Below are 45,300 nucleotides of genomic sequence, written 5' to 3'. Positions count from 1 at the left end.
AAACATATATACTGTGGATTTAAAAAGAAGAGCATTGATTATTACTTAAAAAACAAATTAGATAAGTGTCACGTGTTATCTATAAGTTTTTCGGATGGTCATACGCTTTACCCCCCATTTTTCAAGTAAAAAAAGCTCACTTCTTCTGGGGTGAGCTTTTTATTTTCTAGCATTGTTTTAAATTAAGCATTTTTCCTATACCATTTTCCTGTTGAGCCGTCTTTAATTAAAAATACTCCTACACCAATAAAGATCAGACCTCCTATGAACATAGTTTTAATGGAAAATAAACCTATAACTATGCTAATAACTCCCCCCAACATTTCCGACAAGTCAACTCTATAGTTAGCTCCACAGGCTGAACATACTGTAAATCCATTATTAACCTGCGTCCCACAAAAACCACAATTCATAATAACTCCCTAGTATTTAATTTTTATTTTAGAGGTATGAAGCCCAATTAAACGAAAACATACGCTAAGCCTCTTACCCCGTACACCACCTGTTCACAGGCTTCCCCGTCACTTAAATACTTATAACAATAAGCGTTAACCTCCAAACGGTAGATTCTGTATCAATGCTCTAGCTTTGTGAGCTATTGCCCTAGCTTCCTCACCGTCTTGGCAATTATGCAAGACAACTGCACCTGCGTGCTCACCATTAATGCTTTCTTCCCACGCACAAACACGCCAATTTGTGCGTTTATCTTCTTCATCAAAAGGGTTCCCGTCACAAGAAGCAAACACCTCGGTGTGAATGGAAAGGTCTAGGGCTATACTGTTCCATACAAAGCATTCTTCAGGAAACACAAATTTTTTCCTCACTGTTTTGATTTGTCGGTTTTTGATGTATTGCGGCACATGTTCAGGATTGCTTTATCAGCAACAAAACAAGCATAAGAAGTAGACGAATCTGGGTAATCCTCTGCAAATGGATCTACTGTGTCAGCAACACAATGAACACCATCAATAGTAAAAAACTCTTCGCCGTCCTTTGACAAAAGAACCTTACCAATCTTTGCAGGTGTTCTATTGGAATCTTTCTTTTGATTAGTCACGGTTTCACTCCATCTACGAGTCAGAACGTTTATTACGAAAGTCCCATTCTTCAATAAGTCCCTCGACAAACTCACTTCCATAAATTTCATGAGACTCAATAAGTCCACAGATTTCAATTAGTGCATACATTCCATCACGCAAGGTATTGCAGGTTTCACCACGCAAATAAGCTGATAGCTTATTCATATCTGCACCTACAATATTATTGTTATAGAGATTAACGATCAGGCTTGCAGCGAATTTTTTCTCTTGAGCCATTCGACCAAAATATGCTAATGGTTTTCTAAATTTTTCATCAAGTGGGTGTATCTCATTTGGTCGAGGATTTAAGTTCACTTGGATATGGTCAAACTGTACATCTTGCATTTCATTATTTCCTATATGTTGTGTACCGGTATCAGCGACCGCATACTAGATATTGTGGTTTTGTAAGAGGGCGAAATTCCCCCCTTTTTTACAAAAGAATCCAACCATTGTTAGTTCGCTGCCATTTGCGTCCTAACTTACGTCCTACACGAAGATAGTGAGCAGCACCTTCTCGCGTAACGTTTTCTGTGTGGCCGTCTGCCTCTATAACACGCCAATTTGTTCTTGAGCTAATATCTGTAAATGTACGCATACAGATTCCCTATTTATCTGAATAAATTTTGTTGTGGTGTAGCTTTCGCTCAAAGAGTTTGAAGCTACTTCTAAGCTGCGCCTTTATTACTCGGCAAGGCACTATACCTAACTTAGCCATTCGCCAATTTGCCAGTCCCAAGAACACATCAATAAGATCGTTGTTATTTACTCTTCTCGAAGTAGACTTTTGCTTTCCATTCACAGTAACTTGCATTTTTACTAACTGGCCTCGTACTGGATGACAAGTAAAGCTAGTACCCTTTAGATTTTCATCTTTATCAAAGATCATGTTGTAGGGAATCTCAGAGCGAAGCCTCTTGGCCTTTAAGCGTTTAGATAACTCTTCTTCACGCTTGATAAGTGCGAGTAGAGCAGCTTCTTTAGTGCCGTATTTTGAAAAGCTAAAATATTCTTGCACTCCTAACGACTTATGCTGCAATCTCCAACATGTCGGGCTTTCTTTATTCGGGTGCAAACAATGCATAATTTCCCCGTTAAGCCAATAAAACTTCTTCTTGATTCAGCTCTGGCAAATGAGCCATAGATAAAATGGATTGCGCGGCGTCTTGCGCCATTTCTGCATCACTACCGTTAAGAGCATCTTCTATCATTTCCAGACGCTGAATTTCATTGCTTGAAGATGCAGCACAGATACCAACCGCCGGACGATTGTTTACATCGAACTCAGACATTTGCTTTTGAATGTCTTGCATAATTGGCTTGAACGCTTCTTCATTCTCAATGGCATACACCACTGTCACATACTTGGTCATATTTACCCCTATAAAATCTTTTAACGACTGCAACTTAAGTCGATTTCCATCATCAAATCAGTGACGCCATGCTGACCAAGCCCGAAACGTTTACCGTACACCTGACAATGAGTGCAGCGCATCCAGTCAAAGACTTGCTCTTTGTACTTGTCAAACTCACCAACGTTTGACCACTTTTCAAATTCATGATCACAAGTTTTAACGTGTTCAGGGAGTATGTCTCGTTCGTGTGTGTGAGCATTCTTATACTCCTGCGAGTATTTGTAATATTCCACGTTAGCACCGACATTATGTACCATATCCGCGCAATAAGAACAGACTAGCCACCATCCATGATTTTCACTTTCATCAGGATGGACATAGTATTTACCTACTGCCTTTTCACCCTCACAAAGTTCACAGAGGCGCTTTGGCTGCTTAGTCTTTGTTTGTCCAGTGAGAACATCAATTGCCGCTTCAAATGCTTCTCTGCTCAATGTAATTTCCCCTCCTTAACTGATTACTGGCAGAACGCTAGTCTTCTTGAATGTTTCCAGCTCTGACGCGAGCACGTGAAAACTAACTTCTGGCGGGTTGTTTTTCGAACCATTCATTTTGAACATTACTACGTGGTAATCGGAAACGTCATCAGCAGGAAAAATATGAAACTCTCCTGTCGATGGTAATTCAATGCTAAGACACGCCGTTCCATCAATCTTCAAGATCATTGGTGACTCTGCGCAGTTAGGAATAAGCTCAAACTTAAAACCTGTAAAATTATGTATATTCACGTTTTTTCCTAGTTAAGCTAAATCAATACTTCCATTGGTTTCACCCTCTTTGAGAGGAGCAGCCAATAGTGACTCATTAATCTCATTGTCATGCCGCCCGACAAAAACATGAGTATTCAACGCAGAAATTAGCAGACCAGACAAATGAATAGCTTCTGTCATATCAACTACAATCGGTTCGTCCCAAACTTCAAAATCTGCTTCATCTGCGATAGATATGGTAATTGGCATTGTTAACTTGAGATTGTCTGGTACAAAGAAGTCACAAGATAAGTATTCATCCTCACTACGTCTGTAAGCCCATAAATGAGCACTCACTGGCGTAGAACCAAAAAATTCTCTAGCTTTACCGATGATGACTTTAGCCGCCTTGTGCAGTTCAGAATTTGTAAATGTAAAGCCGCTAGGCGGTAGCTCTGACAAGCTTGATTCGTTTTCACTTTCGTAAAAGTCGCCCATACTTTCCCTCTACGCTTCACTGTCTTGCTTTAGCATGACGTTAAACGATGTGTTTGCGGCAATTGATTCACCAATAGGGACGTCTTTCAATTGTGAAATATCAGACTTAACAAACACGGCTTTAAGGTCAGATAGTAGCTGTGATTCGTTAACGATCATTGTTTCGTTACCCCCCTCTAGTTGAACCTCATAAACCACACCATAGTCACGCTCGATACGCTCTAAAACTTCCGCGTTCTTAGTTGGTTCGCCATCAATGCAAACCTGTACTTTTTGACCATTTTTAATAGACATATACAATTCCCCCTCTAAAACATTTCATCAGCGCAAGGCATATCAAAATCAGATGTTAAAACGCAATGCTCGCCTTTAATTGCGATCAAAGGGCTTTCATCCCCACGCACTGGACACTCATAAAAACGGATATCGGCTACAGTTCCAACGTAAGTCGGATTGGAAGCCAAAAAGTCTTTTTTGTTTAGAATTTTCTGCGCGAAAATTTTGTGAATTGGTTGTGATTCCGTCATTTTTTTGCCCCTTAAATGTACTGATTAAGCTCTGTTTCTAGTTGTTTAACCGAAACGTTATTTTCACTAGCCACTAGAGCCACAAACTCTGCATAACGTTCTTGACCATCTTCGCATGAGTCCATGAGTTGAAGAACGCGAGTAACACTGTCTGATTTCATCACTACTATCTCGTTGTTTGCTTAACTTGAGACAACTATAACACTTGGGTTATATAACACAAGTGTTATTTAAGGCTTTTTAAATATTTTCGTTTTGCTTGTAAGCATCACCCAATCACCATTATCAAGCCTAGCCACCTCGTAACCTTTAGATACTAAGTTGTTTAGCTGCTGAACGGTTTTAATTCCTGCCGCTTTCGCTGCTACCTCTCGATTACCGCCATAGTAATCATTGACCATTTGGACAATAGAAATTCGCATATTAAACCCTTAGTTAATAACACTTGGATTATATAACAGTTGCATTATATATCAAACTAAAATGCCATATCTGCGATTGCTAACATACTCACTGTATCTGACTGGTGTTATTAGGTTTGGGGAAAACGCGACTGCTAGAAATAAGGCTAAAATTTGCACACTTAATTGAACCCATATAAACTACAATCAAACTAGGTTCAAAAAAGTATGGTGATATATGTCTGTATATTTAAGCCTTGGCAAAGATACACAAGGCAACTTTCATCACATTAACTCGCAGAAGTCAGGCAAGGGTGATTTAGCTTGCCCTTTCTGCCAGTGTTCATTAATCGCGGTGAAAGGTAAAACGAAAGCGGCTCACTTTAGACATGACGGCGAGACTTGTAACGAGTCTATGAATGAGATCCCGCAGATCCCCGCATGGCATCACTTTCACCTCAACTATCCATTAGAGATCATCGACGCTTTAAAGGACGGCTATCAAGCGGATAGCAAGTCGCCAAACGTGTTTCAACATTGGAAGTCTGGATTACATAGCTTTACACGTACAGCCCAACAAGAACTGTTTAGCCGTGACGACTGGACAGATAACCTTATCTTTACCGATACCGCTAGAACCATCCTTGGCAGCTTACCCCTACTAGGGTTTAGCCAGTGGATGCGTAATACCTTACAAATGCGTGTCCACACGTTGCGCGAAGCAATAGAACAAGGGACACAACATCGAGCTTGGCTCGAAATTGAGGCGCACCGCCAGCAAGCAATTCTTAAAGCATCACTGTATCTGTTTGAGTACCAACTAGAGGATAACAGCGTTATTCACAAGGTTGGGAGAACATCGAGAGAGCCAGAGGAACGCTTGAAAGAAACGGTACTCGATTTAGAAAAAGCCACTGGTAAGGCCGTAATAAAAAGCACTGTTTTGCGCAAAGTTGCGAATTGTGGTCACGTTGAAAAGTATGTTTTTCATCGTTACAACAATCAGTTAGTTAACATTGGGTCACACACAGAATACCTGGTACTTGATGACAAATCATTGAAGCGATTGAAAGCGGAATTTACCAAGCTGACCAACAATCTAGAACCCTTCAACAAAGCGGAGCGATTCGTTGTTACAGGCCGTTGGAAGTATGAAGAAAAACGCCTCGCAGCCTCTAAACGTGGCATCGAGCTAACCCAACGCGAAAGCGGTAAGTTTGGTCGGCCTAAAGGAACGACGGTCGGCACTGACGACTTTCTGTTAAAGCACTCAGATATCGTAACCAGTTTAGAGCGTGGCCGCTCTATCAACCAAACAGCAGAATTTACAGGTAAAGGACGTTCAACCGTCAAGCGCGTAAAAGCAGCCATGAACAAATGAGGGAAAGCGTCCAACCCGACTTTTACACAACTACACAATCGCTCTCTAGATAATCCCTAGGGGTCTAGAGAACTCATGTGCATTTGTGCAAAAGTCTAAGAGTCAATTATTCTGCCCGTCTTTCATTTCAGATCACAAAACAGGTCTTGGCCACTCGAACCGGTGATTATTTTCTACTGTATTATTCGCACTAGGTACACTTTAATCAGAACAATCTAAAATCTGTTTTAAATTTAACCCAAGGCGCTCGATGCCTGAAAACTATGTTTTTAGGGATTGAGGGTCTAGCGGGTAAGCAAAGCTGTAGGGCGGCATTGAGCCCTATTTGTGCAGAACTGCACAAATGAGTGCACTAAATTGTTTCTTTGAACAAGACAGTATATGATTGAAAAACAACGCATCGAGCGTTGTAGTCTTGGGTCGTCAACTCTCATAATCGAGTGGTTGCCACCCAAGATTATGATTGATGAGACCTGTCAATCCACAAAGCCTTAAAGGTGGTCAAAATGGTTACTTTGCTAACTAGATTCTGTGACTTAGAACTCCAATTAATGATTGAAGCTGCGAAAGTAAAATTCAATCTGCCAACACAAGATCTTGAATTAGATATTGAGGCATTGGATCTAGGCTTTTCATTAGCTATATCAGGCTTTTCTTCTAAAAATGGTTGGCTTGGAGAAGTAATAGACAATATCAAAGCCCTTGATATGTCTGTATATCGATCCTTTCAACAAGGTTTTAGATTCGGGTCAGATTATTTAGAAAATGAATGTTAATTAGTTAGTTATATGACGCAATAGCTTAGGCTGTTAAGTCTTGGGTTGTTACCTCTCATTGTCGAGGGGTTGCCCCAAGATGATGATTGATAACAAACAAATCAATCCTTCATATAAGGTGATCATAATGATTACTTCATCAATCGTACCTACCGAAGAACGTACAAACTTCTTTCTTTCAATAACAGAGCAATACTTCTGGTTTCAGGATGCAATCTTTCATTTCTGTAAGGTGCATTGTGTTGATTTTTACGGTGCTTTTTGGCAATACATCGAGTTAGATAACGGGGGGAAGTATCTTTACCCTGTTGATTGTCCAGAGATCTTAACTGTTACTAGTAAAAATCACCAAGTGAGCTTGAAGCTATCTAGTGAAGCAACGGGAATTTACATCACCCTCGTTACTCTTAGTTACTATGCTTTTGCTGCTTGGAGACAAAACGATGCTCAAGAAATGGATCGAATTGCATTACTTGAGAAAAAGTTGATGGATTTTGCAGAGCAACATCCAGAATTTCACAAAATCAGTGAGTTATTGAATGACGAGGTGAGTGAATGAGTACACTCAACATGGAACAAGCCATTTTTCAATGTGCTTATACGTTCTCTAAATAAACATTAGTACCAATAAATTAAGCCCTCCAATCGAGGGCTTTTTCATTGACAGGTTATTCAGTAAGAGATAGATTCATTGACGGCAACCACTCGATTACGAGTATAAAGCTAACCATTAGTGGTTAGCTTTTTTTTCGCCCAACGATAACTGAAAGTTAATCGTTGTACCCCCACAATTTTCGTGACGCTCGATGTTGGCCAAAGCGGATCGGTAGCGAGGGCAGCTCTCCCCTTTCGATAAATCCAACAAATCACTGATATACTCTGTAACGCTACTGTAAACCACACTATAAAATGGACTCTCAGAACGAGAGTCGTACACGGTACTTGAACGAACACGTTTAATATCAACCATTCTTGCCACTACCATATTTATCAATGATATATTGTAGAGCTTCTTCAGCAAGATCAGGGGCTGATTTAACGCCTTTCATTTTGTAGACCGTTAGATCATATTTTTTCCAGATCTTGTCTTGGACATAAATCCCTCTGGTTTTCCGCTGTGGTTTTTTTACTCGCTTACTCTTAACCAAAACCATTCTAGGGGCTTCAGAATTTTCAGTTTGTCCCGTTTCAACATTCGCTTGAGCTCGCTGATTCTCTTCTTCTAACCAATCTGCCATACATCCCCCTTACTTAGCCTTAGCATTCTCTAATAGAATATGTGTCATTATCTGTAAAAATTCTCTTCTGCGATCCGCAACCTTATACGCTCGATTGAGCTTAGAATCAAAGATAGAAACATAATCGTCTGATGCGCGACTAAACACGCCAGAGGACGGAATTACGAACGCTCCACACTTTTTCAAAGCCTCTGTTATATCGACTTCCGATTGTCTGTGCTGATTACCGTCAGTAACAATGGTAATGATTCGTTTACCCTGCTTCTCTGCTCGTAAACTTGCGTCTTTATAGGTCGCGTATTGGTCACGCGCAGGTTTGAGTGGCATAACTAATAGCTCACCTTTGGGTACTTCCCAATCGGAGGCCTGATGATCAAAGAAAATCACATCAACGTTTGGTCGTTCCGTTGGAATCGTTGAAACGACTTCGAATGGAAGCGAGCCGTATTTGGCATAGAGAGAAGTTGTGCCTTGGGGGTCTTGGCAAATCACTAAAACTTTCTTACCAAGCTCGATTGTTGCTGCTGCCAAGTTAATAGTACACATTGACTTACCTTGACCACCTTTCGGATTCCATACGTGTATAATTTTCATGCTCTCAACCCTATAACAAAATAGTTATATAACTATAAAACTATATATTTATATAGTCAATATTGATAAGCAAAAAAAACCCTGTGAAATTCACAGGGCAATTTGATGTATAGAAAGGTTATTGTTACGCAACATTTTTAGATTTAGCATCTTCTGATACTAACTCCATCAAGAACTGATGCGACTTACTGGCCAGTGATGCAGCTTTGAAAATGTAACGTTTATCATCTTTCAAAGCCTTCAACCAACTAGCGATATAAGATTCGTGTTGAACTTCACCGACAATCCCCAATCCCGCCATTAAGAATGAACAACCCAACTCAGCAACAAGCTCTTCGAAAGCGTAGTCTTTACTGCCAAACTTACCTTTTAAATCACGATTTAATCGTGATTTATGCCCCGTCCAGTGAGTGATTTCATGCAGCACAGTTGCGTAGAGATCACTTGTTTCGTTGAAGCGGTTCAGTTCCGGTATAACAATTTCATCGGTAGATGGGCTGAAATACGCCCGCTGACCTTTGTATGTAATTGCAGCACCAGTACGGCTTATAAAGTTTTCTACGTGCTCTAAGCGCTCAACATCTGTTTTAGTTACTTCTTCAGAAGCAACCTCAAACTGAACGTTTTCAATCTGTTCTGTATTGAAAACATAAAATGTTTTAAGCATTGGGTACATTTCATTTTCATCTTCGCTACCAGTTTTTTGCACCATCTTATAAAAGAAAATGCGAGTACCTTTCTCGCCTTTACGAACCCAACCGCCTAGATCACTTGCTTGTTTTGCTGTAACCCAAGATGAAGACGTAAAGCCTTGCTTTGTAGCACTCATCCACAGCAGCATGATATTCAAGCCGTTGTAGAAATTACCTGTTGTAGCGTTAGATGGAAGACCATTAACAACGGTGCGATCCCAAGGGCATACCCAAGGTTTTACACCCGCTTCGAGTGCTTCAATGATTTGATTGGTAATTTCTTGGTAGAAATCAAATGAAGGTTTTTTGTTAGCAACCATGATAAAACTCCAAATAACATAAACTGAAATTTTAACTGGCGGTTGCCAGTTAAAAACTGGCAACACCTAAAGGGTGCTATAAAAAATTATTGGTTAGATTTGAACATTTAACGTTTTAACGACTTTTAAAAGTCCAACAGATGAATCTAAAACTATTCCATCATCATATAAAGATGGAAGCGAAGTATTAACCGCCCGTTGGATTTTCATTGGAACATTACCAACAAAGCCCGTTTTACGTCTAATGTCTGAATCAGAACTAACAAGAACAATTCTATTCAAAGAATAAGATTGCCCTTCAAATTCAACCAAAATTTCTTGTAGATAAAGATTGTTGTTAGCAGCCATGACGCTACTCCTTTCGTTAAGTTAGCAAAATATTTCAAATTACTAATTTAACTGGCATTTGCCAGTTAAACTGGCAAAGCCTGAGTATGTGAATACTCGCGGATTTTATATCACGTTGTCACTCTTGAGTCAAAGAGTCCTCCGGCGTATCAAAGTACACATCAAAGAACGCATTGCAGTAGATACAGTGAATCTCGAAACGCCCGATCAGCTCTGCTTTGCTACTGATTTTCAATCCGCGGTTTTTTAATATCCTTTGGCAAAAAGGGCATTCAACGTTAACCGTTAGATTTTCATTGATTGATTCAACCATCGTAACTTACTCAAATGAAATTAACATATAGCTATAAAACACTATAAATATATAGCTATATAGTAATATCATTTACCAACTTTTTATTGAGTTGCCTCTATTGGCTTTCTGATCTTCATCGAGTGCCACCAATAAACCGTCAGGAATTGGAATACCGAATCGGTGCAGAACTGCAACAAATGGATCAAATGATGTTGGGTGCGAAACCTTTTCATAGAGATTGGAGTATGCAACATCTTCATCGTTCCGATCATCTTCTATGACTAGAAAAAAACCCTGCATTGGTCTATCAAATCCACATAGCACTGAATAGTGGCCATGTTCGAATGTGTGCTGTGACATTATAAGTCCTTCTGTTTTGTACTGGTGTTTTTAAGATGTGTCAGCGCAAGCAGTCCGAACGCCAACGCAAAAGTAAACATCACGTAAGGCAGTGTCAGTTGCGAAACGTTGAGAAAGATATACGCACCAGACACCACTGAGATAATTATGATTTTACGCATTTTAAACTTGTGTAGCTTCAACTTGTAGCAAACGACAAAGAGAGCAGCACAAAGCATCACAGTTGAAGCTGCGAGCATGTAATGGTGATCAAAGTATCGACCTAATGCATGTGTCACAAGGCCAACAACCCCCGTTAAAATGTAGAGGTTTTGGAGCACTTTCGAAGCTAACATAAATCACCTATATCCCTATACCTATATAGGTATAGAACAATTTAATTATAAAAGCCTATAGAGCTATAAGTTTAGATAAATATAACCCTATAGATATACATAAACCATTTAAATGAATAACAGTTAAGTTACTATTATTTATAAGCTTTTAATAAAACAGCGATTCCAAAAAAACAAATTACTCCCATGAACTTCAAACAGATAATCTTTGAATCCATTTTGAGTCATTGAAGCAGAAGTTAGCTTGTTGTACAAATCAAAATCACCACCCACATAGCTACACTTTAAGCTGTAAATAGGCATGATGGATATAAATTCATCTCTGATTATTCCGATCTGCTCAACACGGCCAACTATGCCGCGCCACTCAATATAGTGGCCAATTTCAAATGAAGAGGTGGGAACATAGTCCACATAATCGTAAACAGGAATATCCCTTGGTGATTTAGGCCGAAGAAGTTCCGCTTCATCACGATAGAGCAGCTTCAGCTCCTCTTCATTTTCATAGGAAAAACCGTCAATTTGCTTTATACGATTACGGATCTTTGTCAGCTTATCTTGATTACTTAGAAGCATAAATCCACCTTCACACGCTGAATTTCAAGCTTAACATCCGTCAAATCATCTTCACTTAGTGCGCAGCAACAATCCAATCCAACAGCCAACATTGCCTCTTTAACCGTTGAATAATTTACATCAGAAGGAAGCATTCCCCGTTCATTAAACCAAGCCACAACCATTGTTAAATCTGACTCTTTCATAAGAAACCCCAAAAAAGCATATAACTATAAAACTATATAGCTATAGACTACACTCAAACCAAGAGCAAGACAATACCCTATAACTATAAAACTATATAGTTTTATAGTTATAGCAATTTATATCTATATTTATCTATGATTCAATAATCCTATAGTTATAGAAATCTAGAATTTAATGTTTATTGAAAGGTCTGTATCGAGCAACAAGAGATCTGTATAGATACTCGTGTTCTTCAAATGGCAATGGCCAAGTTGCTTCTGGATGCGCTGCAATGGGAACCCATGCAGCAAGAGGTGAATAGCACACGAATGTCTCAACACTTTTGGTGTTAGAGGGATAAGTAAGTTGATACCGGCTTTTTTAGCCTCTTGGTCGATGATAGCTAGCCAGTTCCTCGCCGTTTGATCTGTAATAGACCGACTTCTAGTGTGACGATTTTGCTTGATCTCAGAGCGAAAGATAGGGTGCTTTTTATTTCGGCAGAATGTGACAATGTAACTATTCAACTCATCAGCAAATGCCTTGTCGTAGAGTACGACAACACGAAAAGCATCTTTTGGTGCTTTACCGCTGCCTTCGCGCCGTTGCTGTTTTAACGTTCTCAATGTGATGGTGGTAAATCGATTACCGGATTGATGGAATGTCTTAACTCGCTCAGGGGTAAGATCGAGCAATTCATTTATTCGGGCTCCGGTATTAAACAGTAACAGTAGCAACATTTTATGTTGAGCATGAATTGGAAGCTTGGCCAACTGCCTGATCTCAGGAGCAAGTAAATAACGTGGTAATACAATATCTGGGTGTTGTGCATACACCTCTTTTCTAAACGCGATGTGATAGTGCCAGTCAATACCGCTAGAAAGCTCACCAGAAAGCCGCTGAAGCGGGTTTACAGCACTTTGAAGTGGGTAGGGTAAATTCATAGTTACTATGCGCTGAAATAAACAATAGGAGCATTTTAGCGATTGAACGCTGTCAGGCATAAAATTCTTTTGCGAGAGGGGGAATTTTGGAAAAAGGTAAATCTTAGCGATTTACCTAAATCCTTGTTTGCGTGGCCAGAAAAACCAACGAGGCAAAAACACAATATATAGTAGTTTAGGTCAGCTGAGTGATAACTAAATGTAGTGTTTGAATGGGGTTTGGGGTTCTGGCTGTTTAGCCAAATAGCGAAGATGTGAACGATTAACGTTTTCTTTGGGTCTCAAACTCTGTTGCTGAGAGTTCTTCACCCAAATCATTCCAAACTGAGGCAATGAAGAACACAGGCGAAAGCACATTGTTTGCAGACTCTGTTTCAATCGTCAGAAAGCCATTATTTGCGATACCCTTAACATACAGACCGCCTTGTTTATTTTGGGAAGCTTGTTGGCTCGGATAATAAACCTTGTTGCTGTAATCCGGCTTAATTGCAGCGGCTTGATCAAAATTGGGCTCTATAAGGTTAACTTTTTTGTTTGACTCTTTGAATAAACTTCCAGTTGTAAGATCGACACGCCAATTTGCAGAGCACCACCGACTGACCTCAGAATTAACCATGTGCGGATTGTCTCCTAAAAAGTCCTTCTGTGCGCCGTGATGACTTCCATAACGAGTCGCTATGTACTCTTCCAGACTAATACTCATACAACCTCAATTGCTTAAATTTATAGCGATTTTGTTAATTTAATTATTAAATAAAATAGCAATTCAAAATAGATAACTCAAACACTAAATCATTAATTTTCCAAGAAAATAGATTAATGTCTTAAAAAAAAACAAAAAAAATTTATTGAGTGCGGAGCACATTTTCATAGCTAGCACGTCAGTTTTTCAGCGGCTGTGGGAAAGTTGGGTTCAGCTTGCTGTGCCTGACTTTTCCATAGTGAGCGTTAACGTATACCTTAAAGCGACATAACCTAAATGGATTAATGAAAGGTGATCTTTTCTTATGTTTAGATCTACTTATGTTAAAGGTTACATATAGATCGTAAGGGGAGGGATTAGGATAAATCGTAGGGGGGGGCTGAGTTATTCACAATTCTGTGTGTAAGCTTGTTGATAAACCATTTTCGGGGGGAATTTCTTCATTAGAAAACAATCGAATGTCTGTTTTATGAACGATTATTTTCTTCAGATGTGAGAAATCCTGGCGAGCTAACGCCATTGGGATAAAAAGGAGGAGGGTTATTTGTCTGGTTTCTTACCAAATAGACTAGATTTCATGTGCTTAAACACATTAAAGCCTGTACCTGTTGCTGTGGCCACCGATTCTTTTATTTGCTGTTGTCTCTGTTCTTCAGTTTCATTAGCTTGCTCGATGACACGCTTTTGATCTACGTGTTGCGGCTTTTTGAAAGTGTTCTTGCTCTCTTTGGTGCTGTAACCAAGTGAGCGTAGTCGTTTCTTCGTTGCGACCTTTGCTTTGTTATAGTACAAGCCGAAGAATGTTAGATTGAGACTGTATTTGTTGGTTGTTTGACGGTGATGAGCATCTTCAGAATCAGAAACGCGTTCGAATTGAGGTTTTGATTCTAAAACGCCTAACCTTACAGCCCACGCGACAAGATAGCTCACATGGTTCACTGAGACACCTAACATTGCAGCAATCTTTTTTCTGCTAGGTTCAGCAGATTGTCTCTGTACGTTGTAGAACGTAGATATTACAGACAATAGCGATTTCAGAGGTTTAGGTAATGGTGATTGCCAAACCTTTGGCGCGATCTGTTGATGGTGTTCTAGTAGAACGAGATCAGAATGATTCACAAGGCACCTTCCTACTCGTCAAAAGATGATGATCAGTCTTTCGAGGTGGAATAATGCCAAAAAATATAGGAATAGGTTTCATTTTAGTTTCTCTTGTGTTTATGGGGGGGTCGGGTCTCACTCCGAACCGTTGGGATCAATTTATAGCAAAAGTTTATAAAGATCAACTTGCTAGTTTTAGGATCATCAGAAAACAAAAAGGCCAACCCCACAAGAGATAGGTTGGCCTTTTTGCGAATGCTATTAGTCGGGTTGAGAGGCCGACACATTCTAGTCCGAGTGTAAATACACTACATAGAAAACCTATGTAGCAAGTGCTCTAGGTAATGCACTTTAATCACTTGGATTGCCTTAATTTTATGACCTTCCGGCTAAAACATCAAGCTTTATCAAATCAAAAATGGCAAAAAAAACGGTTCTTATTGATTCGTTTTGTTTCATTTCTTTGCAGTCAATTACTTGTCTTACATCACGATGTTAAACGATTGCTATATATATCATTATTGTTTTTTATGTAGCAAGTTTGCTATAGTTTGAAGGTAATTTTTAGCAGTCGGTGGTTATATGCTTGTGAATCAAAATCCAAAAGGTGGCTTTGGCTATTTGTTCCCTGAGTTAACAGAAAAGCAATATTTTGTACTAATGCATTTTTCAAATGGTACAGCAATTCAGCAAATAGCGAATATGTCGGGCGTTTCAGAGCCTGCCATTAGAAAACAAATGGATGCAATCCGCACGAAATACGATTGTGCATCTTCATCCGATTTGCGATCGATTTACATATCACGAACAAATACAGCCATTGGTGAAGCAATATTCCACTTGATGCCTATTAAATAATGGTAGTAACACCGATGGCTAGTACCGAATAAACTGACGCCAGTTACAAATCATTTTAGTTCAAAACGAAACAAAAAAAATGAGTGAAAACAAAACTGAAAACGATGATTTATCAATCACTGTGACTCTGGTTTTGACTGGTAAAGATGCCGAAGATTTTCAAACTTCGGCGTTTCGTTCAGGCCGCAGTCTTCGCAAAGAAGCGAAATTTCGAATGATGGATCACATCAGACGATATTCTTCTTTAAATCGAATAGGTGATTGTATCGCTCGCAAGGCGAGTAAATAGAATTTTGCTCTTTAACAATTAGTGCTCAGACTTAACGGAGTCTTATCCGTTAATTACGCCCTACCGCTACTAACGGGAGCAGGGTTATTGCTTTGCTTGGGTAATATTAAAGTAATACAAGCGTTAATTTCTAATATTTATTATTAGAAATTAACCAAGCAAGGACAACTTATGAAAGTTCATTTATGTTTACTAACAGTAATAGTATCAACTATTACACCAGTGTATGCTCAAACAAATATCACTGTATCGCCAAGTGATTTTGTTGCCTCTGAAAATCCCAATGCATATTTATTTGAATTAAAAGAAGGTTCAGAGGTGATTAAAAAATCTATTTTCTTAACTTATGGCAATGATCCTATTCATCTCAAAGATGTAAACCGTAAACATGTTGTTTTAGGTCTTTCAGAAAAGAACGAGCCAATAATTAAACAGATTGATTTAGGTTACACACTCTCATTGTACAAAGTGAAAGCCAATGAAAGCATTATTAATGTGTCGTTTTCCTATTCTGGTTATCCTCTAGAAAACTCCATTTCAATTAATGAGCCTTCTGATGCTAGTTATCAAACCTATTCTTTTAACTCAACCACCAAGCTTGTTGATGGCAATTCATTTTGTAATGAAATTAGTGGGTTTAAAGATAAAAGTTTCTGTCTTACTAAGTTAGATAAATATTAAGGGGGGGAGTTGGAAAGAAATCCAAAGTTAAGAAATAACACCAGTTCTAAAGATAAGGGAGGGATATTTGGTCTTCCTTTACCGCTTTTTGCATTTGGAGCGCTATTTTCTTGTTTTGGGATTGGTATTGCTATTTCTAAAATTGGTCTTTTTTACGGGGTGATATTTGGCTTTTTATATTCATCAGTGATATTTGTTCCTCTTAGGATGGTTCATAAAGATGATATAAACGCATGGCTTTTGTGGTTAAGCACTATAAAAGCTCCATTTTTTACATCCAATTCTATCGAAAAAAAGAAAATATTGGTTATTCAAAACGAAAGGGTAATACCTTTCAAACAATGGAGACAAACACTTTGAAAATCTATCGCTATATTCTTTTATTGGCTTGTTATTCTCAGCTTTCACACGCTTCTGTAAGTTTGGGAAGCAGTACGGGGTTTTTTGGGAAAATTACGAGCTTTTTCCAACAAATTGTAGATTTCTTGGGTGGTGCAGGGACGCTGTTTGTTGTTTTTATTGGCGCATCAGCGGCGATTGCTTTGTGGGTATTCGCACCAAAACAAGCTAGTGAGGCCATTGCATGGCTTTTCCGAATCTGTATCGGGGCAATTCTACTATTTAGTTTGGGTACATTTATCACTTGGTTAGGAAGTTTCTAATATGACAGCGCTCAACACCAAAATTAGGACGTATGCAGAAGCCAATTCATTTTCAGCATTAACTAATGTAGGAAGCATCCTTGGTGCATTGTCTTTAAGTGGTGTTGAGGCTGAATTACTCAGCACTGAAGACAAATTAAAGCTAACTCGCTTGTTACGAAATATCTTACAAAAAATGCCGTTTGAAGCAGATATTACTCAAATCTATTTTCACTATGATTGTGAAGAGATTAAGTTCAAAAAACGCAAACACAAACGTGCGGAGTTAGTATCAAGTCGCAGAGCAAAGTTTTTAAACGACAAAAGAGACTTGTATCAGTCTAAGCTCTTTTGGATTGTGACTGTCAATGGTTTGTCAAACTACAGCGATTTAGGCAAAGAGTTTGTCAGTACGATGTTCAAAGCTATCTTAGATAAAAATGAGCGATCTAAGCTAAAGCAAGCGATGTCATATCGTCAGTCAATGGTTCTTGAGCAAAAAGATTTACTCGAAAAAATCGATGTTCTTGATCAATGTCTTTCAAACTTGGATTTAGGTATTTCCTTTCGTTCGTTAGATAATCAGCGTTTATCGAGTGGTGATTTATTCCAATTACAAAAAACACTGATCACTTATAACACTGATAATCTTTCAGTAAGGCGTAAAGCACCGCTTGATAATTGGGATGTTTTACTTTCTGAAGCCGAAGTAAGTCCGGTGGTGATTGAGGGTGTTACATATCTCAAAATTCAAAGTTCTAAAACGATTTATCTGAGAATTGCTAGTGTTCGTGGTGTTGGGGATGAATACGTTCCTGATTCTGCATGGAGTAGCGATTTTCGACCTGTCCTTGAAAAAGGAAATTATTCATTCTTCACTCGATTTATCCCTTATTCTAAGCAAGATAAGCGTAAGTACGTTTCTGAAAAAGAAGACGAATTATACCGTTCTCAAATGAGTGTACTCGATCTTTTTAGTGGCGAAAGCAATCATGAACGTGTTAATTCACGCATACAAGCGAATCCAAAGCTAAAAGCTGTACAAGAAGAACTGCTCAAAATGTCGGCTGATGATGATAAGTATGGTGATTGGTACTCGTTTATTTGCGTATTTGATGAAGACGTTGAAGCTTTAAAAGCACGAGTCAAGCGTCTTAAATCGGTTTTAGAAAACTCTGAATTTTATTTGCTTTGGGAAAGTGTTGGGCTTTTACATGCTTACGAGTCGATGTTATTAGGCTATAAGGGCGACAGCATAAGAAAAATGACTGTGAACTCTTCACAGGCTGCCGCAATGTCATTGTTCTATAGAAGTAATGAAGGGCTAAAAACGTGGCATTTTGGAGAGTCTAAAGAAGAGGCACTGTTTGTTTTCGAAAGTAATGACGGTGTTCCGTTTCATTATACGCCGTTTGTGGGTGATAAATGTCTCATCATTGGCACTGGTGCAACCCGAAGTGGTAAAACTTTCTTAAAGCAATGTGTTGCCAACCATTTTTTGAAGTTAGGCGGCATGTACTGTGCTATGGATGTGGATAGTGGAAGCGAGCCTTTGGCCGCTTTTTTTCAATCTGATGCAAGCATTTTCCGGTTGGCTGATTCACAGACAACGAAAGGGTTTAACCCATTCAGTATGTCGCGTGGAAAAGGAGATGATGAATTTGTTCGCCACATGATGACGCTTATCAATCTTATGCTGAAGATGAATGATGCAGAAGATTTAAGATCGTTAAATTCTGACGAACAGATTGAATTAGAGCGCGCAATTCAAATCACGATGGAGGGAAGTAAGGAGTTACAATCATTTTCATCAATGCTTGGCCAGTGCAAACCGAATGTCCAGAAAAAGCTTGGTAAGTTTAGGCAAGGTGGGCTGTATGGGAATCTCTTCGATAACGTTGATGATGCAGTAGGGGTTCTTGATAAGCCGTATTCTGTTTATAACATCCAAGGCGTTAAAGATTCTCCTGAACTGGCTCAACTTGTAAACACAGAAATCTTTTTTAGGGCGGTTAGACTTTTTGAAGATCCCCAATACCGCACAAGAGCAAAGTTCCTTGAAGTAGACGAATGTCAATATACATTCACTAAAAAAGGGGCTGCTGAGTTTTTAATTGCTAAAGCAAGGACTTGGTTTAAGCATGGGGGCGGTATGGGTTTTTGGACTCAGAGCCCTAAACACTATTCATCACTAGATGAATGGTCAACGTTGAGAAGTGCGGCAACGACTTTTATTTTCATGGCAGATCCAGAAATGGAAACCGCCGAATATAAACACGCTTTTCCATTCTTAGGTGACAATGAGATTGATGTAATCATGAATCTCAAGCCTAAGCAGCAAGCATTTATTAAACAAATGGACGTTGGAATTTCGAAAGTAATTAATCTGTTTGTTGAGCCAGAGCAATATGTAATTGCTACATCAAGACCGCATGAAGCCGTAATTGCTAAAGAAATACTGGATTCTGAAGTCGATGTAGATATTGCCATTGAAAAAATAATTAAGCGATTGAATCTATGAGGTGATTGTTATGAAAAAGAAACTGATTAATTCAGTTCTTGTTCTATTAATTTCGTTTAAATCTTACTCAACTGGTTTCCCTGTAATAGACATTTCTGGTCTTTTGCAGAGTGTTATTCAATACACTCAAATTCTAAAAGAGTATGAGCAAATACTGAATCAAACTGGATTGAATACTCAACAACTCTTACAGCTTATAGAGCAGTATGAACAGACATTGAGAGAATATCAGGTTCTCTTGAATCAAGTCGAAGGGCTGAAGAATAAGATAGCTCGCCGAGACTTTCCTGCGTTAGAGCGCGATTTAAGACGCTTGAACGAGCAGTACAACGGTACTCAAGAAGTGCAAGTTAATAAGTCAGTGACTAATCGCTTTGGCTCTATCAGCAATCAAGCTGATTTAAACAAGCTTGCTGATGATGCGTTGGGGTATACACCACCTGACTTATCTCAAGCTTATACGTTGGCCAATGATGCCAACGTAAAAGCGAACCAGCGGCAGTATTTCAGCGAAAGAAACTTTAAAACTCGTAGTGATATAGAGAGAATCGATACGGAACGCTTAAATTTGGGCGACCAAAGCGAACTGGCAACGCTTCAGCTACTTGTTGAACAAAACCAGATTCTCATGGAGCAGATAGACCTTCAGAATGAAATGAGGCTTTCAGAAATGAGTTACTCAAACCAGAGTGATCAGCGTATTTCAAATGCGATTTTGAGAGCGAAGGAACGTAATCTAAAGCGACTCAAAGAAGCGAAAGAAAACGGAATTACAATTGATGAAGGATTAATTCGATGAGTGATGCCAGTTCGGTTTTTAGAAATACATTTGCAACCACGGTAAACGATTTTGTAAATCAGATAAATGCAAGCTCTGAATTGCATCAATTTATGCTGATTTTCATGCTCTTTTTGGCAGTGCTTGTTTACGTTCAAGAAGTTGGTCGATTTATGATTTTGGGTTTTGAACCTGAAAAAATTATCAATTCAACACTTATGGTTTTTTTTACTTTGTTTGTTTGGGGTAGTTACTCTGAAATTATTGATAGTCTGATTGAAGTAGCTGACGGAATTGGTCTTATATTTCTCAGGTTAGGAACGGGTAATAGTGATCCTTTCTTCTTGCATAAATGGATTAATCACTCACTCAAATTCATGTTGGGGTCGGAATTATCGTTTTGGGATATGACCGTTGGTGACGTTCTTTACGCGATACTCTGGCACGTAGCTGGATTTGTACTTGAGTTGTGTATGTATTTCATTGGCTCTTGGGCGATGTGGACTATCGCACTAGCAAAAATCCTCAGTATTTTGTTTGTTCCTATGTTGATGCATCCGGCGACTCGAAACATGTTCGATGCGTGGGTTAAGTTCACTCTCGGTTCCATCATGCTTTTGATCGTAGTGAGGGCTGCGGGTGTTTTAACTGCTTTGGGTATTCAAGCTCAATTTAAAGCGATGGGAATTTTGCAGTGTGGCCATCTGGCTGACTTTGCTTCATGCGATTGGACAAACAAAAACACTCACGGCGCTAGCTTCATCGATTTCACCGATACGCTAGTCACTATGATTGTAGGCATTCTGCTTATCTTATCGAGTATAGGTTTGTCGGCCAATCTCGTTAGTAATGTTGCTTCGCCAAGCGCCGCAGCAACTCGCGGTGCAGGTATCGCTGCAAGTAAAATTATGAAGATGCAAGGTGTTGCCTCACTCATAAATCGTTTTAAGTAAGGGTCATTGATGCAAGAAAGTGTAATTGCTGACGAAGTTAAGGACGTAAATATTCCGCAAGAAAACAGTGATAACGCAAAACTTAGGGCTGAACGAAATCGGTGGTTTTTCTTCTGTATTTCTTTAGTTGTTGCGGTAATTATTGGATATATTTTGCTCTTCTTCGCTTTTGTTCAGGCTCAGACTACGAAAGAAATTTTGTACGTTAAATTAGAGCGAAATGGCGGTTGGACTGTGGAGCAATACAAGCCACAAGATGAACAACTATATTTCAAAACAACAATAGATAGCGCCTTGCAATCATTTGCAATCAGCCGATATAAAGTTGCACCTGAAACTATAGATTCTGATTGGGGTGAAGCCAGTGTTTTTATGTCTGAGAGTTTAAAGCAAGAGTTTTTAGATCCTCGTGGATTTAATGCTATTGCTAAAAAAGAAGAACTCAAAAAATCCAAGTTACGTGTAGAAGTCAAAGTAAGAAATATTGACCATTTTGATAATGTCGATTGGAGCTTATCTCCTGAAAGCAAAATTAAAGTGGTCAAAAGTAATGTTTACTTTACTCGTACAGTCACTAATAACGGTAAAAAGAATGAACCTGAAGCACTCGTTTTAACTGTTCAGTGGCATTTAAAACCGAAGACTGAAGTAACTAAACAATCTAATGAAATTATACAAATCAATCCTGTTGGGGTTGAAATTGTAAGCTATGAATTAAATAAGGAGCGTATTCAGTGAGAGCTCTAGCCACGATTACGATTTTGTTGTTATCTCTCCCAACTCATGCGGCAGTATGCCAAAAAGTAAAATATGAGAAGGGTAATATTATTGAAATAAAAAGCGCTTTGCGTATGGGGGGACGCATTCAGCTTCCTGCTAATTTGATAACGGCTCCTGTTATTTCAAACAATCACTTGTGGGATGTAGAGGGGCTAGAAGGTACAAATCAAATCGTTTTAAAACCCAACTCAGAACTGCCGGAAGGTGCAGATACAATGATTTATGCATTTACTGATGACGGCAACACGATTGATATACATGCAAGACGTTCTGACTCAAAAGGCAATCAACCGTGTTTGATTGTTGATGCAACAAACGCCTTTTTTAACGATCAGCAAAAACGCAGTATTCAAGGTTTTGGGATACAACGAAATCAACCCGCTGTACCGTTCGTTGATGAAAGACGCATAAAAGAGCTCGAAAAAGAACTTGCTTCATTGCAAGAGAGTAGCGAGCTTGAGCGTAATAAAGCTGTAGTCGATGCTCTGAGAAAATACCGCTTTAGAATTTACACAAGATATTCTTGGGATGAAGGGAAAGAGTTTGTAGGAAACAATACTGTTTCTGATGTTTATGATGACGGCCAGTTTACTTACATTCGACTAGCGAATCCCAACCGTGGAATTTTAAGTGTTGAAACTGTGATTGGGGGCAAAGATGCCATAGCACCAACCAAATATGACGATGCCTACGGTGTTTACAAAGTCACTGGCATTTATCCAAAGTTCACGATGCGAATTGATAACGTAACAATTGAAGTCAAACGCAGAGACAACGCAACCAAGGGTAACATTTAATGGATAATGAGACTTCTCAAGTCGAAGAATCCAGAAATCAAACTCACTTAACACCTAATGAACAGTCTCCCGAATATAAAAAGAAGATGTCACTTTTTATTAAGATGTCATTTGGTGTTATATGCTTGATGTTTTTTTTATGGATTCTTGCTGACAAAATGAAGAGTTCGATAAGCCAAGAGAACACTTCAAATTCAAACCCTCCCTCTACAACACTCGAAGTAACTCAAGAAAGCGCGCCAACAGACGTTACCCAAGAAACATTTGAAACAATTGTTAAGGAACGTAGTAAGGCAGTTGACGTATCGGATGTTTCTGTAACACAGCAAGTTAAAGAGGATTTAAAAGGTGTTGTTACTGATGCAATAGCGGGTACGTCAGTGCAAAGTGAGAAAGAACGAAATGCTGCACTTGAATATAAACGTGCGGCACTTTCTTCCCGAGCTGCTTGGTCACTCAAGCCAGTACAAAGCCCTTCCGTGTCTTCAACAACGTTGGCCAAGACGAATACTGATGTTGTCACTTCAACATCTGATGAAATGTTGTCCACTGAAGATCAACGCAGAATGGTTGCTAAACGCCTGAAGAAGATGGAGCAATTAAAGCAAAACATTTTGGCGGGGAACTACTCACCACATGAGCAAAGTGTCGTACAGACAGATGTAGCTAGCCTAGAAAACAGTTTTTCTTTGCCGCCTAGCGATATTGTTGGATATACGTCCGAAAACACCTATCAGGCATCAACAGAGGGTATGTTGAAGTTGCCTATCGGCTCCATAATTCCCGCCATTTCTATTATGAAAGCCGATAGCGATAGAACGGGAACGTTTAAAGGCATGGTCACTCAAGATATTTTTGATGTTGATTATGAATATGTTCTCATTCCCAAAGGTTCTGAGTTGATTTTCAAAAGCTACAAATTAAGTACAGCTAATGAAGTCATAAATAGTTACGTGGGTTATTCGGTTCCGTGGCTCATATTACCCAATGGAAACAAGATCGATATGACTAAATCAAGCGGTTTAGATAGGCAGGGTTTAACAGGTTTAAGTGATCAAGTTGACCGTCATTTAATGGCGCAATTTCTCGGTGTTGCGGCATATGCCCTAGTTGCAAACAACAGTAGCTATGATGGTTCGGGAGCTAATTCTGATAATTCATATGCGGGGGAGGTCTCCGAAGGACTTCGAGATCAGATAGCTCCAGAGGTGCAGAAATATTTGCAGTTACGGCCAACTAACACTATCCGAACCGGACAGAGTATGAACGTCATTATTGAAGACGAAATTTATCTTAAACCTTGGAAAAGCATTTATGAGGATTATTTGTGAAAAAGCTAATTTTACCCCTTTTACTCTTATCAAGTTTTGGTGCGAGTTCTGCGCGATTACTGCCAGAAGTTGACACAATCAATGTTGCGGTAAGAACGATTTACCCGCCAGAAATCAGAACCGTGAATGAAGCCGCAAAGTGGATATTAGAACCACTAGAGTATGAAATCATAACTGAATATCCCGCACCTTCAACAGCAAGTTTGATACTTAGTCAACCAATCCCTGCTGTAGCAAAAATGCATAGAACAATGCCTGTTCTTCATGCTCTACAGCTTCTTATTGGTGAAGATAACACCATCATATTAGACAAGAAGCATCGTCTGATTACATTCGGAAAGGGTAATAAATGATGAAAAAGCATGTGTTATTAATTCTGACGTTTGGTGTGTTATTTGGTTGTTCATCTCAGCAGAACTATGCTGGAAAAGGGGAGTACTTCGAGTTAATGAATCTAAACTTACTCGAAGCTGACTTATCCGTGTTTAAACCGACTCAGATTGCAAAGACTCCTGAAGTTCTCGAACCACAACGGCCAATTGTATCGGTAACTATAGCCCCTGAAAATGAGCTCTCTTTTGTAGTGAGAAAGGGTGAGCGTTATCAAGCAGCAATCAAACGTTGGCTAAGAGAAGAGGGTTATCCAAGCGTTGCTTGGTCAATGAACACTATGCACAGTCAGGCGATTGATAGCGTTAGTGAAAAAATACTCACCTTTAAATCAAACAACTTCAAGAAAGCTATCAAGCAACTCTCGGACGAATTGAAATTTACAATCAACGTCATTGTCGATGATCAGAACAGTGTCGCGGGTATCTACGATTTTGAAGGAGAAGCACGTATTACTCACGTAAGCGGAAACTCTTTAAAAACGGTGGTACAACGAGTTGCCGAAAACTACGGGCTTGTGTGGGTAGATGATTCAAGCAACAAACGTTCTTGGCGACTGGCCGGAAAAGATTACGAGTTTAGCGCTGATTATTACCTTCTGACTCGCTTTGATGATTACTCAACAGCGTTGGCCACTGTGTTAGAAGAATATCCGGTTTATTCGGGAGTTGTTGAATCAACGCGACAAGTATTTATCCAAGAGGAACAATAATGAAAAATATCTTTACTACAATATTTGTTGCGCTTTTGTTGGCAGGCTGTGCTTCGGAACAATATAAACAAAATCTAGAGCATAACGATAAAGTACATCAGCAAATCGGCGAATACACAAACTATGTTAAGCCTGAAAAAGTTCAGCGCTTTGATAAGCCACCTGTTGAGATTGTACCAATCAGCAAGACAAAAAGTGATACTTCTTGGATGAATGAGAAGTTAACGACCAACTATAAGTCAAAGCCACTTTCTTTAGTGCTTGATGAAATTATGTATCCGCTCGATGTACCGATTTACTTCTCTGAGAATGTTGATCCAAATAAGCGAATCAGCTTCAACTATTCACACACAAGGAAAAACATTTTAAACCTTATTTCTCGGGTTTCTGGTTATGGCATCGAATATATAAATGATCGCCTCGAAGTGACCAAATTTGTTACAAGAGTCTTTCCACTTAATATTCCGTCAGGAATGGTATCTGGTCAGCTCGGTTCGCAAGGTACTTCTAAAGATTCTGGTGTTCGAGTTGAAGGGCAATTTATCAATGTTGCTTATAAAGACCTCAATTTCACACAAGAAATTGCAGACAGTATAAAGGCTGTACTCGGCGGTAGTGAGGCGGCAAACAACGCAGTTGCTGTACTGCCATCGATGACAAGTATTTCTGTCACGGCTACGCCAGATCAAATGCAAACAATTGAAGAGGTGATTAACGCCTATCAAGCTGAAATCTCTAAGCAAGTTTATCTCGAAATCCAAGTGTTAGAGTTTAAATCGAACCTCGATACAGAAAGAGGCATAAACTGGAACATTGTTAAAGATATGTCGAATGGTACGCTTCAGTTCTTTATGCCTGGTACTAACACTGTGTCTCAGGATGCGGGTTATGGACTTGGCTTTATTGGTGCCGATAAATGGACGGGTACAGAAGCGCTGATTAAGGTTCTTGAGAAACAAGGGACAGTTTCAACCCAAACGCCAATCACGGCTTTAATACTTAATAATCAACCGGCAAAGCTCACACAGCAGCGAGAGGAGCCTTACCTATACGAAACATCGAGTGATAATAGTGATGGGGTTGTGACTGCCAGTGTTACGCGAGATAAGGAGCGTGAAGGCGTTGATATGATGATTAACGCTAAAGTCAGTGATGAATACGCATTTCTTAGAATTTCTGGCCAGTTACGAAAAATTGAGTCAAGAGATACTAAAAAGGTACAGCAAATCGATTTGGGTATGATCTCGACTCAAAGTAGTGAGATTACTTTTGCGAACAAAGCTCGTTACGGTCAAACCTACGTGATTGCATCTGTTAAACAAAGCTCTAAAACCGCAGAAAGCAGCAAGAACTTTTGGTCTACTTTGTTCGGAGGGACTGGATCAAGTAACCGAACTACTGAAACCTTGGTGTTGTTGACACCACGAAAAGCAATGTAGGTGGTTTATGATAGTTAGTAATCAAGCGAAGCTGATTGATAGAAAGCAATTAGCCAAGCATCAAAGAAAACATCCTTCAAACTATGAATTAGTTTTGGAATCGAATGGTGAATTGGTTCGCTACTATCAAGATGAATTTACTTACGCAAAAGCAGAGGCAATAAAGGCTGTTTTGCAAAGACAAGGGGATATTCAATCCCCTTTTGTTTATCTTGAAAAGTTAGAAAGTGAAATATGGTATGCGTGTTCATTCGATAATGAAGGTGTTCATGCAGAAGCGGTTGCTGATTTAGAAACACTGCTTCATGACCTTAGTTATGATATTCACATTGCATCAAAAATTCTCGTTGCAAATGGAGAATTAAACTTTCAAAAAGACAAGCAATACCCAATCAATCCAATATCTCAAGATGATTTGAAGCCGTTTGCTTTAAAGCAAGTAAAAAAGTCGATTAAATCGGTCACTCTTCCAGTTGTTTTGGTGCTTATTATCGCTATTTCTTCTGTATGGTTTTTTTCTGAAAATGAAACTCAGACAGTCGCAGTCGCTGAGAAGCCCAAAACTGAAAAAGAGCTCTTTCTTGAAGGTTTTGATACAAATGTGCTTGCTTCAGATGTGATTGATAATGCGTTGAACATCTTTATAGAAGCAAAGCTTGCTCCTGCCCCTATTGAAATCGACAAGGTTGATTTGGATGGTGACAGGTTGGTTTCATCACTCAAGCTAAATGACGTTCGCCAGAAAGTCATTCGAGATTGGTTAGAGAGTAATGAGGGATTTAAAAATCATTACAATCTTAGCAACAACCAGTTGTCTGTTTCACTTTCTCATGTAAGTGGATTTAATCCGGCTTTTATCTCTAGTTATAAAAGCGATCTGATTGATGCTTTAGAGTGGCTAGGTGCGAAAGTAACTAAGAAGTCAGAAAGCCTTTTTGAAGATATTTCCGTTGTATATTTTGAGTTGGAACTGGACGCTCATTTGGGAAATGTTCGAATACTTTCATCCATTCTAAAGACTCCATCAGTAACAATGAAATCATTCAGCATGACTAAACAAGACAGTGAAAATGTCAAATTAGTCATGTCCTTTAATTTGCAAGGGTTAGTAAATGAACTTTAAGAAACTTCCAAAGAAGACCATTTATATTTTAGTTTTTGCTTCGTTTTTGGTTATCTATTCGGTTTACGATTTTATATCTTCGGATAGCCCGAAAGCTCAAGTAGTGGTTGATGCTGCTGAGTTAGATGTATATAAGCAGATAGATTTGGCAGAGCAAGATCAATCTCCATCCACTTCGATTGATGTGGCCAGTGCAACAACAGAGCTTCCAAAACAAAGTGTGGACGATGTACGAAGTCAGCCTTCGTCTTATTACGAAGCCAAAAAATCGACAAGTGTTACAAAAGCTAGTCATGAAGTGAAACAGCCAACCTTCAAGCTCACAAAAGACGGTGAGAAAGTGCTTCGAAATCTTGAGAGCAAATACTCAAACACTGTTCAAATCGACTACGTTAATTCACAGATAGCATTGAAAGAAGCTCAAAAGAAACTTGAAGAACTGAATGCACCGTCTATTGATGAAGTACAGCAAAAAGCTCTTGATAAAGTTACTTTAACTATTCCGTTTAAAGACCGGATCGTTGTTTCTAGCATTATCACGTCAACAAAAAGCAAACGCGCTTGGGTGAGCGTGGACGGTGAGGATTTACCAATTGCGGAAGGGGCGGCGTTCTATGGTGTTAAAGTTGTCTCTATATCGAGTAATTCGGTCATTTTCAGAGACCTTGGCACTAATGAAACATTCCAAAAATTCTTTAATCATCAGATGGTTCCTGAAGGTGGTGTAAGTGAGTGATGATATTACTGAATCATTAAAAGGTGTTCGTCTGATTTCGGGGCGAACGGGTAGTGGTATTTCATCACCTCTAGCTGCGGAATGGAACTCGATACAGTACAAGTACAAAGGTCGAGTCATTAGTTTCATGGAGGAACCTGTATCGGTTGATATTAGTACCAATGAGAAAGGTGGTTTAAATGAGTGATGTGTTACAAACGGAGGGGCTAAAGAATGTTTACCTTCGGCATCAAGATGCCGTATTACTGGATAACGGAGAGATCCATACCAGTGATTTAGATAGTCAATCAATACCGGAAATTATGAAGGAATACAAAGAGCATCGAAATTTGATTCCTGAGTTAAACGGTCGGCGACCTAAAGTTGTTAAGAAATCTGTGAGTGAGGTTGCAGCGTATATTGACAAAACAATATCAAACAAAAACAACTTTGCTTTTGTGGATAAAGCGAAAATATCCAAGATTGCTGAAGCCGCGAGGGATATTCTACAAAAATCGGCCATGCTTGGTGTGTCTGATATACATTTCGAGATATATCGAGATAGAACCGAAATCAACGTTCGGGTAGATGGACGTATTACACCGCTACAGAAACAGATCCCCGAAAAAGAATTCGGTATGCTGCTCTGCGGTTACATGTTCAACGAAGCAACTCAGAAGAAGCATGACTTTTCTGAAAATAAAGCTAACGATGGACGACTAGAAATCGAACTTGATACGCCAGATGGTAAGCGTTTGTGTAAATGGCGGCTCGCATACATTTATGCAGATGGAGGGGGTCAGCTAACGCTTCGTTGGTTAAATAAAGATCCTAACATTCCTGAGATCACCGATTTGGGATGGGAACAAGGCCACTACGATACATTTATTGATTTTACTGACTCATCAAATGGCGTTTGTTTGATTTCGGGGCAAACGGGGAGTGGTAAGTCAACAACTCTAGCTGCGGCTTTGAACTCGATGAAGGGCAAAGGTCGAGCTATCAATACCATTGAAGAACCAGTGGAGTTTGATATTGGTGTGATTCAAACATCGATTTCAAATACTGCTGACAGCGATACTTTTGTAGATGTGGCCAAGTATTTATTGCGTCACGATCCAGACGTCGAAATGCATGGTGAAGTCCGCGAAGAAAAAGGGGCTATGAGTGTGTGCCGCAAAGGTGAAACAGGGCAGTTGATGTTTGCTACTTTACATACATCTTCATGCATCGGTATCGCACATACTCTGTCTGAACAAATGGGTGTCCCTGTCTCTTTGATTTCTGCACCAAACTTGATGAGGCTTTGGATCTATCAGGCTTTAGTCAGAAAGGTTTGTCCTAAGTGTTCGTTAACCAAAGAAGAAGCTTTGAACGTCCTATCACAAAGAGATAAAGGTCGTTTAGAGATCTGGATTGAGACACAAAAGGATAAGAGCCTCGATAACGTCAGGTTTAAAAATCCCGAAGGTTGTTCACATTGTATCAAAGGCGAAAAGGGGCGAACGAGCGTTATTGAAATGCTTGTTTTAGACGATGAAGACCGCCGTTACATTCTCAATAAAGATTATCTCGGATGGGCTCAGGCACTAAAAGCGAAAGGCTTTAAAGATATTATTAGTCATGCAAATTTAAAAATTTTGCGAGGTGAAATAGACGTCTTTACAGCAAGCGAGCGAGTCCTAGGGCTGATGCCGCAAGAGACAAGAGATATTTACAATTCTTTCTTTTAAGGTGTTGTATGGCAATCAGAATGAATGTACAGAGTCAAATTGAGCTATTACAAAAAATAAAGCGTCTCTCGGATGCGGGCGTTTTACAAAAAGGAATAGCAGACCAAATATCAAAATACGGTAATAAGAAGGAGAAGTTAGCGGCTGAAAGTTGCAAAATCTCATTAGGAAGCGGTTTTTCAATGGCTCACGGCTTGAAAGATTACCTTTCTAAAAATGCCTACCTTAGCTTATTAAGCAATGAAAAACTTGGTGAGTTTAACGCAGGTCTACAAGATGCGATTGATTCACTAAAAATAGAAAATGCTAGTACAACTCAGTTAGTTAAGGTTTTTAGGAAACCGATTCTGAGTTTAATCATTGTTTTTTTGGCGAGCGCACTAACTTCCAAGTTCGCTTTCCCAAGTTTGGCTGAATTGGTTAGCCGGAGGCGATGGGGGACAGTCAGTGTATTAGCAAATGAGTTTGGCTTGTTCTGGCTTAACTATGGTTTAGTAATATCAGTCATATTTTTTATCGTTTTCATATCAATGTTTATCAGTTTAAAATATTGGTGTGGTGATAGTAGAAAGTATGTAGATAACTTGCCTGTTTATAAGCAGTATCGTTATATTCAGTGCGCAAACTTATTAACGTCTATTGCTCATCAAGTCTCTATTGGAACAAATATCAAACAAGCTTTACTTCAATATCAAGAAGAGTGTGGAAAGTATGTGTCACTCCACATAGATAAAATGTTTGATATTATGGGGACTGGTAAAACAAACCTCGGTGACATCTTCGATACAGGTCTTTTAGTAGATGAAGAAGTCGATACATTAAAATTACTTGGCGATATAGGAGATTTTTCTAAGACATTAAAAAGAAGTTCGATTATTCATCAGGAAAAATTAACTGATGAAATTAATAAACTAAAAACTTGGGGCGTTAGAATAACCAATGTTGTGACATATTCATTTGGTTGCCTCGTCCTGTCTGGTGTAATGCTTCTAGCATTCGATTCAATCACTAAAGTAAAATTCGGGTATTAAAATGAGTTTAAAAAAACAACGTGGTGCGCTAAGTGCAGAGTTTATCGGTTATTTAGTGGGTATTGTTGCAATGCTAATCTTTGTCGCGTCTCAGTCTCCCAAAATTTGGGATAAGGCTAGAGAGATCCACTTTACATGGCAAGCTAACCAAATCGCACAGGCTGTTCCAAACTGGAAAAAAGGTCGAACTGGTTTCACTGGTGTATCGATAGCAAAAGTATGTGCTTCTGGTGAATTAGGTAAATCTGTTTGTGGTGACTCTGACGATGGTAAAGGCACAAACATCTATGGCGGTGACTGGGATATTAGAGTAAATTCAGGTTCATCTGGTCTTTTTGATGTCGTGGCCACGATTCCACAAGATACTAATAAGATTGCTTCTTTGGCTGATTCAGTAGCTTCCTCAACGCGAGGTGACTGTACAGAGGCTAGTGGTTGTTCGTCCATTTCAACGGGATCCAATAGCATTACAATGACCTACTAATGAATAAGCAGAGAGGAATCTTAACTGGTGAGTTAGCCGTAAAACTTAGCATCCTCGTTTTTTTATTAATAACGTTAGTTCCTCCTGTCGCTCAATTGGGATATTCATATGCTTCAGCTAAATCAGTTGAAGCATATGTGAATAAAATAATCCAATTGAGTAATGTAAATTATTCAGAGGATGTGTTGAGCTCTCGGTGTCTAAGTCAAACTGAGCTGTCTATGAGTCATTTAAATCTAGATAGCTCTTTCAATTCAATTGATTTCACAGTCGAGTATGTTCAACATTCAACAATGACGAATGTTAAGCCAGTGGCTATTAAAATAACTGCTCACTTCAATGATAGTTCTATGCTTTCAAGTGTTTCAAGATTTCTAGAAAGCAATGAATATAGTGCCAATTCAATGATATTTTATGCTCCTTTAAGTTTTAGTCTTCCAGATTGGCAGCAATTGGATGTAATTACAGGGTGCATTAAATAAGTGAGGTTTTTTGTACAAGTCTTTAAACCGCGAAAAAGGTTTATCTAGTCTTGCTGCATTATTAATTGCGTTAACGATTACATCAGCATTTGTAATTTATTATTCGCAGTATGTTCAGCATCAAAGAATGAACCAAACCGCTGAGAAATTTTATGAACGTTTACTCTATTACAGAGATTCAATTCATGCTTATGCAGCGGATCGTTATCAGGCGGGTTGGGGTGTAAATACCCAATCCATTTTTCCAACAGGATTTAGTGACTTGGAAGGAGTGTATATCCCAACTTGTTCGGTGAGTGACAACGAGAAAGGCTTTTGTGAGCGTTATAATCAAACATCACTAGGCTTGATACCTGACAGTAACTACTCAGTTGTTCCCGTTCCTAATGCTGCAAGTCCTACCCATTACAGAGCTGAAATTGTTATCAACTTGCCGGATAAAACAGACAATAATTTCAAGTTCGAACGTGCAGCAGTTCTTCAATACGCATCACAGATGCCAAATGTCGTTTACAACGATGCAAGCAACACGCTCACATTGCGAGTAGACAGACCAGACAAGGCTTTTGCTTACGATTCTCTAGTTAAGCGTAGTGGTGACGATTCAACGCTGCTAGGCGATTGGGATGTGGGCGGCAACTTTGCAATTACCAATGTTAAAGACGTAACGATAAGGAATTCTGACGGAACACAAAGAGGGGTATCAGGTCGATTAACGGATATTTACACCGTTGGACATGGTGCCTGGATTCAAAAACCTAAATGTCCAACAGGAAAAAGTGTTGTACCAAGTTTTTCAATTACGGAGGTGTTAACAGACAGATATCACACATTAACCGGAATGCAGCGTGCGTATAAGCTTAACGAGACAGCTACTCATATCCAAGTAGGGCTTGATGCCAGCGCAAAACGAAATTCAAACAGCGATAATGTAGCTCTACATTTAGGGCTTGTTACCGTCAATCTACAATGTAAATAAATAGGAGATGGACAATGAAGAAACGGCTTATCGCCGCTCTCTTAGTGGTTCTTGGTAGTGGTAGTGTTGCTGCCAAGATAACATATGACGAAGCGATTAAAACAGATGATCAACTCAATGCATACAATCCACACACAACTAGAACTAACGGCTTTACAACTAGTGAGCTATCGCTACAAACAAGTGGTGGAAGTGCTAAACATTACTCTACATCAGCAATAAATACTGTTCGCACTGTGACTATGGAGCCAACATCTACTTATAATTGCGCTTTGGCTGGCGTTGAAGGTGATTACAGAGGCTTTATGGAACAAGGAAAAGTCTATGAAAACAGTGGCCGTTGGATCCTTCATGCAAGTGCGGGAGATACAACTGTGACTGCAAGAGCAGTTTGCTTTCCTAAATAAATAATAAATATAGTTGTTAACGGTTAAACCCTCAGTTAGTATTAAATATATTTAACTTTCTGAGGGTTTTTTATGACAAGAACCGAGTTTAAAGACCACTATGAGTCAAAGGGCTGGACAGCTCCTGAACTTGCAAATCGGTGGGGATACACAGCGCCCACACGCATTCACCAAATAGCAGCAGACGTAGAAAACGGGCATAAGCGCGCGCAGTCATATATCGATATGTTACATGGCTTACCTAATAAAAATAGTTAAACATATTTAATTTTTACATTGACAGTTAAATATTTTTAACTGTAAAATGTACTCAGTTAATCAAGAAATGGACACTTAAAATGAAAAAATCGCTTGTATTCATCACCTTGGCTATGGCATCTCAGGCAACAATGGCGATCGAGAATGGAACGTCTCTAGACTGGTCTCAATATTCAGATATGGCTACATTCAACTGTACCGGTACAGTCATTGGTGGCAAGTATCTGCTTACAGCTGGCCACTGTGAACTACAAAATAATAACATTCTTTTCTCTGATGGTAGCTTTAAAAGTGCGACAGTCAGCAATAACCCTCTAGGTCTTGGTGATCCGAATGGTCCCGATATTTCGGTTTGGACTTTAGACACTCCTTACCAAACAAAAGACATTCGTTTCGTTGCGAACTTGAATAGTGAGCCCGTTAACAATGGCGATACCATCAATATTTATGGTTTTGCTGGAACCCAACAGTTAAAGGTTGCACAGACACAAATTAACTCTGCTGGCACAGCTAACCCATATTGGTACGCTTCAATTGATACTGGTAACGGTACTACACAAGCTGGCGACAGCGGCGGTGCTTGGACAAACCAAGTCGGTGATATTGTTGCTATCCATAACTCTGGTGCAGCCGGTACGATGTTAGCGACTCGATTAAGCACAGTGAAAGATTGGTTACTCGATGAAGTAGATGCTTGGCACTATCCAACTCTAGCTACGACGACCGCTAATAGTGCAACAATTACCGTTCAATCACTGCATCGTAACGTAACGGCTGATTCAGCGTATACAGATGGAGCAATTACCCTTGTAGGTGGCTCATGCTTAGGAAATAACGCAATTGCTGCTTTTGATAAATGTACCTATATCGTTGAAGGTTCCGGAGAGGGCAAGCTTTATCTCTCAGCAAATGAATATGTGCACGTAAACAAACCTAAACCAAGCATTCCTGACGGTGGTAATACAGGTTCTAGTGGTGATTCAGGCGGCGGCTCAGTTGGATTTGGTTTACTTTTACTTGGTGCTTTAGGGTTGCTGAGAAAGAAAAAATAAAATCACGAACTTTGAAAAAGGCAGTTTAATTAACTGCCTTTTTTATTGGGGTTTATATGGAATTAATCAAATATTTGTTAGCGTTTTTATGTTTTATCCTGTTTTTTAAATTAATCAGAAAGCAATTCGGTTTGGACTGTCATTTTGTAAGAGACAGAAATATCAGAACACTTCAAATGACTCTGTGCGCGATAGTTTGTTTATCTGTTTCAGACTCAGAACCAATTTTTTATCTACTGGCCGCTTTTCTTCTGGTTGTCATTCATTGTTATACATTCGTGATCAAAGAGTGTGAAGGCTCAAAGTTAGCGATCGTTCCCGACCTACTTAACAGGCGCTCAGTATCAGTGCATCTAGCGCGGCCAACACAGGCATTTGATAAAGCAACGTACTTGGAACTCAAGCTGTTGATCAGCAGACTGAAGAAAGCCAATGTATCGAAAGTAACACTATGCTCCCCAATGCTCTATAAGTCAGACAAGGCGCGGAATCAAAGTAGGCTGAACAAATTATTAGTGTCCGAAATAAAGCATATTGAAAGTAAGGAGGTGAATTGCATCTGTAAACCATTATCAGTGGCAACACTTTCTTATTACAAATATATAAGAAGGGAGAAAAGCTTGCAGAATTTAAATGTCTTAAAGTGGTATCAAATCGAAATTCATTTAACCTAGCATGCAAATAAAAAATTCGCTATCTGCTAATTTTTTATTTGTATGGAACAACGCGAAGCGGCGTTAGTAATAGCGGATAATCTATGAAATATATATTACTTTTATTATTGATGTGCTCATTTTCAGTTACTGCACATGCACAAGTAAAAAAAGGCGAAAGAAATTACCTTGCTTGGTCGTCAACCTATAACAGACCTGCGCCGAAAGCTGCACATTGTGTGAAATATTGCGATGTAATCAAAACTTATAGCCAGATTTACGGTGTACCAGAGAACCTTGTTATATCAGTAATTAAAAATGAAAGTGGTTTTGATGCATCTGCGGTATCACCGAAAGGGGCTAAAGGCTTGATGCAGATAATGGACTCAAATTCTAAACACTATGGTATTGATCCATTTAATCCGAATGAAAACATTAATACGGGTGTTCAAATGCTTTCTAAGTTGATCACTAAATATGAAAGCATTCCTTTGGCTTTGGCGGCTTACAACGCTGGGGAGAGCAATGTAAAAAAATACAAAGGAATTCCGCCATTTCCAGAAACAGAGCAATACATAGCTCGTGTGTTAAATCATTATGAGGAACTTAACGATGTTAAAAGATAAATTTTTACTATTCATATTTCTGACCACGCCATTTTTCTATTCAATATTTTCACCAGACGCAAAGGCTGACTCTGATGCTGAATGTGCCATTTGGATGTGCTTACCTATGGGATTTCCATCTGGATGTGGAGAAGCTAAAAGTGAGTTTAAAAAACGAATCAAAAAACATAAATCTCCATTGCCTAGTTTTAGTTCCTGCTTAGTCGGTGCGTCTGTCAACGAAGATAATTCAGATAGATTTGATGCAAAATCAGGCATTGCCGCGTTAATTCCCCCTTATAAATATTGCGTGAGAGAAGAAAGGTATCAGCATGGAAAAGATTCGGAAACTCGGTGTGTCGAGTGGGGCATGACTCAACAAGAAATTGTTAAAGGCACTTATTGTCAGTATTCGAGCAAAAATGGTTATCGATCGCCACGTCATTGCTCAAAAACGTTGAGGTTTACCGAAGTTTACAGAAATGGTCAACTCTACGGTGAAACACACTACTACTAACTAATAGACCGTTACACTTATCATGAACGTTATCCACAACAAAGGTGGGTAAGCTTGCAATGAGTTAATTATATGAGTGATTTTATAGAAACGATTTTTGGCTTAGTTCCGAAAGATAAAGAGTTCGAATGGACGTGGGTTGAGCAACATTTTGGAGGGTTACGAGAACTTTATGAGACCGCAGGAGTAACAGAAATCTTCGTTGACCGATTTGATCGAGTGTCAATTGAAAAGAACGGTCGAATTGAATTTACAGACGTAAAGTTTGAATCTGAAGCTAAGTTTGTAAATCTCATAAATCAAGTATCAGTTGCATTAAATCAAGAATTTAATGCAGAGAATCCCATTTTAGATGCACGTTTACCCGATTGTTCTCGCCTTTGTTGCACGTTGCCACAGGTAACACCGCAAGGTGCAACCATGACATTACGTATCGCACCCAAGGAGCATATAAAGCTTGAAAAACTTGTTGAGTATGATGCTCTAACTGATGAAATGTATGCATACCTTGTTGATGTAATTAAACAAGGCAAGAACATTTTAGTGTCAGGGAATACAGGCAGCGGGAAAACAACGCTGTTGAGAGCACTCTCTAGATACATACCCATAAATGAACGGATTGCCATTTGCGAAGATACGCAAGAGCTCTATATCGATTGGCTGCCTTTCAAAATCGCAATGGAAGCACCACACCGAAAAGATTCATTTATTGATATGGCCAAGTTGATCGAAACGTCTCTTCGTGTACGACCGGATCGAATCTGGGTTGGAGAAATACGGAAACCAAGCGCTGCTGATGCATTTTTGCAAGCAATCAATACTGGTCACAGCGGCTGCGCTACCACTCTCCATGCGAACAGTTGTGATGATGCTGTTTCGCGCTTGCAATACTTGATTGCAAGCCAAGGTAATATCAGCTTTGAGTTGGCTAAAAAACAGATTGTCGATAATGTAGATGTGTTTATACAAGCATCTAGACACTTCAGCTATGGCCGGAAGATTATCGAAATTAAAGAAGTTCGGCAGGGTGAGTTGGTTAACATGTTTCATTTTGACAAAGTAAAAATGAAACATGTGTCAAACAAATTGGCTTAAAAAACAAGATCAGCAGATAGGATTGACATCTAACGTTTGGTAAAATGTTTTGTATTGTACAATACAAAACATAATTATGATGAAGCCGACCGTTGATACTTATAATGAACTTCAAATCGCTTATGATTTTTTCAATGAGCGACTTTTCGCTAATGAACTGCCTCACTGTTTGATCACGTTACAGCGTGAAAAAAGCACTTACGGCTATTTTAGCGCAAGCCGTTTCGTTAGTAAGTCGGGAAAAACGACTGATGAAATTGCATTAAATCCGGCATATTTCGCCATTTGTCCACCCGAAGAAGTTCTCCAAACCTTAGCTCATGAGATGGTACATTTATGGCAGCACCATTTTGGAAACAAGGGGAGAGGTGGTTATCACAACAAAGAATGGGCTGATAAAATGGAGTCCATCGGTTTGATGCCATCGCACAACGGTAAGGAAGGTGGAAAGAAAACAGGTGACAAAATGGCTGATTATATAATCAAAGGTGGCATTTTTGAAGCCTTATGTAATGAGCTATACAGCGGAAATTTCAAAATCTCTTGGGCGGATAAGTATCCGGCCAGAGAGATTGTCAAGAACGCGATTGCAACTAACACTCTACATGAAATTGTCGATATACTTGAAGAGTGGGGAGTTCAAGCCAATGAACAAGGTGAACTACAAATTATAAGCGAGGTGAAACCTACGCGAGTAAAATTTGTGTGTGAACGGTGTTTTAATGCGGCTTGGGGAAAACCATCATTAAACATTATGTGCGGTGATTGCAATGTAAAAATGACCGCAGAAGATTAACAATCAATAGGTGCAAAATGGACATAAACGAACTGAATAATTTAAGAAAGCTAAGAAAGCATCTTAAAACCGAACCATCCAGCTTAATCAGTGAGATTATCGAAAAGCTGACAATTGTTCACGATGAAGTTTACGAACGTGAACAAAGAGAAGTAGAAGAAAAAGCACTTCAAGAAGAAATCTTAGCAGCACAACGGAAGGCCATTATTGAATCTGGTGTTGATATAGCATCATTAATGGAAGCCTTGGCACAAGATGTTCAGCAAAGAAAAGGAAGAAAAATAAGAACCAAACCAAGTCAAACACCAGTAGAACAACCAAGCCAAACTCCAAACGAAAACGCCAAACAGGAGTAAATTCAATCCCCAAGGATTGCTAATTTACTCTTTCCTTCAAAAAGCCTTTACCCCAATAAATGTTAAAAATCCCCTAGGATTTTTAAAGACATTTAGACCAACGGGGAAAGGCTTTTTTCATAAAAAAACTAAGCGAGAAAGCCACTCTCCCCCCCCAATTTTGTCTCACCCTCCATCTAAAAATTGGGGGAAAAGCGGAGTGGGTCGAGCGTGTTTTTTTCAAACAAGCGGATTTTTCGTCAACGAAAAAGAGGCTTAGTTTGCCTAGCTTAAAATCATTCAATCGCAACAAGCGCCCCCTTGCGGGGTTCAATTGAATGGTTTTAAGTGCGTTGAACTCCGTTCATAAGCATCTAAGGCAACTTTTCAGCCCACTGAAAATTGACTTAGACGGGGGAGCCGAAACAAACGATTCGCCCCAGCGAAAATCGAGACTGCCCCAGCAGTCGGTTTGTTTTGGGGGCTTGCCCCAAAAACCGTCGAAGTGGGCGAGACCAAGCTCGTCTTCGTAGTCGAACGCGATATTTTCTAGCATGTGAGGAACGAACGCAGAAAATGAGCTGTGAGCACTTGAAGAGGGGCTTGGTCTCGCGCAGCGGGACGGTTTTTGCCATAGGTTGGAATGGATTATTTTCAATCGTCCAGATTGGAAATGATTCATTCCAACCCATTGAAAAAAGAGCCTTTTTTCAATGATTCCCCATTCATGGGGAACAGATAGATATGGTCGTCCAGAACATATCTATCCTAATCCTTCGGTGTTTCCTGTCGGTGTTACCAAGACACCGAGCAATAACACCGAAGAACGACACCGAAATAACTCAAGGAGTGCAACGAATGTTTCTAGAAGTTATTGAGTTCGGAATCTTCAAGCTATGCTTGATTCTCGCATCCAAATTGTATGTATTTACATACTATTTTGGATGGATTCTTAGCTTAATCTCTGGTTTTCTTCTACCAATAATCTACTTTGACAAACCGGATAAAGTAGAAGATGACAGCGTACTAAGAAGAGCGTTGATCGCTTTGGCCTTCGTGCTAATACCTATCGGCGTATTCAGCAACTTAACGATCCCGCACTTGATCAAGTTCATTCAAGAGTACAAGATCTCTGTAGATAAAATGGTTCAGTATCCATTTTACTCAATCTTTAACTTTCCAATTTTCTTGGGCGGCATTGGCCTTCATATCTTCTTTCGAAGACGCCTCACACCACTCATCAATAAATTGAAAATAGCTTCAACTAAAAAAACAAAGTTAATGCGTGATGAACGTACAGACGTTCGCACGATCAAAGAGTTTTTGCCGAAGAGTATCGACTATGATCCACTGGATTATATCGATCTAAAAAAAGGGGTCTTTGTTGGTTTGGATGTAAACAGCAAACCGCAATACATCCCTCTTGAAACTCTACAGAAGCAGCATTTAGACGCTATAGGCACAACGGGTGCGGGTAAAGGTGTTGCGGTTGGTTTGGTGCTTTATCAGTTGATTGGTGCAGATGAAGGTGTATTTGTGCAAGATCCAAAAAATGACGAATGGGCTCCGCACTTGATGAAAGCTGCGTGTGACCATTACGGAAAACCTTTTTATCTAATTGATTTAAACAAACACGATCCTCAGCTTGATTTGTTAGCAGGTGCAACACCTGAACAAATAGAAGAATTACTTGTTGCAGGGTTCAGTTTGGCAGAAAAAGGAGACCTTGCCGACTTCTACCGTATTGATGACCGAAAAGCAGCAAGGAAAGCCCCACAGTTGGCTATGGAAGAAGAGTTAAAAACCCTCGCATCACTTTTCAACACTCCCTATGTTCAGGGTCTTCAAGAGACTGTAAAAGCGTTTTACGGGAAGCTTGAAGAAATGTCTTTAGTCGGGTCAATCAATGCAGAAGGAGGATTAAACCTGAAAGATGTGTTCGACAACGGAGGGTGTTGTTACATCATTGGTTCAATCCGAAATGCAAAAGTTCTGATTGCTCAGAAAATGATTCTGCTTCGAATTTATCAACTTGCTGAAAGTCGAGATAGGGTTAACGGAAAACCTCGACCGATTGCGATTTTCTTAGACGAGTTGAAATACCATATTTCACGAGCTGTTTTGGAGGGGTTGGGCGCGATACGTGATAAAGGTGTACATATTCTCATGGCACATCAATCAGTAGCCGACTTGCGGGACTGTCCCGCAGATCTAAATGGTGATGCTGTTGTTGGGTCGGTTGTCGAAAACTCAAAAAACAAAATTGTGTATAAAATTCAAGATCCGGAAACGGCAAAGTGGGTTGCTGATATGTCGGGGACAATCCTTGTTGATGATGAAACAAGGAGAGTTGAGACAAGCAAATCTCTAACTGAAAATGTGGATGGTACAAGAAGTATAAAGTTAGCGGAGAGAAACTTTGTAGATTCAAATATGTTAATGAACCTGCCTGAAAAAGTTAGTTTCATTTTCACGGCCAGTGAGATTGCCAAATCTTCCGTTATCCAACCTGTGAAAGTGAAAAAGAAAGAATTGTCTATCTATTCACCTTTCACTCAAGAAAGCATTTCATCACCTCTCACTGAGAGTGATGAAGATGAAGTGAGCGAATCAATCGAAACTGAAAGTTTGATTGATGATAACAGCGATTTAGATTTAGACATGTTCGTTGTCAACAACTCAAGCGATGACGATGATGAAAGCATTGAACTCGATAACTCAGAAGAGAATTTTACAGCAGAAGAGGAAGCCGACCTGTTGGCTGAACTCGAAAAACAAATTGAGGGCTTATGATGGAACTGAAACACAAAAGACTCGCCGCGCTGTGGGATCATATTAAGTTTAGTGACAGAGCTAAAAAGATAAAAAACCCAATAGACGGCGCGTTTATTCTATCTTCTATTTTTTCAATTTCTGCTTACGCAAGTAAGAAAAGTGAATCAATTGAAACCAAGTTTTCTAAAAAAACCGCACATAAGCTAATGGTTAAGCTTAAAGGGGTTCGGGATCAGTTCAGTCAGTTAGATTTAGAGTTTACATCCAAGTACAAGAACTTGGATGTTTGCTATATGAACACTAAGAAATTTCAGATTGATGTTGACCGAAAATTTATAACGCCTGAGACGGCAATGTTCATAAAGATTTTTTTGACCATTGATGACTACTTCACTCACCTCTACATGGCCAGAACTGGCGGTGAGCTAACAGAAAATGAAACTCTAGAACTAAGAAAGGCTTGTCTCGATCAACTGATTCGACTTCTAAACGAAGTGAATCAAATTTGTTTGTCGTTTCATAAAGCACGAAAAAGTATAGGTAAGAATCTATGAGCAATTTGATTTCATCAAAGGTTGATAGAGAAAACCGAAACTTAGAAAAAATGGCTATCGTTATCCGCTTCCTCAAACAAGAAATTTATACAGATTTAAAAACGTTAATGCTTTTGATGGGTTATAAAAGTCGTCAACCACTTGACCGACTGCTGACGAAGTTGATCAACATGGGGTACATTCAAAAACACGTTTTTGAATTTTCAACGGGGAGTATCTCAATTTGGGGCATTACTGATTTAGGTCTTGCTCAGTACATAGATGAAACCGACAGTGACTTTCAAGCTTTTGAACCATATAGAATCCGGTTCCCAACACTTAATCATAAGCTTCTCAATCAGCAAGTACGCATAAATTTAGAAAAAGCGGGTTGGACAAATTGGCGGAACGGAGACCGCCAATCTTTCAAAAAAGATTTTGCTGTTGAGCATCGACCTGATGCGATCATAACAACCCCAAGCGGAAAGAAAATCGCTATAGAAACAGAAAGAACGGTAAAAGCCATTTCTCGTTATCGTTCGATTTTCAAAAGTCACGTTATTGCTCGGCAAAAAAAATATTGGGACGCTGTTTTTTATATTGTCCCTGACGACAAGCTTCAAGCTGTTTTAGATAAGCGCTTCGATATGATCGAGTACATTCAATTTGATGAATCGAAGCATCCATTTACCAGTTATAAAAAAAATCTTGTTCGGATCTTTACGATTGAACAACTCCTGCATCTTAAAGAGGGCTAGAAATGAAAGTATACATAGCAGAAAAACCATCGTTGGCAGCCGCTATTTTTAGCGGCTTAGGTGGTGACGTAAAAACGCAGCGAAAAGATGGTTATTATCAAAATGGTAATAACGTTGTGACTTGGTGTGTTGGCCACTTATTAAGTATTTGTGAACCTCAAGACTACAACATCGATCATAAGCAATGGAACATCGAGCATTTACCCTTTCCAAGCGTCTATCCTCCTAAATTCAAACCAAGAAAAGGAGCAGAAAAACAACTAAAAACAGTGCTCAGTTTAATGAGTCAATCAACTAGCCTAGTCCATGCTGGAGATCCAGATAGTGAAGGTAATTTGATTGTCGATGAAATTATTACTTACGCTAATTACAAAAAGCCTGTTGAACGTTTATTAATCGCTGACCTTAACGATGCGCCAGTTAAAAAAGCATTGGCCAATATGAAGCCAAACTCAAATTATAAATATCTAACTTTAAAAGCATTGAGCCGCACTATTGCTGATAGTTCGGTCGGCATTAACTTGACTCGCGCTTATACATTAAAAGCGCGTGAAAAGGGCTTTACATCCGTTTTAAACGTGGGTCGTGTAATATCCACGCTGATAGGTATTGTTAACTCTGTGACACTGGCTAACCAAAATCACGTCAAAGCCAAATATTACGAATTATTTGGTTATTTTGCGGTTGGTTCAAACACAGTCAAAGCAAAGCTAGTGATTGATGATAGTTTTGAACGTGACGAGAAAGGGCGCTTGACCTCTTCACTGGAAGCGGCAGCCACTCAGAAAGCAGATTCCGGTGCCAGTGCAAGAGTTGAGAAAGTTGAAACTAAGCAAGAATCTTCAGCAGCTCCTGTACCTTTCAATTTGTCTTCACTGCAAATTGAAGCATCTAAGCGGTTCGGCTACTCAGCTAGTAAAACATTAGAGTACGCTCAAAGTTTATATGAGAAACACAAGCTTTTGACGTACCCACGTAGTGATAACCAATTTTTAGGTGAATCACACTATGCTAGTGCTGATGAAATTTTAACGGCAATCGCTGGGACGGTTGAAGGACTTGCATCGGCCACTCAATCGGCAGATACATCCATTAAGCATCGTTGCTTCAACGATGAACGTATTGAAGCGCACCATGCTGTAATACCAACATCTAAAAGTGGCCAAGGCGTCAGCCTCTCAGAAGGTGAACGAAACATCTATGAGATGGTTGCAAAGCGTTTTATCGCCCTGTTTTATCCCAACTCTTCGAGAGAGAAAACAACTGTGGAGTTTAGCTGCACAGAAAGAACATACGTGACTAACCAAACTACGCTTATCAAGCAGGGTTGGGAGGTGCTTTTTAAAGATCAAATCGAGGCAATTAAGAATGACAACACTTTTGATATTGGCTCACTAAAAAGCCCTACTGAATGCACATGTGAAAAAGTTGACATTGCAGAGAAAGAGACCACACCACCTAAATACTTCGATGAAGCGTCATTGCTATCAGCGATGACCAGAGCCGCAGATTGGATCAAAGATCCAGACTTAAAAGCTCAGTTGAAAGCAAAAGATAAAGGCAAAAAGGGGGAAAACGGCTCAATCGGTACAGAAGCAACGCGAGCTGGCCACATTGAAAAACTCAAATCGTTATCTGAGCTTATAAGCTTCAGCAAAGAAAAAGGCTATAAGAACCCTGTTTTTAAGACAACCAAAGCAGGACAACAATATTGCGAAATATTGCCTGACCGAATCGTAATGCCAGACACCTCAGCAATATGGGAGGGATACTTCAACCGCATCGAGAAGGGTAAGACAGAAGTTATTGAATTTATAAATGAAATTGATAGTTTCGTCCGTGATTTGGTTAAGAACGTTAAAGAGCAGGGAGTATCAATACAATCAGAAGGTGGCCATAAATGCCCTACTTGTCAGCAAGGCACGCTAATTCGTAGAAAAAATGCCGCAAAAGGTACATTCTTTCATGCGTGTAACCGCTATCCCGACTGTAAAACGGTTTACCCTGATGACAATGGAAACCCCCGCATAACGACTAAAGTGGCAGATAAACCCAAAGCAAGCGAAACTGAGTTTTGCAAATCCTGTGGTTCTGCACTGATTAGACGGGAAGGAAAGAATCCAAACTCATTTTGGTGGGGTTGTTCTGGGTTTCCTAAATGTAAGGTTAGATTTTTTGATAATAATGGAAAACCGGATAGAGACAAGGGTGAGTTATAATGCCAGCCCCTCACTTAATTACCACGAGAAACCCAATTGCTAGAGAAGTATTAAAAGATGAGTCAAATCTATTTATAGCTTCAAGCATTCAATCATTAGATGATTTTTTAAAAACTAAACTATCTGAAAATAAACATATATAC

Annotated in this window: 61 protein-coding genes; 37 read left to right on the top strand and 24 right to left on the bottom strand. The window is 39.4% G+C overall.

Annotated features, from left to right (window positions below; translation table 11 throughout):
- Window positions 1–182 precede the first annotated feature (182 nt).
- From B9J87_RS09690 to B9J87_RS09635, 13 genes are all read right to left on the bottom strand, one after another.
- Window positions 183–413, bottom strand: a complete 231-nt coding sequence (locus B9J87_RS09690) for a hypothetical protein (RefSeq protein ID WP_094125939.1) — start codon at window positions 411–413, stop codon at window positions 183–185.
- A gap of 135 nt (window positions 414–548) precedes the next feature.
- Entirely contained in the window at window positions 549–809 is a 261-nt protein-coding gene (locus tag B9J87_RS09685) for a hypothetical protein (protein WP_094125940.1), read from the bottom strand.
- An 11-nt stretch (window positions 810–820) separates the two neighbouring features.
- Complete coding sequence (locus B9J87_RS09680; protein WP_094125941.1) at window positions 821–1,057, bottom strand: hypothetical protein; 237 nt, start codon at window positions 1,055–1,057, stop codon at window positions 821–823.
- A 13-nt stretch (window positions 1,058–1,070) separates the two neighbouring features.
- Window positions 1,071–1,424: a hypothetical protein gene (locus B9J87_RS09675; RefSeq protein ID WP_094125942.1), complete on the bottom strand. Its 354-nt coding sequence runs from the start codon at window positions 1,422–1,424 to the stop codon at window positions 1,071–1,073.
- Window positions 1,425–1,686: 262 nt separating this feature from the next.
- On the bottom strand, window positions 1,687–2,163 hold the full coding sequence (locus B9J87_RS09670; protein WP_094150450.1) for a hypothetical protein: 477 nt from the start codon (window positions 2,161–2,163) through the stop codon (window positions 1,687–1,689).
- Between the two features lie 10 nt (window positions 2,164–2,173).
- The gene (locus B9J87_RS09665; RefSeq protein ID WP_094125944.1) at window positions 2,174–2,452 is read right to left on the bottom strand and encodes a hypothetical protein; all 279 of its coding nucleotides are present in this window, start codon (window positions 2,450–2,452) and stop codon (window positions 2,174–2,176) included.
- Between the two features lie 20 nt (window positions 2,453–2,472).
- On the bottom strand, window positions 2,473–2,928 hold the full coding sequence (locus B9J87_RS09660) for a hypothetical protein (protein ID WP_094125945.1): 456 nt from the start codon (window positions 2,926–2,928) through the stop codon (window positions 2,473–2,475).
- A gap of 15 nt (window positions 2,929–2,943) precedes the next feature.
- Window positions 2,944–3,222 carry a hypothetical protein gene (locus B9J87_RS09655; protein ID WP_094125946.1) on the bottom strand — a complete coding sequence of 93 codons (279 nt, stop codon included), beginning with the start codon at window positions 3,220–3,222 and terminating at the stop codon, window positions 2,944–2,946.
- A 12-nt stretch (window positions 3,223–3,234) separates the two neighbouring features.
- Window positions 3,235–3,681 carry a hypothetical protein gene (locus B9J87_RS09650; protein WP_094125947.1) on the bottom strand — a complete coding sequence of 149 codons (447 nt, stop codon included), beginning with the start codon at window positions 3,679–3,681 and terminating at the stop codon, window positions 3,235–3,237.
- Between the two features lie 9 nt (window positions 3,682–3,690).
- The gene (locus B9J87_RS09645; protein ID WP_094125948.1) at window positions 3,691–3,975 is read right to left on the bottom strand and encodes a hypothetical protein; all 285 of its coding nucleotides are present in this window, start codon (window positions 3,973–3,975) and stop codon (window positions 3,691–3,693) included.
- 14 nt (window positions 3,976–3,989) lie between these two features.
- Window positions 3,990–4,208 carry a hypothetical protein gene (locus tag B9J87_RS09640; protein ID WP_094125949.1) on the bottom strand — a complete coding sequence of 73 codons (219 nt, stop codon included), beginning with the start codon at window positions 4,206–4,208 and terminating at the stop codon, window positions 3,990–3,992.
- Between the two features lie 11 nt (window positions 4,209–4,219).
- On the bottom strand, window positions 4,220–4,369 hold the full coding sequence (locus B9J87_RS17760; protein ID WP_161439656.1) for a hypothetical protein: 150 nt from the start codon (window positions 4,367–4,369) through the stop codon (window positions 4,220–4,222).
- A 69-nt stretch (window positions 4,370–4,438) separates the two neighbouring features.
- The gene (locus B9J87_RS09635; protein ID WP_094125950.1) at window positions 4,439–4,630 is read right to left on the bottom strand and encodes a hypothetical protein; all 192 of its coding nucleotides are present in this window, start codon (window positions 4,628–4,630) and stop codon (window positions 4,439–4,441) included.
- Between the two features lie 217 nt (window positions 4,631–4,847).
- Between B9J87_RS09635 and B9J87_RS09630 the strand changes: the two genes are divergently transcribed.
- The 3 genes from B9J87_RS09630 (at window position 4,848) to B9J87_RS09620 (ending at window position 7,325) form a co-directional block, all read left to right on the top strand.
- Window positions 4,848–5,990 (top strand): GIY-YIG nuclease family protein, encoded by a 1,143-nt coding sequence (locus B9J87_RS09630; protein WP_094125951.1) that lies wholly within the window; start codon window positions 4,848–4,850, stop codon window positions 5,988–5,990.
- A gap of 506 nt (window positions 5,991–6,496) precedes the next feature.
- Window positions 6,497–6,766 carry a hypothetical protein gene (locus tag B9J87_RS09625; protein ID WP_094125952.1) on the top strand — a complete coding sequence of 90 codons (270 nt, stop codon included), beginning with the start codon at window positions 6,497–6,499 and terminating at the stop codon, window positions 6,764–6,766.
- Window positions 6,767–6,845: 79 nt separating this feature from the next.
- Window positions 6,846–7,325: an antirestriction protein gene (locus B9J87_RS09620; RefSeq protein ID WP_094125953.1), complete on the top strand. Its 480-nt coding sequence runs from the start codon at window positions 6,846–6,848 to the stop codon at window positions 7,323–7,325.
- Window positions 7,326–7,728: 403 nt separating this feature from the next.
- Here the strand turns inward: B9J87_RS09620 and B9J87_RS09610 are convergent, their stop codons facing one another.
- The 11 genes from B9J87_RS09610 to B9J87_RS09555 form a co-directional block, all read right to left on the bottom strand.
- Window positions 7,729–8,004 (bottom strand): hypothetical protein, encoded by a 276-nt coding sequence (locus tag B9J87_RS09610; protein ID WP_094125955.1) that lies wholly within the window; start codon window positions 8,002–8,004, stop codon window positions 7,729–7,731.
- 9 nt (window positions 8,005–8,013) lie between these two features.
- Window positions 8,014–8,598 (bottom strand): ParA family protein, encoded by a 585-nt coding sequence (locus B9J87_RS09605; RefSeq protein ID WP_094125956.1) that lies wholly within the window; start codon window positions 8,596–8,598, stop codon window positions 8,014–8,016.
- Window positions 8,599–8,722: 124 nt separating this feature from the next.
- Window positions 8,723–9,610: an ArdC family protein gene (locus tag B9J87_RS09600; protein ID WP_094125957.1), complete on the bottom strand. Its 888-nt coding sequence runs from the start codon at window positions 9,608–9,610 to the stop codon at window positions 8,723–8,725.
- A 93-nt stretch (window positions 9,611–9,703) separates the two neighbouring features.
- Complete coding sequence (locus B9J87_RS09595; protein WP_094125958.1) at window positions 9,704–9,958, bottom strand: hypothetical protein; 255 nt, start codon at window positions 9,956–9,958, stop codon at window positions 9,704–9,706.
- Window positions 9,959–10,343: 385 nt separating this feature from the next.
- Entirely contained in the window at window positions 10,344–10,613 is a 270-nt protein-coding gene (locus tag B9J87_RS09585; RefSeq protein ID WP_042990195.1) for a hypothetical protein, read from the bottom strand.
- Window positions 10,613–10,948 (bottom strand): hypothetical protein, encoded by a 336-nt coding sequence (locus B9J87_RS09580; RefSeq protein ID WP_094125959.1) that lies wholly within the window; start codon window positions 10,946–10,948, stop codon window positions 10,613–10,615. The genes B9J87_RS09585 and B9J87_RS09580 overlap by 1 nt, the downstream gene beginning before the upstream one ends.
- Before the next feature lie 138 nt (window positions 10,949–11,086).
- A complete protein-coding gene (locus B9J87_RS09575; RefSeq protein ID WP_094143522.1) occupies window positions 11,087–11,524 on the bottom strand; it encodes a hypothetical protein in 438 nt (145 codons plus the stop codon).
- Entirely contained in the window at window positions 11,515–11,709 is a 195-nt protein-coding gene (locus B9J87_RS09570; RefSeq protein ID WP_094143520.1) for a hypothetical protein, read from the bottom strand. The genes B9J87_RS09575 and B9J87_RS09570 overlap by 10 nt, the downstream gene beginning before the upstream one ends.
- 165 nt (window positions 11,710–11,874) lie before the next feature.
- Complete coding sequence (locus tag B9J87_RS09565; RefSeq protein WP_161439655.1) at window positions 11,875–12,633, bottom strand: tyrosine-type recombinase/integrase; 759 nt, start codon at window positions 12,631–12,633, stop codon at window positions 11,875–11,877.
- Window positions 12,634–12,895: 262 nt separating this feature from the next.
- The gene (locus B9J87_RS09560) at window positions 12,896–13,336 is read right to left on the bottom strand and encodes a hypothetical protein (protein ID WP_094150448.1); all 441 of its coding nucleotides are present in this window, start codon (window positions 13,334–13,336) and stop codon (window positions 12,896–12,898) included.
- Between the two features lie 540 nt (window positions 13,337–13,876).
- Complete coding sequence (locus tag B9J87_RS09555; protein ID WP_141138083.1) at window positions 13,877–14,455, bottom strand: hypothetical protein; 579 nt, start codon at window positions 14,453–14,455, stop codon at window positions 13,877–13,879.
- 564 nt (window positions 14,456–15,019) lie between these two features.
- Between B9J87_RS09555 and B9J87_RS09550 the strand changes: the two genes are divergently transcribed.
- The 34 genes from B9J87_RS09550 (at window position 15,020) to topB (ending at window position 45,157) form a co-directional block, all read left to right on the top strand.
- Window positions 15,020–15,295, top strand: coding sequence for a helix-turn-helix transcriptional regulator (locus B9J87_RS09550; protein ID WP_042990188.1), 276 nt, complete (start codon window positions 15,020–15,022; stop codon window positions 15,293–15,295).
- 79 nt (window positions 15,296–15,374) lie between these two features.
- On the top strand, window positions 15,375–15,584 hold the full coding sequence (locus B9J87_RS09545) for a TraY domain-containing protein (RefSeq protein ID WP_094125908.1): 210 nt from the start codon (window positions 15,375–15,377) through the stop codon (window positions 15,582–15,584).
- Window positions 15,585–15,755: 171 nt separating this feature from the next.
- Complete coding sequence (locus B9J87_RS09540) at window positions 15,756–16,265, top strand: hypothetical protein (protein WP_094125909.1); 510 nt, start codon at window positions 15,756–15,758, stop codon at window positions 16,263–16,265.
- Window positions 16,266–16,274: 9 nt separating this feature from the next.
- Window positions 16,275–16,625, top strand: a complete 351-nt coding sequence (locus tag B9J87_RS17635; protein WP_141138084.1) for a hypothetical protein — start codon at window positions 16,275–16,277, stop codon at window positions 16,623–16,625.
- A complete protein-coding gene (locus tag B9J87_RS09535) occupies window positions 16,622–16,927 on the top strand; it encodes a hypothetical protein (protein WP_094125960.1) in 306 nt (101 codons plus the stop codon). The genes B9J87_RS17635 and B9J87_RS09535 overlap by 4 nt, the downstream gene beginning before the upstream one ends.
- A gap of 1 nt (window position 16,928) precedes the next feature.
- Entirely contained in the window at window positions 16,929–19,427 is a 2,499-nt protein-coding gene (locus B9J87_RS09530) for a VirB4 family type IV secretion system protein (protein WP_094125910.1), read from the top strand.
- 10 nt (window positions 19,428–19,437) lie between these two features.
- Window positions 19,438–20,226 (top strand): hypothetical protein, encoded by a 789-nt coding sequence (locus B9J87_RS09525; RefSeq protein ID WP_094125911.1) that lies wholly within the window; start codon window positions 19,438–19,440, stop codon window positions 20,224–20,226.
- The gene (locus B9J87_RS09520) at window positions 20,223–21,158 is read left to right on the top strand and encodes a type IV secretion system protein (protein ID WP_094125912.1); all 936 of its coding nucleotides are present in this window, start codon (window positions 20,223–20,225) and stop codon (window positions 21,156–21,158) included. Before B9J87_RS09525 ends, B9J87_RS09520 begins: the two co-directional genes overlap by 4 nt.
- 9 nt (window positions 21,159–21,167) lie before the next feature.
- Window positions 21,168–21,896 carry a VirB8/TrbF family protein gene (locus tag B9J87_RS09515; RefSeq protein WP_094125913.1) on the top strand — a complete coding sequence of 243 codons (729 nt, stop codon included), beginning with the start codon at window positions 21,168–21,170 and terminating at the stop codon, window positions 21,894–21,896.
- Window positions 21,893–22,735 carry a TrbG/VirB9 family P-type conjugative transfer protein gene (locus B9J87_RS09510; protein ID WP_094125914.1) on the top strand — a complete coding sequence of 281 codons (843 nt, stop codon included), beginning with the start codon at window positions 21,893–21,895 and terminating at the stop codon, window positions 22,733–22,735. The genes B9J87_RS09515 and B9J87_RS09510 overlap by 4 nt, the downstream gene beginning before the upstream one ends.
- Window positions 22,735–24,066: a TrbI/VirB10 family protein gene (locus B9J87_RS09505; protein WP_094125915.1), complete on the top strand. Its 1,332-nt coding sequence runs from the start codon at window positions 22,735–22,737 to the stop codon at window positions 24,064–24,066. Before B9J87_RS09510 ends, B9J87_RS09505 begins: the two co-directional genes overlap by 1 nt.
- Complete coding sequence (locus tag B9J87_RS09500; RefSeq protein WP_094125916.1) at window positions 24,063–24,419, top strand: hypothetical protein; 357 nt, start codon at window positions 24,063–24,065, stop codon at window positions 24,417–24,419. The genes B9J87_RS09505 and B9J87_RS09500 overlap by 4 nt, the downstream gene beginning before the upstream one ends.
- Complete coding sequence (locus B9J87_RS09495) at window positions 24,416–25,168, top strand: hypothetical protein (protein ID WP_237666720.1); 753 nt, start codon at window positions 24,416–24,418, stop codon at window positions 25,166–25,168. The genes B9J87_RS09500 and B9J87_RS09495 overlap by 4 nt, the downstream gene beginning before the upstream one ends.
- Window positions 25,168–26,607: a type II secretion system protein GspD gene (locus tag B9J87_RS09490; protein ID WP_094125917.1), complete on the top strand. Its 1,440-nt coding sequence runs from the start codon at window positions 25,168–25,170 to the stop codon at window positions 26,605–26,607. Before B9J87_RS09495 ends, B9J87_RS09490 begins: the two co-directional genes overlap by 1 nt.
- A gap of 7 nt (window positions 26,608–26,614) precedes the next feature.
- Window positions 26,615–27,730, top strand: a complete 1,116-nt coding sequence (locus B9J87_RS09485; RefSeq protein ID WP_094125918.1) for a hypothetical protein — start codon at window positions 26,615–26,617, stop codon at window positions 27,728–27,730.
- Entirely contained in the window at window positions 27,720–28,466 is a 747-nt protein-coding gene (locus B9J87_RS09480; RefSeq protein ID WP_094125919.1) for a hypothetical protein, read from the top strand. Before B9J87_RS09485 ends, B9J87_RS09480 begins: the two co-directional genes overlap by 11 nt.
- On the top strand, window positions 28,459–28,653 hold the full coding sequence (locus tag B9J87_RS09475) for a hypothetical protein (RefSeq protein WP_094125920.1): 195 nt from the start codon (window positions 28,459–28,461) through the stop codon (window positions 28,651–28,653). The genes B9J87_RS09480 and B9J87_RS09475 overlap by 8 nt, the downstream gene beginning before the upstream one ends.
- The gene (locus B9J87_RS09470) at window positions 28,646–30,178 is read left to right on the top strand and encodes a GspE/PulE family protein (protein WP_094125921.1); all 1,533 of its coding nucleotides are present in this window, start codon (window positions 28,646–28,648) and stop codon (window positions 30,176–30,178) included. Before B9J87_RS09475 ends, B9J87_RS09470 begins: the two co-directional genes overlap by 8 nt.
- 8 nt (window positions 30,179–30,186) lie before the next feature.
- Window positions 30,187–31,209: a hypothetical protein gene (locus B9J87_RS09465; RefSeq protein ID WP_094125922.1), complete on the top strand. Its 1,023-nt coding sequence runs from the start codon at window positions 30,187–30,189 to the stop codon at window positions 31,207–31,209.
- A 1-nt stretch (window position 31,210) separates the two neighbouring features.
- Entirely contained in the window at window positions 31,211–31,693 is a 483-nt protein-coding gene (locus B9J87_RS09460) for a hypothetical protein (RefSeq protein WP_094125923.1), read from the top strand.
- Window positions 31,693–32,175 (top strand): hypothetical protein, encoded by a 483-nt coding sequence (locus tag B9J87_RS09455; RefSeq protein ID WP_094125924.1) that lies wholly within the window; start codon window positions 31,693–31,695, stop codon window positions 32,173–32,175. Before B9J87_RS09460 ends, B9J87_RS09455 begins: the two co-directional genes overlap by 1 nt.
- A gap of 10 nt (window positions 32,176–32,185) precedes the next feature.
- Window positions 32,186–33,154 (top strand): hypothetical protein, encoded by a 969-nt coding sequence (locus B9J87_RS09450; RefSeq protein WP_094125925.1) that lies wholly within the window; start codon window positions 32,186–32,188, stop codon window positions 33,152–33,154.
- A gap of 14 nt (window positions 33,155–33,168) precedes the next feature.
- Window positions 33,169–33,561 (top strand): hypothetical protein, encoded by a 393-nt coding sequence (locus tag B9J87_RS09445; protein WP_094125926.1) that lies wholly within the window; start codon window positions 33,169–33,171, stop codon window positions 33,559–33,561.
- Between the two features lie 72 nt (window positions 33,562–33,633).
- Entirely contained in the window at window positions 33,634–33,819 is a 186-nt protein-coding gene (locus B9J87_RS17630) for a hypothetical protein (protein WP_141138085.1), read from the top strand.
- An 80-nt stretch (window positions 33,820–33,899) separates the two neighbouring features.
- A complete protein-coding gene (locus B9J87_RS09440) occupies window positions 33,900–34,871 on the top strand; it encodes a trypsin-like peptidase domain-containing protein (RefSeq protein ID WP_094125927.1) in 972 nt (323 codons plus the stop codon).
- 757 nt (window positions 34,872–35,628) lie between these two features.
- The gene (locus tag B9J87_RS09430) at window positions 35,629–36,150 is read left to right on the top strand and encodes a lytic transglycosylase domain-containing protein (RefSeq protein WP_094125929.1); all 522 of its coding nucleotides are present in this window, start codon (window positions 35,629–35,631) and stop codon (window positions 36,148–36,150) included.
- The gene (locus B9J87_RS09425; protein WP_094125930.1) at window positions 36,137–36,646 is read left to right on the top strand and encodes a hypothetical protein; all 510 of its coding nucleotides are present in this window, start codon (window positions 36,137–36,139) and stop codon (window positions 36,644–36,646) included. Before B9J87_RS09430 ends, B9J87_RS09425 begins: the two co-directional genes overlap by 14 nt.
- Window positions 36,647–36,718: 72 nt before the next feature.
- Entirely contained in the window at window positions 36,719–37,741 is a 1,023-nt protein-coding gene (locus tag B9J87_RS09420; RefSeq protein ID WP_094125931.1) for a CpaF family protein, read from the top strand.
- A 76-nt stretch (window positions 37,742–37,817) separates the two neighbouring features.
- Window positions 37,818–38,537 (top strand): SprT-like domain-containing protein, encoded by a 720-nt coding sequence (locus B9J87_RS09415; RefSeq protein WP_094125932.1) that lies wholly within the window; start codon window positions 37,818–37,820, stop codon window positions 38,535–38,537.
- Window positions 38,538–38,554: 17 nt separating this feature from the next.
- On the top strand, window positions 38,555–38,893 hold the full coding sequence (locus tag B9J87_RS09410) for an H-NS family histone-like protein (protein WP_094125933.1): 339 nt from the start codon (window positions 38,555–38,557) through the stop codon (window positions 38,891–38,893).
- A gap of 837 nt (window positions 38,894–39,730) precedes the next feature.
- Complete coding sequence (locus B9J87_RS09405; RefSeq protein ID WP_094125934.1) at window positions 39,731–41,665, top strand: type IV secretory system conjugative DNA transfer family protein; 1,935 nt, start codon at window positions 39,731–39,733, stop codon at window positions 41,663–41,665.
- On the top strand, window positions 41,662–42,201 hold the full coding sequence (locus tag B9J87_RS09400) for a hypothetical protein (RefSeq protein WP_094125935.1): 540 nt from the start codon (window positions 41,662–41,664) through the stop codon (window positions 42,199–42,201). Before B9J87_RS09405 ends, B9J87_RS09400 begins: the two co-directional genes overlap by 4 nt.
- A complete protein-coding gene (gene mobC / locus B9J87_RS09395; protein ID WP_094125936.1) occupies window positions 42,198–42,938 on the top strand; it encodes a MobC family replication-relaxation protein in 741 nt (246 codons plus the stop codon). The genes B9J87_RS09400 and mobC overlap by 4 nt, the downstream gene beginning before the upstream one ends.
- 2 nt (window positions 42,939–42,940) lie before the next feature.
- Entirely contained in the window at window positions 42,941–45,157 is a 2,217-nt protein-coding gene (topB, locus tag B9J87_RS09390; RefSeq protein ID WP_094125937.1) for a DNA topoisomerase III, read from the top strand.
- Window positions 45,158–45,300 lie beyond the last annotated feature (143 nt).

It is taken from the genome of Vibrio sp. V19_P1S1T109 (genome assembly GCF_002241375.1).
Classification (GTDB): domain Bacteria; phylum Pseudomonadota; class Gammaproteobacteria; order Enterobacterales; family Vibrionaceae; genus Vibrio; species Vibrio anguillarum.
The sequence above is the reverse complement of the archived record's forward strand: the minus strand, read 5'-3'. Positions and strand labels throughout refer to the sequence as shown.

Coding starts and splice junctions, on each gene's coding strand:
- B9J87_RS09690 (WP_094125939.1), bottom strand. CDS start 413: ATGAATTGTGGTTTTTGTGGGACGCAGGTTAATAATGGATTTACAGTA.
- B9J87_RS09675 (WP_094125942.1), bottom strand. CDS start 1,424: ATGCAAGATGTACAGTTTGACCATATCCAAGTGAACTTAAATCCTCGA.
- B9J87_RS09670 (WP_094150450.1), bottom strand. CDS start 2,163: ATGCATTGTTTGCACCCGAATAAAGAAAGCCCGACATGTTGGAGATTG.
- B9J87_RS09665 (WP_094125944.1), bottom strand. CDS start 2,452: ATGACCAAGTATGTGACAGTGGTGTATGCCATTGAGAATGAAGAAGCG.
- B9J87_RS09650 (WP_094125947.1), bottom strand. CDS start 3,681: ATGGGCGACTTTTACGAAAGTGAAAACGAATCAAGCTTGTCAGAGCTA.
- B9J87_RS09645 (WP_094125948.1), bottom strand. CDS start 3,975: ATGTCTATTAAAAATGGTCAAAAAGTACAGGTTTGCATTGATGGCGAA.
- B9J87_RS09640 (WP_094125949.1), bottom strand. CDS start 4,208: ATGACGGAATCACAACCAATTCACAAAATTTTCGCGCAGAAAATTCTA.
- B9J87_RS17760 (WP_161439656.1), bottom strand. CDS start 4,369: ATGAAATCAGACAGTGTTACTCGCGTTCTTCAACTCATGGACTCATGC.
- B9J87_RS09635 (WP_094125950.1), bottom strand. CDS start 4,630: ATGCGAATTTCTATTGTCCAAATGGTCAATGATTACTATGGCGGTAAT.
- B9J87_RS09630 (WP_094125951.1), top strand. CDS start 4,848: ATGTCTGTATATTTAAGCCTTGGCAAAGATACACAAGGCAACTTTCAT.
- B9J87_RS09625 (WP_094125952.1), top strand. CDS start 6,497: ATGGTTACTTTGCTAACTAGATTCTGTGACTTAGAACTCCAATTAATG.
- B9J87_RS09620 (WP_094125953.1), top strand. CDS start 6,846: ATGATGATTGATAACAAACAAATCAATCCTTCATATAAGGTGATCATA.
- B9J87_RS09610 (WP_094125955.1), bottom strand. CDS start 8,004: ATGGCAGATTGGTTAGAAGAAGAGAATCAGCGAGCTCAAGCGAATGTT.
- B9J87_RS09605 (WP_094125956.1), bottom strand. CDS start 8,598: ATGAAAATTATACACGTATGGAATCCGAAAGGTGGTCAAGGTAAGTCA.
- B9J87_RS09600 (WP_094125957.1), bottom strand. CDS start 9,610: ATGGTTGCTAACAAAAAACCTTCATTTGATTTCTACCAAGAAATTACC.
- B9J87_RS09595 (WP_094125958.1), bottom strand. CDS start 9,958: ATGGCTGCTAACAACAATCTTTATCTACAAGAAATTTTGGTTGAATTT.
- B9J87_RS09585 (WP_042990195.1), bottom strand. CDS start 10,613: ATGTCACAGCACACATTCGAACATGGCCACTATTCAGTGCTATGTGGA.
- B9J87_RS09580 (WP_094125959.1), bottom strand. CDS start 10,948: ATGTTAGCTTCGAAAGTGCTCCAAAACCTCTACATTTTAACGGGGGTT.
- B9J87_RS09575 (WP_094143522.1), bottom strand. CDS start 11,524: ATGCTTCTAAGTAATCAAGATAAGCTGACAAAGATCCGTAATCGTATA.
- B9J87_RS09570 (WP_094143520.1), bottom strand. CDS start 11,709: ATGAAAGAGTCAGATTTAACAATGGTTGTGGCTTGGTTTAATGAACGG.
- B9J87_RS09565 (WP_161439655.1), bottom strand. CDS start 12,633: ATGAATTTACCCTACCCACTTCAAAGTGCTGTAAACCCGCTTCAGCGG.
- B9J87_RS09560 (WP_094150448.1), bottom strand. CDS start 13,336: ATGAGTATTAGTCTGGAAGAGTACATAGCGACTCGTTATGGAAGTCAT.
- B9J87_RS09550 (WP_042990188.1), top strand. CDS start 15,020: ATGCTTGTGAATCAAAATCCAAAAGGTGGCTTTGGCTATTTGTTCCCT.
- B9J87_RS09545 (WP_094125908.1), top strand. CDS start 15,375: ATGAGTGAAAACAAAACTGAAAACGATGATTTATCAATCACTGTGACT.
- B9J87_RS09540 (WP_094125909.1), top strand. CDS start 15,756: ATGAAAGTTCATTTATGTTTACTAACAGTAATAGTATCAACTATTACA.
- B9J87_RS09530 (WP_094125910.1), top strand. CDS start 16,929: ATGACAGCGCTCAACACCAAAATTAGGACGTATGCAGAAGCCAATTCA.
- B9J87_RS09525 (WP_094125911.1), top strand. CDS start 19,438: ATGAAAAAGAAACTGATTAATTCAGTTCTTGTTCTATTAATTTCGTTT.
- B9J87_RS09520 (WP_094125912.1), top strand. CDS start 20,223: ATGAGTGATGCCAGTTCGGTTTTTAGAAATACATTTGCAACCACGGTA.
- B9J87_RS09515 (WP_094125913.1), top strand. CDS start 21,168: ATGCAAGAAAGTGTAATTGCTGACGAAGTTAAGGACGTAAATATTCCG.
- B9J87_RS09505 (WP_094125915.1), top strand. CDS start 22,735: ATGGATAATGAGACTTCTCAAGTCGAAGAATCCAGAAATCAAACTCAC.
- B9J87_RS09495 (WP_237666720.1), top strand. CDS start 24,416: ATGATGAAAAAGCATGTGTTATTAATTCTGACGTTTGGTGTGTTATTT.
- B9J87_RS09490 (WP_094125917.1), top strand. CDS start 25,168: ATGAAAAATATCTTTACTACAATATTTGTTGCGCTTTTGTTGGCAGGC.
- B9J87_RS09485 (WP_094125918.1), top strand. CDS start 26,615: ATGATAGTTAGTAATCAAGCGAAGCTGATTGATAGAAAGCAATTAGCC.
- B9J87_RS09480 (WP_094125919.1), top strand. CDS start 27,720: ATGAACTTTAAGAAACTTCCAAAGAAGACCATTTATATTTTAGTTTTT.
- B9J87_RS09470 (WP_094125921.1), top strand. CDS start 28,646: ATGAGTGATGTGTTACAAACGGAGGGGCTAAAGAATGTTTACCTTCGG.
- B9J87_RS09465 (WP_094125922.1), top strand. CDS start 30,187: ATGGCAATCAGAATGAATGTACAGAGTCAAATTGAGCTATTACAAAAA.
- B9J87_RS09460 (WP_094125923.1), top strand. CDS start 31,211: ATGAGTTTAAAAAAACAACGTGGTGCGCTAAGTGCAGAGTTTATCGGT.
- B9J87_RS09455 (WP_094125924.1), top strand. CDS start 31,693: ATGAATAAGCAGAGAGGAATCTTAACTGGTGAGTTAGCCGTAAAACTT.
- B9J87_RS09445 (WP_094125926.1), top strand. CDS start 33,169: ATGAAGAAACGGCTTATCGCCGCTCTCTTAGTGGTTCTTGGTAGTGGT.
- B9J87_RS17630 (WP_141138085.1), top strand. CDS start 33,634: ATGACAAGAACCGAGTTTAAAGACCACTATGAGTCAAAGGGCTGGACA.
- B9J87_RS09440 (WP_094125927.1), top strand. CDS start 33,900: ATGAAAAAATCGCTTGTATTCATCACCTTGGCTATGGCATCTCAGGCA.
- B9J87_RS09430 (WP_094125929.1), top strand. CDS start 35,629: ATGAAATATATATTACTTTTATTATTGATGTGCTCATTTTCAGTTACT.
- B9J87_RS09425 (WP_094125930.1), top strand. CDS start 36,137: ATGTTAAAAGATAAATTTTTACTATTCATATTTCTGACCACGCCATTT.
- B9J87_RS09420 (WP_094125931.1), top strand. CDS start 36,719: ATGAGTGATTTTATAGAAACGATTTTTGGCTTAGTTCCGAAAGATAAA.
- B9J87_RS09415 (WP_094125932.1), top strand. CDS start 37,818: ATGATGAAGCCGACCGTTGATACTTATAATGAACTTCAAATCGCTTAT.
- B9J87_RS09410 (WP_094125933.1), top strand. CDS start 38,555: ATGGACATAAACGAACTGAATAATTTAAGAAAGCTAAGAAAGCATCTT.
- B9J87_RS09405 (WP_094125934.1), top strand. CDS start 39,731: ATGTTTCTAGAAGTTATTGAGTTCGGAATCTTCAAGCTATGCTTGATT.
- B9J87_RS09400 (WP_094125935.1), top strand. CDS start 41,662: ATGATGGAACTGAAACACAAAAGACTCGCCGCGCTGTGGGATCATATT.
- mobC (WP_094125936.1), top strand. CDS start 42,198: ATGAGCAATTTGATTTCATCAAAGGTTGATAGAGAAAACCGAAACTTA.
- topB (WP_094125937.1), top strand. CDS start 42,941: ATGAAAGTATACATAGCAGAAAAACCATCGTTGGCAGCCGCTATTTTT.